The sequence below is a fragment of the Streptomyces sp. NBC_01216 genome, from assembly GCF_035994945.1.
Taxonomy (GTDB): domain Bacteria; phylum Actinomycetota; class Actinomycetes; order Streptomycetales; family Streptomycetaceae; genus Streptomyces.
Genome location: NZ_CP108678.1, coordinates 1 through 57,465 on the forward strand (window position 1 = coordinate 1; position 57,465 = coordinate 57,465).

At 71.5% G+C, this 57,465-nt stretch carries 50 protein-coding genes; 42 read left to right on the forward strand and 8 right to left on the reverse strand.

The window, feature by feature from the left end; all coding sequences use genetic code 11:
* The first annotated feature begins 854 nt into the window (after positions 1-854).
* Positions 855-1,076: a hypothetical protein gene (locus tag OG393_RS32430; RefSeq protein WP_327378632.1), complete on the forward strand. Its 222-nt coding sequence runs from the start codon at positions 855-857 to the stop codon at positions 1,074-1,076.
* A 204-nt stretch (positions 1,077-1,280) separates the two neighbouring features.
* Here OG393_RS32430 and OG393_RS32435 read toward each other — a convergent pair whose 3' ends face one another.
* Together OG393_RS32435 and OG393_RS32440 are read right to left on the reverse strand one after the other, a co-directional pair.
* Complete coding sequence (locus tag OG393_RS32435; RefSeq protein ID WP_327378633.1) at positions 1,281-1,901, reverse strand: hypothetical protein; 621 nt, start codon at positions 1,899-1,901, stop codon at positions 1,281-1,283.
* Entirely contained in the window at positions 1,901-6,979 is a 5,079-nt protein-coding gene (locus tag OG393_RS32440; RefSeq protein ID WP_327378634.1) for a DnaB-like helicase C-terminal domain-containing protein, read from the reverse strand. The genes OG393_RS32435 and OG393_RS32440 overlap by 1 nt, the downstream gene beginning before the upstream one ends.
* Positions 6,980-9,360: 2,381 nt before the next feature.
* Between OG393_RS32440 and OG393_RS32445 the strand changes: the two genes are divergently transcribed.
* The 5 genes from OG393_RS32445 (at position 9,361) to OG393_RS32465 (ending at position 11,596) form a co-directional block, all read left to right on the forward strand.
* Positions 9,361-9,618, forward strand: coding sequence for a hypothetical protein (locus OG393_RS32445; protein WP_327378635.1), 258 nt, complete (start codon positions 9,361-9,363; stop codon positions 9,616-9,618).
* 130 nt (positions 9,619-9,748) lie between these two features.
* Positions 9,749-10,105, forward strand: a complete 357-nt coding sequence (locus OG393_RS32450; protein WP_327378636.1) for a hypothetical protein — start codon at positions 9,749-9,751, stop codon at positions 10,103-10,105.
* A gap of 55 nt (positions 10,106-10,160) precedes the next feature.
* Positions 10,161-10,370, forward strand: a complete 210-nt coding sequence (locus OG393_RS32455) for a hypothetical protein (protein WP_327378637.1) — start codon at positions 10,161-10,163, stop codon at positions 10,368-10,370.
* 123 nt (positions 10,371-10,493) lie between these two features.
* Positions 10,494-11,243: a hypothetical protein gene (locus OG393_RS32460; protein WP_327378638.1), complete on the forward strand. Its 750-nt coding sequence runs from the start codon at positions 10,494-10,496 to the stop codon at positions 11,241-11,243.
* Between the two features lie 92 nt (positions 11,244-11,335).
* Positions 11,336-11,596, forward strand: a complete 261-nt coding sequence (locus tag OG393_RS32465; RefSeq protein WP_327378639.1) for a hypothetical protein — start codon at positions 11,336-11,338, stop codon at positions 11,594-11,596.
* A 1,585-nt stretch (positions 11,597-13,181) separates the two neighbouring features.
* Here OG393_RS32465 and OG393_RS32470 read toward each other — a convergent pair.
* From OG393_RS32470 to OG393_RS32490, 5 genes are all read right to left on the reverse strand, one after another.
* Complete coding sequence (locus OG393_RS32470) at positions 13,182-13,376, reverse strand: hypothetical protein (RefSeq protein WP_327378640.1); 195 nt, start codon at positions 13,374-13,376, stop codon at positions 13,182-13,184.
* Positions 13,377-13,451: 75 nt separating this feature from the next.
* Complete coding sequence (locus OG393_RS32475; RefSeq protein ID WP_327378641.1) at positions 13,452-14,903, reverse strand: hypothetical protein; 1,452 nt, start codon at positions 14,901-14,903, stop codon at positions 13,452-13,454.
* On the reverse strand, positions 14,900-15,265 hold the full coding sequence (locus OG393_RS32480) for a hypothetical protein (protein ID WP_327378642.1): 366 nt from the start codon (positions 15,263-15,265) through the stop codon (positions 14,900-14,902). The genes OG393_RS32475 and OG393_RS32480 overlap by 4 nt, the downstream gene beginning before the upstream one ends.
* Before the next feature lie 103 nt (positions 15,266-15,368).
* Positions 15,369-16,028, reverse strand: a complete 660-nt coding sequence (locus OG393_RS32485; RefSeq protein WP_327378643.1) for a WhiB family transcriptional regulator — start codon at positions 16,026-16,028, stop codon at positions 15,369-15,371.
* A gap of 158 nt (positions 16,029-16,186) precedes the next feature.
* Entirely contained in the window at positions 16,187-16,474 is a 288-nt protein-coding gene (locus OG393_RS32490) for a hypothetical protein (protein WP_327378644.1), read from the reverse strand.
* A 108-nt stretch (positions 16,475-16,582) separates the two neighbouring features.
* Here OG393_RS32490 and OG393_RS32495 point away from each other — a divergent pair, with 108 nt between their 5' ends.
* The 30 genes from OG393_RS32495 to OG393_RS32640 all read left to right on the forward strand — a co-directional run bounded on the left by OG393_RS32495 (position 16,583) and on the right by OG393_RS32640 (position 51,576).
* Positions 16,583-17,365 carry a GntR family transcriptional regulator gene (locus OG393_RS32495; RefSeq protein WP_327378645.1) on the forward strand — a complete coding sequence of 261 codons (783 nt, stop codon included), beginning with the start codon at positions 16,583-16,585 and terminating at the stop codon, positions 17,363-17,365.
* Between the two features lie 1,221 nt (positions 17,366-18,586).
* Positions 18,587-20,278 (forward strand): hypothetical protein, encoded by a 1,692-nt coding sequence (locus OG393_RS32500; RefSeq protein ID WP_327378646.1) that lies wholly within the window; start codon positions 18,587-18,589, stop codon positions 20,276-20,278.
* A gap of 1,145 nt (positions 20,279-21,423) precedes the next feature.
* Positions 21,424-22,356, forward strand: a complete 933-nt coding sequence (locus OG393_RS32505) for a hypothetical protein (RefSeq protein ID WP_327378647.1) — start codon at positions 21,424-21,426, stop codon at positions 22,354-22,356.
* A gap of 110 nt (positions 22,357-22,466) precedes the next feature.
* Complete coding sequence (locus OG393_RS32510) at positions 22,467-22,748, forward strand: hypothetical protein (protein ID WP_327378648.1); 282 nt, start codon at positions 22,467-22,469, stop codon at positions 22,746-22,748.
* Positions 22,745-23,869 carry a conjugal transfer protein gene (locus tag OG393_RS32515; RefSeq protein ID WP_327378649.1) on the forward strand — a complete coding sequence of 375 codons (1,125 nt, stop codon included), beginning with the start codon at positions 22,745-22,747 and terminating at the stop codon, positions 23,867-23,869. Before OG393_RS32510 ends, OG393_RS32515 begins: the two co-directional genes overlap by 4 nt.
* A gap of 24 nt (positions 23,870-23,893) precedes the next feature.
* Positions 23,894-24,226, forward strand: a complete 333-nt coding sequence (locus tag OG393_RS32520; RefSeq protein ID WP_327378650.1) for a hypothetical protein — start codon at positions 23,894-23,896, stop codon at positions 24,224-24,226.
* Positions 24,223-24,813, forward strand: coding sequence for a hypothetical protein (locus OG393_RS32525; protein WP_327378651.1), 591 nt, complete (start codon positions 24,223-24,225; stop codon positions 24,811-24,813). Before OG393_RS32520 ends, OG393_RS32525 begins: the two co-directional genes overlap by 4 nt.
* A gap of 26 nt (positions 24,814-24,839) precedes the next feature.
* A complete protein-coding gene (locus tag OG393_RS32530; protein WP_327378652.1) occupies positions 24,840-25,118 on the forward strand; it encodes a hypothetical protein in 279 nt (92 codons plus the stop codon).
* 86 nt (positions 25,119-25,204) lie between these two features.
* On the forward strand, positions 25,205-27,808 hold the full coding sequence (locus OG393_RS32535; RefSeq protein WP_327378653.1) for an ATP-binding protein: 2,604 nt from the start codon (positions 25,205-25,207) through the stop codon (positions 27,806-27,808).
* On the forward strand, positions 27,805-30,408 hold the full coding sequence (locus OG393_RS32540) for a hypothetical protein (protein WP_327378654.1): 2,604 nt from the start codon (positions 27,805-27,807) through the stop codon (positions 30,406-30,408). The genes OG393_RS32535 and OG393_RS32540 overlap by 4 nt, the downstream gene beginning before the upstream one ends.
* A 100-nt stretch (positions 30,409-30,508) precedes the next feature.
* Positions 30,509-31,189 (forward strand): hypothetical protein, encoded by a 681-nt coding sequence (locus OG393_RS32545; RefSeq protein WP_327378655.1) that lies wholly within the window; start codon positions 30,509-30,511, stop codon positions 31,187-31,189.
* Positions 31,190-31,202: 13 nt separating this feature from the next.
* Positions 31,203-32,276, forward strand: coding sequence for a bifunctional lytic transglycosylase/C40 family peptidase (locus OG393_RS32550; RefSeq protein ID WP_327378656.1), 1,074 nt, complete (start codon positions 31,203-31,205; stop codon positions 32,274-32,276).
* Positions 32,277-32,487: 211 nt separating this feature from the next.
* Entirely contained in the window at positions 32,488-33,015 is a 528-nt protein-coding gene (locus OG393_RS32555; protein WP_327378657.1) for a hypothetical protein, read from the forward strand.
* Between the two features lie 24 nt (positions 33,016-33,039).
* Complete coding sequence (locus OG393_RS32560; RefSeq protein ID WP_327378658.1) at positions 33,040-35,481, forward strand: ATP/GTP-binding protein; 2,442 nt, start codon at positions 33,040-33,042, stop codon at positions 35,479-35,481.
* Complete coding sequence (locus OG393_RS32565; protein ID WP_327378659.1) at positions 35,478-36,491, forward strand: replication-relaxation family protein; 1,014 nt, start codon at positions 35,478-35,480, stop codon at positions 36,489-36,491. The genes OG393_RS32560 and OG393_RS32565 overlap by 4 nt, the downstream gene beginning before the upstream one ends.
* 51 nt (positions 36,492-36,542) lie before the next feature.
* On the forward strand, positions 36,543-37,856 hold the full coding sequence (locus OG393_RS32570; protein WP_327378660.1) for a ParB N-terminal domain-containing protein: 1,314 nt from the start codon (positions 36,543-36,545) through the stop codon (positions 37,854-37,856).
* Positions 37,853-38,965: a DUF4417 domain-containing protein gene (locus OG393_RS32575; RefSeq protein ID WP_327378661.1), complete on the forward strand. Its 1,113-nt coding sequence runs from the start codon at positions 37,853-37,855 to the stop codon at positions 38,963-38,965. The genes OG393_RS32570 and OG393_RS32575 overlap by 4 nt, the downstream gene beginning before the upstream one ends.
* A 159-nt stretch (positions 38,966-39,124) precedes the next feature.
* Positions 39,125-39,808 (forward strand): NUDIX hydrolase, encoded by a 684-nt coding sequence (locus tag OG393_RS32580; protein WP_327378662.1) that lies wholly within the window; start codon positions 39,125-39,127, stop codon positions 39,806-39,808.
* 163 nt (positions 39,809-39,971) lie between these two features.
* Complete coding sequence (locus OG393_RS32585) at positions 39,972-40,367, forward strand: hypothetical protein (protein WP_327378663.1); 396 nt, start codon at positions 39,972-39,974, stop codon at positions 40,365-40,367.
* Entirely contained in the window at positions 40,367-43,075 is a 2,709-nt protein-coding gene (locus tag OG393_RS32590; RefSeq protein ID WP_327378664.1) for a hypothetical protein, read from the forward strand. The genes OG393_RS32585 and OG393_RS32590 overlap by 1 nt, the downstream gene beginning before the upstream one ends.
* Positions 43,075-45,306 carry a hypothetical protein gene (locus OG393_RS32595; RefSeq protein WP_327378665.1) on the forward strand — a complete coding sequence of 744 codons (2,232 nt, stop codon included), beginning with the start codon at positions 43,075-43,077 and terminating at the stop codon, positions 45,304-45,306. Before OG393_RS32590 ends, OG393_RS32595 begins: the two co-directional genes overlap by 1 nt.
* Positions 45,307-45,343: 37 nt before the next feature.
* Complete coding sequence (locus OG393_RS32600) at positions 45,344-45,808, forward strand: hypothetical protein (protein WP_327378666.1); 465 nt, start codon at positions 45,344-45,346, stop codon at positions 45,806-45,808.
* Positions 45,809-45,930: 122 nt separating this feature from the next.
* Entirely contained in the window at positions 45,931-46,497 is a 567-nt protein-coding gene (locus tag OG393_RS32605) for a helix-turn-helix transcriptional regulator (protein ID WP_327378667.1), read from the forward strand.
* Positions 46,494-46,916 carry a hypothetical protein gene (locus OG393_RS32610; protein WP_327378668.1) on the forward strand — a complete coding sequence of 141 codons (423 nt, stop codon included), beginning with the start codon at positions 46,494-46,496 and terminating at the stop codon, positions 46,914-46,916. Before OG393_RS32605 ends, OG393_RS32610 begins: the two co-directional genes overlap by 4 nt.
* A 326-nt stretch (positions 46,917-47,242) precedes the next feature.
* Positions 47,243-47,743 (forward strand): hypothetical protein, encoded by a 501-nt coding sequence (locus OG393_RS32615; RefSeq protein ID WP_327378669.1) that lies wholly within the window; start codon positions 47,243-47,245, stop codon positions 47,741-47,743.
* 207 nt (positions 47,744-47,950) lie between these two features.
* Positions 47,951-48,223, forward strand: a complete 273-nt coding sequence (locus OG393_RS32620) for a hypothetical protein (RefSeq protein ID WP_327378670.1) — start codon at positions 47,951-47,953, stop codon at positions 48,221-48,223.
* Positions 48,213-48,608, forward strand: coding sequence for a hypothetical protein (locus tag OG393_RS32625; protein WP_327378671.1), 396 nt, complete (start codon positions 48,213-48,215; stop codon positions 48,606-48,608). Before OG393_RS32620 ends, OG393_RS32625 begins: the two co-directional genes overlap by 11 nt.
* Positions 48,605-49,384 carry a GP88 family protein gene (locus OG393_RS32630; RefSeq protein ID WP_327378672.1) on the forward strand — a complete coding sequence of 260 codons (780 nt, stop codon included), beginning with the start codon at positions 48,605-48,607 and terminating at the stop codon, positions 49,382-49,384. Before OG393_RS32625 ends, OG393_RS32630 begins: the two co-directional genes overlap by 4 nt.
* 274 nt (positions 49,385-49,658) lie before the next feature.
* Complete coding sequence (locus tag OG393_RS32635; protein ID WP_327378673.1) at positions 49,659-50,762, forward strand: hypothetical protein; 1,104 nt, start codon at positions 49,659-49,661, stop codon at positions 50,760-50,762.
* Positions 50,763-50,820: 58 nt separating this feature from the next.
* Positions 50,821-51,576 carry a hypothetical protein gene (locus OG393_RS32640; RefSeq protein ID WP_327378674.1) on the forward strand — a complete coding sequence of 252 codons (756 nt, stop codon included), beginning with the start codon at positions 50,821-50,823 and terminating at the stop codon, positions 51,574-51,576.
* Between the two features lie 92 nt (positions 51,577-51,668).
* Here OG393_RS32640 and OG393_RS32645 read toward each other — a convergent pair whose 3' ends face one another.
* On the reverse strand, positions 51,669-53,303 hold the full coding sequence (locus OG393_RS32645; RefSeq protein ID WP_327378675.1) for an ADP-ribosylglycohydrolase family protein: 1,635 nt from the start codon (positions 53,301-53,303) through the stop codon (positions 51,669-51,671).
* Positions 53,304-53,665: 362 nt separating this feature from the next.
* On the opposite strand from OG393_RS32645, the gene OG393_RS32650 reads away from it, so the two are divergent.
* The 6 genes from OG393_RS32650 (at position 53,666) to OG393_RS32675 (ending at position 56,926) form a co-directional block, all read left to right on the forward strand.
* On the forward strand, positions 53,666-53,959 hold the full coding sequence (locus tag OG393_RS32650; RefSeq protein ID WP_327378676.1) for a hypothetical protein: 294 nt from the start codon (positions 53,666-53,668) through the stop codon (positions 53,957-53,959).
* A gap of 230 nt (positions 53,960-54,189) precedes the next feature.
* Positions 54,190-54,564, forward strand: coding sequence for a hypothetical protein (locus OG393_RS32655; RefSeq protein WP_327378677.1), 375 nt, complete (start codon positions 54,190-54,192; stop codon positions 54,562-54,564).
* A gap of 196 nt (positions 54,565-54,760) precedes the next feature.
* Positions 54,761-55,483, forward strand: a complete 723-nt coding sequence (locus OG393_RS32660; protein ID WP_327378678.1) for a hypothetical protein — start codon at positions 54,761-54,763, stop codon at positions 55,481-55,483.
* Positions 55,480-55,824, forward strand: coding sequence for a hypothetical protein (locus tag OG393_RS32665; protein ID WP_327378679.1), 345 nt, complete (start codon positions 55,480-55,482; stop codon positions 55,822-55,824). Before OG393_RS32660 ends, OG393_RS32665 begins: the two co-directional genes overlap by 4 nt.
* Before the next feature lie 77 nt (positions 55,825-55,901).
* A complete protein-coding gene (locus tag OG393_RS32670) occupies positions 55,902-56,054 on the forward strand; it encodes a hypothetical protein (protein ID WP_327378680.1) in 153 nt (50 codons plus the stop codon).
* A 107-nt stretch (positions 56,055-56,161) separates the two neighbouring features.
* Positions 56,162-56,926 carry a hypothetical protein gene (locus tag OG393_RS32675; RefSeq protein ID WP_327378681.1) on the forward strand — a complete coding sequence of 255 codons (765 nt, stop codon included), beginning with the start codon at positions 56,162-56,164 and terminating at the stop codon, positions 56,924-56,926.
* Positions 56,927-57,465: the final 539 nt, after the last annotated feature.

A 57,465-nucleotide genomic window follows, 5' to 3' on the forward strand; every position in this document is an offset into this window, starting at 1 on the left:
CCCGGACACATGACGCGCCGTCACTACCGTGACGGAATGATGTAACGCCACTCCGTGGCTCTTGGCTGGCTAGGAGGAGGGGCTGGTACAACTCTCGCTCGTTGGGGGCTGCTCTTCGGGGCCGGCCCTTGTACCGGCATCCGAGTCTCCGGGCGGCCTCTTCCCCGATGGATTCGGTCCTCTACGGCTCAACCTGGGCTTTTCTTCTGTGGCTTCGGGCTCTGCCTGCTCCGGCCGGGCTCAACTCCCGGGTTCGGCCACTCCTTCGGTGGACACCCTCCGGGTGCCTCCCCTGTTGTGTACCGGGCTCCAGTATGTCACGGTCCCCGCCCCGTTACAAGTTGCTGGCTGGAGAATCTGTGACCCTGAGTCAGCTACCGTACTCGCCAACTGGTCTGAACCAGTCAGCTAATTCTAGCGGCCGAATCGGGACTTGTACAGGCAGCGGTGGAATTTTCTGTAACGCGCCTGATTGACGGTCAATCGCATCTGGCTGATTGCCCCTCATATCCTACGGGCTTCTCGCTGCGAACGGGGAAGTTGTACCGGACTCTATCAGCCTGAGCCTGTATCAGAATTGCATGGTCAGGGAATCCCGTCTGATGCCCCGTCTCCCCTCCCAGTTGTACCGGGGATTCATGTTGTGGCGCTTCGAGAATTGTACCGGGAATTCTCGGGAGACCGGGCGTTCGGAGGCGGGCCGCGGTGCCGCCGGAGGGCGGCTCGGCCGGCTTCTGCTCGGCCAGGTGGTGGAGCTCCGGCCGGGAGACCCGGCGGTGCGCAGCGGGCGGGGGCGGCCGCTGGCTGGGTTACCTCCGGGGGGCCGGCTCGTTGGCCTGGTGTGAGCGGCGCAGGTGGTCTTCGCGGCCTCGCACCGGGTCGAGGCGTTCGCGTCGGCCGGTGGCCGCGGGCCGGATCCGCACCTGGCCGGGCTGGCGTCCGGCGGGTGGGCGCGGTCCGAGGACTTCGAGGGCTGGGCGGAGCCGGCGGCCGGCTGGTCGGCCGTCTTGGACGTGGCCGGCGACGTCCTCACGGTGACCGGCCGGGCCGGCGTCTGCTCTACGAGGGCGGCCTGAACAGCTCGCGCGCCGTGGCGCCGCACCGCGCGCCGTCACGGCGTCTTCTTCGCCCTGGCCGGCAGCATCACCGGCCCCTGGGACATCGCGGAGGCTCAGCTGCGAGGTGAGATGTACGCGTTGCTGTGCCCGGTGGTGCTGGTCTGAGCTGGGGTGGGGCGCAGCTGCGGCCCGGTGGGGCGGGCGGGCGGCTGGTGGGGGTGGTCAGGCTCCGAGGCCGATGTGGCGGACGTAGGTGTAGGCGCCCCAGTCGGAGTCGAGGTCGGCGATGATGTCGTCCCAGATTTCCTCGAGCTTGCCGATGTCGCCGGCGACCATGGCGTCGACCGCGTCGTCCCAGACGTAGCGGACCTGCTGGGTGCGGATGCGCAGGTTGTCGCGGCGGCGCGGTTCGTCGACGACGTCCTGGTTGATGGGGTGGATCTCGACCCGGGTGCCCTTGCCGTTGTTGTTGAGGTGCTGCTTGAACGCGCCGGGGTTGTTGAGGATGTTGGCCGCCCGGAGGTTCCAGTAGGCGGTGTCGATGGCGTCGAGGTTGGCGGGGAGGGGGTGTTGTTTGCCCTTGGTCCAGGCGCTGATGGTCTTGGGGACGGCGGTGATGCCGGCGTCGGCCATGGCCTGAGCGCCGCCTTGGGTGGTGGTGAGGTACTTCATGCGGGCGGTGAGGCCGCGGCGGGTGGTGACGGGGGATTTGATGCCGCCTTCGACGATCATCCGTTCCAGGGCGTCTTCGAGGGCGCGGCCGAGGACGATTTTCCCGTGGCGGTTTTCGGGGTCGAGGTTGGCGCCGTATTTTCCGAAGTTCTTCCAGCCGTCGGTCGACATTAGGCGGCCTTTGCGTCGATGGTGTACTGGTTCTTGAGCTTCAGCTGAGTAGTGAGGCGGCCTTCTTCGAATACCGAGCGCCAGGGGACGTCTCCGGTGATGTGGAGTTCGTCAGTGCCACGGAGTTTCACGATGGTGAGGCCGTGGTCGTGGGCGCGCTTGGCCTTGTACCAGAGGTTGGCGAATGCCTGGCTGCGGATGATGTGCATCCAGTCGGGTCGGCGGAGGTCGCGGTTGAATGATGATTCGCCGATGGTGGACACGAACTTGGCATAGATCGCCTTGACGTATTTTTCGGTGACGTCATCGCCGTCGCGGATGGCGTTTTCGCGGGCGAGGGTGAGGACGCGACGGAACTTCTCCGTGATGTTTTCGGAGGCACCGGAGGTCCAGGACTGGGTGATGTCGGGGGCCTCGGCGAGGCCGAGCTTGTGGCAGCGGATCAGGAGGCGGATCGTGGCGTCGTCCAGGAGGACCGGGCCCGGCTCGCGGCGGTTGCCGATCGGGTCGGGCAGGTGCGGGTGTTCCCAGGCGGGGCGCTTGGGCAGGAGGTAGATGCCGGAGCGCTTGGAGTGGAAGCCGCCGTCGGGGTCGTGCTGCAGGGCGCCGATGGGCAGCCAGGTCTTCAGGGCGCTGCAGTAGGCGGCGTTGGTGTCGAGGACGTCGACGGCCACGCTGGCGAGGGTGCCAGCCTTGACCTGGCCCAGGAGCGGGCCGTTCTCCCACTTGTGGCGGCCTTCCCAGATGTCGTCGGCTCCGTCGCGGGTTTTTTTGCTGAGGAATTCAAGGCGTTCCGGGTAGACGGTGTGTTCGTAATTTCCGCCGACTCGGGTTGCCTCGAAGAGGGCCATTCCGTTCGGAATTGCTTTCAGCTCCAGCGCGGTGATCGCGGCTTCGGTGTCGCCGCCGTGCTCCTGGAGGGTCTGCTCGACGACCGAGCTGATCATGTCGAGGAAGTGGCCGTAGTCCCGGCCCGCGTAGTCCCCGCCGGCGGCGCGGGCGGGCCTGGGGGCGGCTGTACGCGCCGCGGGGCCCCGGGTCGGGCGCAGCGGGTGGGCGGGCGTCAGGTTGGCCAGGGTGGCCGCGGTGGCGGGGGTGACCTCGGAGTCGGGGTCGAGGTCGGGCGCAGCGGTGGTGTCCTGGGCGGGGTGGCCGGGGACGGCGGCGGTGGGCCAGGCGGGGGCCTGTGTGGGCGCCTCCGGCGCTGGGGTGGGGGTGTTGGTGGGCGCCTCCGGCGCCGGGGCGGTGGTGGTGCTGGTGCTGGTGGGCGCCTCCGGCGCCGGGCGGGGGTGGGTGTAGGGGGTGAAGGGGGTGGGGTCGGTGAGGCGGGCGTGGGTGCGGTCGGCGGTGAGGGTGAGGGTGGCTTGGGTGCCGAGGTCGCGTTCGGCGATGGTGACGAGGAGTTGGGTGGTGGGGGCGTCGGGGTGGGGGTGGAGGGTGAGGGTGGTGTCGAGGCCGAGGGCGGTGATCAGGTCGGGCTGGTCGGTGTCGAGGATGGCCAGGACCGGGACGTGGTGGGTGCGGGCGAGGTGGGCCAGGGCCTGGACGGCGTCGGTGAGGCGGGGGCCGGAGAGCGGGAGGCGGGGGTCGTCGAGGGCCTGGAGGCGGTCGACGACGACCAGGGCCAGGCCGGGCTGGGCGGTGGTGTGGGTGAGGTCGGCGACGAGGTCGGCGGCGGTCTCGGCGATGGCTTCGGGGGTGAGGTCGGTGCCGTCGTCGATGTAGAGGCGGGCGGCGGCGAGTTCGGCGTGGAGGGTGGTGGCGTCGGCCTGTTCGGCGGGGGTGAGGTGGCCGGTGCGCAGGCGGCGGTAGTCGACGGGGAGGTGGGCGGCGACGATGCGGGCGGCGACGTCGGCGCGGGTGAGGCCGGAGGCGGCGTAGAGGACGGGGAGGTGGTGGTCGAGGGCGGTGGTGCGGGCGGTGGTGGTGGCGAGGAGGCTGCCGCCGGTGCCGGGGGCGGCGGCGGCGAGGTAGAAGCGGCCGGGCTGGAGGCCGCCGAGGGCGTCGTCGAGGGTACGGATGCCGGTGGACAGGGCGCGCGGGCCGGCCGGGGTGTCGGTGTCCGGGTCGGGGGTCTGGGGGGTGAGGACGGTGGTGAGGGCGTCGGCGAGCGGCGCGAGGCGGCGCGGGGGCCGCGGGGCGGGCGCCGCGGGGGGCGTGGTGGTCGGCTGGTCGGCCGGCGGGGCCGCGGCCGCGGGGTCCTGCAGGGCGGGCTCGCCGGCCACCGGCGCCGGCGCGGGTGCGGGTGCGTTCGGGGTGGCCGGCTCGGCGTCGGCGGCCTGACCGGGCGCAGCCGCGGCGGGGGTGGCGGCCGGGACGGGCTCGACCACGGCGGGCGCCGGGGCCGGGGCCGGCTGGCCGGCGGGAGCGGCCAGGGTGGGGAACAGGGTGTCGTCCGGCTCGACTTCGCTGCTGCGGTGCGGGGCGGGTCCGCTGCCCGGGGTCGGCGGCGGTACGGGCGTGGGTGCGCTCGGGGCGGCCGGGGCGGTGGGAACGGCTGCGGCGGGGAGGGTGGCTGGGGCGGCGCCAGGGGTGGGCGTTACAACTCCGGTGCCATGTGAGGTTGTTGCTGCCGCTTCGGGTGTAGCGGGGGTGGGCCGGTCGGGGTGGGTGGCGGGCGGGAGCGGGGTGCCGTCGGGGGTGGCGGGGAGCAGCACGGCGAGGGGGGTGACGTGGCGGCGCAGGACTTGGGGGTGGCCGGTGGCGGCGGCCTGGATGAGGTCGCCGAGTTTCTTGCGGGCGTCGGCGGTGCCGTGTGCGGTGGCGGTGGTCAGGTCCCAGCCCAGGGCGGTGGCGGTGGTGGGGGCGGTGAGCAGGGCGTGGTGGGTGCCGCGGGCCAGTGGGGTGGAGGTGCCCTGGCCGGCGGCGCTGATCAGCTGCGGGAGGGTGCTGCGGGCCTGGTGCAGTGTCTGCGGGCTCGGGGCCAGGACGACGGCCGGGGCGGGACCCGGCGTGGCGGCGGTGTCGGCCGCCGGACCGGGAGCCGAACCGGCGGCGGGAGCGTCGGACGTGGTGGGTGGCGGCGTTGCGGGCGCCGGGGCCGGGGCGGCGGGGTCTTCACCGGGCGCGGCGGGCGCTGCCCGCGGGGTCGGGGTCGGCATGGTGGTGGTGGACTCCTTGGAGGGGTCGGCGGCGGGGGCCGGCTCTGCCGTGGCCCGGCCGGCGGCCGGGGCCGGGTGGGGAGCAGCGAGGTGTTCACCGGGCGCGGCAGCAGCACCAGGGGTGCGGTCGGCGGCCGGGACCGAGGCCGGGGTGGTGGGGGTGTTCTCGCGCGCCTCCGGCGCGGGGGTGACGGCCGGGGCGGGGGCCAGGCGGTGGTGGTCGGCCGTGGACTTCAGGCTCGCCAGCTTGGGGCGGTCGAGGACGGTGTGGAGGTGGTCGTCGCCCACCAGGACCAGGGGGAAGCGTTCCATGCCTCCCCGCGCCCACAGGCCGTAGAGCGTCTGCAGCGCGGCGGTGGCCAGTTGGTGGGCGTCGGGCACGACCACCAGGGGGGCGGAGCGGTCGAGTTCGGCGGCGACGAGCTTGAGCGCGGCGGAGTGCTCGCGGGGCTGCGGCTGGCGGTGGTCGAGGCCGAGAGCGGTGTACAGGGCGCGGATGAGGGCGGGTTCGTCGGTGTTGGGGTGGGGGCGGATCCAGACGGCGGGCAGCGGCTGGTGCTCGGTGGCGGCGGTGACCGCCGTGGCGGCCTCCGGGCCGGGGCCGGTGACGCACAGCAGGGCCCGGTGCTCGACCGTGGAGCGCAGGTCGTGGAGCAGGCCGTCGGCCTCCGGGGCGGTCTCCGGGCCGGCGGTGTCGTCGGCCGCCGGGTTGGGGTGGCCGGCGGGGGCCGGGGCGGGGCGCAGCGGGGCGGCGGAAGCCGGGGCCGGGACGGTTGCGGCCGGAGCGGCGGCGTGCGCGGTCAGGTGGCGGTGGGTCGCGCTGGTGTAGAGGCCGGTGAGTTCGGGTTGGCCGAGGACGTCGTCGAGGTGGAGGTCGCCGCCCAGGACGAGGGGGAAGGCCGAGTGGGCCCACAGCAGGCCGAGCCAGCGCAGAGCGTCCTCGGGCAGCTCGTGTGCGGCGGGCACGATGACCAGGTGGGGTGAGCGGCGCAGCTCGGCGGTGATCTTGACGACGGCGGTTTCCAGGGTGCGGGGGCGGCGCTGGCCGAGGCCGAGGTGCTTGAACAGCTCGGGGACTACCTGGTCCAGGGCGGTGCCGTGGACGTAGAGGGGCTGGAGTTCGCCGGTGTCGAGGGCGTGCATGAGGGCTGTGCTGGTGGCGACCGGGTCCGGGCTGGTGACGACCAGCACCGATCGGTGTTCGGCGGCCTCGCGCAGGTCCGCGGTCAGATCGCCGTCGGGCGCCGGGGTCGGCGCAGCCGGGCCGACCCCGGTCGGCGCGTCGGGGTCGGCGGCGGGCGCGGGCTGCGGCGCGCCGGGCGCGGGCGCGGGCGTGGGCGTGGGCGTGGGCGTGGGCACGGCGGCCTCCTGGACACGGTGGCGGGTGACGTGGGGGTGGAGTTCCGCGAGGTCGTGGCGCCCCAGGAGGCCGTCAAGGGTGGTGTCGCCGACCAGCACCAGCGGGAACGGCTCCGGCTCCCACAAGCGGTACAGCAGTTCGAGCGCGGAGGGGCGCAGCCCGAGGGTGGTGATGGCGATGACCAGGCGGGGGGCGCGCTGCAGCTCGGCGGTGATCAGGCCTTCGGCTTCGTCGAGACCGGGAAGCCGGCGGCGCCGGCCGAGGCCGAGCCGGCTGTACAGGGCGCGGATCAGGGACGAACGGTCGTGGCCGCTCACCTGCACGGTCGGCAGCTCCACGGGCTCGAGGTCCTGCGCCAGGGCGTGGGTGAGAGCGGTCTGGGCGGTGGTCGTGTGCGCGCTGGTGACCGCCAGGATCGTCCCGGGCGTGCGGGTGGCGTGGCGCAGGAGCTCCGGCAGGCCACCGACCGGGGCCGGGGTCGGGGTCCCGGCCGCCGGGTCAGTGGTCTCCGGGTCCGGTCCGGCGGGGGCGGGGCACGGCGCGGCGGCGGTGGCCGAGGTGGCATCAACGGCACTGGGAACGAGGGGAGTTGTATCGGCCGTGGACGGGCCGGACACGGCGCAGGTCGGCACGTCGGCGGCGGCCGAGGTGGCCGAAGTGGCCGAGGTGGCGCCAACGGCATTGGGGAGAAGGGGGTTGCGGCGGCCGGGTCGGCCGGGGCGGGGCCCAGCGGGACCGGGGCGGGGCCCAGCGGGACCGGGGCGGGGCCCAGCGGGACCGGGACGGCGGAGGCGTCCGCCGGGACGGCGGGCGCGTCGGTCTGCGGGGCGGCGGGCGTGGTCCCGCCGGTGCCGGACGGGATGTCCGGGCCCGCCACGGCAGCGGGGGCAGCGGACGCGGCAGCGGCCGGGTCGGCGGCGGCCGCCACCTCGGCGGCCGGGCCGGGCACAGCGGCGTCCGGGACGACGGGCGCGAGCGCGGCCGGTTCCACCCCGTCGTCGGGCTGCGGTCCAGCTGGGGCGCCCGGCGCGGGCGGTTCCGCCACGGCGGCGGCCTCGCCCAGCGCGGGCCGCAGGTGGTCGGCGACCAGCTGCTCCAGGGCCTTGTACACCTGGCCGGCCCTCTGGCTGGTCGGGCCGCCGAACGCGGTACGCGGGGCGGTGAGCAGCACGAGCCAGTGCGTCCCGGTGAGCTTGAGCCGGGCGGCGGCGCCGAGCGCGGACTTCAGCTTGCGGCCCGCCGGGGTGGCCAGGTGACCGCGTGGGGGGTTCACCAGCTGGTAGGCGGGCATGGCCAGGTTCTGGCGCAGCCCCAGCGGGATCGAGGTCCACAGCGGGTCTTCCGGGCCGGGAAGGGCGAGGTGACCGGCCGCCCCCGGCACCGGCTCCCGGACGACTGTGGCCGGTGCGGCGGAGGCGGTGGTGGTGGTGGTCCGGACGGGCCGCCGCGAAGAAGCCGTCCCGCGTACGGACTCGCGCGGGGAGTTTCCGGAGCGGGCCGGACCGGGTGCAGCGCCGGCGGCCGGGCCCGCGACGCCGGCGGTCGTACCCGGGGCCCCGGCGCCCCCTGCAGCCGGGACGACCGGGCCGTCGTCACCGGCCGGGGCCGGGCCGGCAACCGGCACGGTGGTCGGGGAGGCGGCCGGGCCGAGGGCCGGAGAAGCGACCGGGGCGCTCCCGACAGCAGACACCGGGCGGGCCGCGACGGCCGGAACAGCACCAGCAGCGGGCACGGGCGCGGGCGGACCGGCGGCGGGCGCGGTGCCCGAAACAGCCGGGGACGGGGACGGGGAGACGACCGGGCCCGCACCCGCATCCGGCACGGCCCCCGCCGGGACGGCGGCCGGGGCGCTCCCGACAGCAGGCACCCGGGCGGGCTCGGGTGTACCGGCCCCGGCGGCGGGTGTGGTGTCCGGCCCGGCCAGGCCCGCGACCGGCGCCACCCCGTCCGTACCGCGCGCCGCACCGGCATCACCACGACGACCGTCACCGGCAGCGGCAGCGGCGCGGGAGGAACGAGAAGAGGACACCACGACTCCAGACACAGAAAGGGGCACAACAGCAGACAACAACCGGCACCGGGCCGGAGGACGGCCCGGCCCGGCCCGGCACCGTCACCAGGACGACCCGGGCACCCCGCCCGGCACCAGGGCCGGGGCCGGAGGCCAAAACGGGTTCGGGCGGACGGGCCAGCCCGGCCGGGCGGCGGTACGACCGGACGGCCGGACCGCCGACGGGGCGGGCTGGCCCGTCCGCGGCGGACCGGCGGACGGCGGGAAGCCGCCCCGGCCCCGGACAGGGCACAGCACGGCCCGGACAACAAGCCGACCCACACCCGGAGAAGGTGTAACGCTGGGCGTCAGTCTAGCCACACCGGTACACACGAGGGCGGAATGTTGTAACGAGAACGAGTGAAAAGGGAACCCAACGAGCGCGACAGCGGCCCGACAAGGCCGGACCGCGGCGGGCCCGGGGCGGACGACGCCGAGGCGGCGGACGGACGGCGCGCGGGCGCGGCAGCGGGCGGCGCGCGGCCGGGGCGGCGGGGGCGGGCCGAGGCGGACGCGGGTCGGGGCGGAGGCAGGCCCGGCGGACGGACGGCGGACGGAGAGATCACCCCCGCCCGGAGGCGGACGGGCAGGGAGAGATCACCCCACCCGGAGGCGGAGGGGCGCGGCGCACCGGGGCGGGCGGACGGGAGCGCGCGTGCGGACGGCAGACGGGGGCCCGGGCCGCGCGGCGGACGGACAACGGCACGGGCAGCGCGGCCCGGGCGGATGCGCGGACAGCACGGGGCGCGGCGGGGCGGACGGAGAGATCACCCCCACCACCCCGCCGGACGTCCAAGAGCACGGACCGAGGACGGGCCAGGGCAACAGGGGTGGAGAGATCACTCCCCAGCACAGCCGGGACCGAAGTGAATTGCTTAACTCAATGAGTTCGGATATTGTAGTGCCCACGAGGTCGGGGGTGCCGACCGTCGCCACGAGGAGCCCGCGATGAACATCGACACCCTGGTCCGCTTCACCCCGCTGGCCTACGGCGTCCAAGTACTGTCGGTTGTGGCGTTCGTGGACGGCATACCGGAGCTCCTCGTTACATCCGCCGCCGTGAGCGGCACCGTCGGCGCCACGCTGCTCGCGATCATCCCGACCTTCGACAGCGCGTTGGAGGCACACAAGCCGCAGGTGGCCAAGGCGGGGGTCAGTCAGCTCGGCATTGCCTGCGCCATGGTGGCACGCCTGTTGTTCATCTGACCGTCGCAATACCACCCGCAGACTCGATGTTGCTTAAGTCTATGAGTTGCTGTACTGTAGTGATCACGAGGTCGGCAAAAGCCGCCGCCCGTGCGACCGCTCGGCCGGCGCGCGCGCCGAAGGGACTGAAATGGACTCCTACAACGTCAAGCGACGCGCCTACTCCACCTGGTACGTCACTCGCAACGGGGCCTTACTGGACCTCAGCGGCTACCTGGGAAGGCCCTACGCCAGCAGCCGACGCACGGCCGAGTTCTACGTCGGGTACTTCACCAGGTCGGACGACTATCAGGCGGAGTACGGGCTTCTGCTGACGCGGCGCCCCCCGTATTACGCTCTCCCCGAATCCACAGCCGCCCGCGACTCGCTGGAACTCGTGGCATCGACCATCAAGGCAATTTCTAGCGACACGGTCGGGCTCTTGATGTTGGCTGCCTGGATAGCGACGGTCTGCTTCCTCATGATCTTCGCGGTCGAGGTGCTGTAGGAGCCCAGCACTTCGATACCTCACACCGAACCATCATTCACAAGAAGGCGCGATCATGGAACACACCACCAGGCAGTACTCCATAACCCGGACGTCCGTGGAGGCGTTCCGGAAGCTGTTTGCAGAGCTCAAGCTCTGGGAGGCGCTGGCCGAGTGCACGGAGGTCCGGGCCTTCACCCGGAGCGTCTTCGTGGTCAAGGCCACGACCGTCGGACACCAGGCACTGCGGGAAGCCATGGGGCGAACGATGCCCGCCGCTGCCTGACAGTCGATGACCCATAGAATCAGAGTTGCTTAACTCTATGAGTCTGTGTAGAGTAGTTCTCACAAGGGGTCGGGAACGACACGCAGCCCGGCCCCGTCCAACCCACACGTCCAGGAGGACGACATGACCGCTCAGACCACCTTCACCACCGTGACCGGCGCCACCTACTCGGCTGAGAGCAGCATCGGCGAGAACGGTGAGGTGACCTACACGGTCAAGCGGATCGTGCAGGAGGGCGTCATTCCGGTGGGGTCCTTCGTGATCCACCCCGACTACGACGCGCAGCCCACGGTGCCGGGCCTGGTGAACGTCCAGTTCGGCGCGGGCTCGGCCGAGGACCGGCACCAGCGCACCGACGTCCCGGCCCTTGGAAGCGCCAGTACCCCGTTCGTGGTCGGGCACAAGAAGGTGAACCCGCTGGACATCACGGCCACCTCGCCGATCATCTGGCTCCACAACCTGGCCGGTGCCCAGTACGCCACCGGTGTCGGCGCGGTGGACATCTCCGGTCGAACCGCGATGCGCACCGCTGACCTGGTGACGGCCCTGGTGGTCGAGTGGATGAAGCGCGACGACCTCGCCGAGCTGACCGCCAAGTACGCCGAGTTCATCAAGTCGGAGACCCCCTGGACCGAGCAGCACGCCAAGGCGAAGGCCGACAAGATCGACATGCTCAAGCTCGACCTCCTGTCGATCGGCGAGCGGATCGCCGACCTGACCAAGCAGCGCGACGAGCTGCCCGAGAACGGGATGACCAGCCCGGACGTCACCCCGGACATGGCTCCCGCCGCACAGCTCACCGGCGCGATCGCCGCGCTGAACCTCAAGCGCGCGGACCTGGCGGACGAGCTGACCGCACTGACCAAGGCGTGACCCACCCCCCGGGGTGCGCCCAGTAGGCGCACCCCGGGCTCCCGGCCCAGCCCGGCCCAACCACCACGCCACCCCCTGGAAGGAGTAGGACCATGAGCGACTCGCTCTCCCCGGAGACACCCGACGGCGTGGCCGACGCCGTAGCGTTCATCACCTCCGCAGCAAGCACGCTGATCGCCCAGAAGTGGGGCGTACGACCGCCCATGGTCCACAAGGCGCTCAGCACTCCCGAAGCAGTCGCCGTCACCACTACGCGCTACCTCTTGGCCCTCGGGGCCGGGAAGTCCCCCGCAGAAGCCGCAGGGCACGTGGGTCGCTCCCTGCTGGCCGACGCCAACCAGCGCGCCGCGTAGCGCCCGCCCCCGCCCCCGCCCCGCTCACAACGTGAGCGGGGCACCCTGCTTTCTCCCTCCGCCCCACCGCTCCCGGCTCCCGGCTCCCGGCTCCCGGCTCCCGGCTCCCGGCTCCCGGACAATCTCACCCGTGCCACGCACCAATGGGCCGCCAACGTCCCTGGCCTGCTGCCGTCCGACCTACCCGCTCTGCTCGCCATGGTTCCGCCCTAAGCCACCTGCCGGTCACGTCCTCCGTCCGTCTGCACAGTTCTGCCGTTCCAACTCCGCTGTTCCTCTGTCCGTCGCCCGTACCGCTCCAACCCCGCTCCTCCTCCGTCCGTCGCCCGTACCGCTCCAACCCCGCTCCTCCTCCGTCCGTCGCCCGTACCGCTCCAACCCCGCTCCTCCTCCGTCCGTCGCCCGTACCGCTCCAACCCCGCTCCTCCTCCGTCCGTCGCCCGTACCGCTCCAACCCCGCTCCTCCTCCGTCCGTCGCCCGTACCGCTCCAACCCCGCTCCTCCTCCGTCCGTCGCCCGTACCGCTCCAACCCCGCTCCTCCTCCGTCCGTCGCCCGTACCGCTCCAACCCCGCTCCTCCTCCGTCCGTCGCCCGTACCGCTCCAACCCCGCTCCTCCTCCGTCCGTCGCCCGTACCGCTCCAACCCCGCTCCTCCTCCGTCCGTCGCCCGTACCGCTCCAACCCCGCTCCTCCTCCGTCCGTCGCCCGTACCGCTCCAACCCCGCTCCTCCTCCGTCCGTCGCCCGTACCGCTCCAACCCTCTGCCTCTCGCCGCACGCCGGCTCTACCCGCTCTCTCCCGATCCAGCTGATGTTTCTTCGCACGTCCATCCAGCTCCGCCATAGGCCCGTAGGGAAGTAGTCGGCGTGCCGCAGTGCCCTTGTCCGTGCCTGTGACCTGCCTGTTTGGCTTCCAGCGACTCGAATGGAAAGAGACTCCAAACAGAACCTGAAACGGAACCTGAAAGAGAACTCCAAACAGGACCCCAAAGAGAACCCCAAACAGAACCACCCTGTCCGCTCCCGGCCGACGCGATCCCGACCTTCCGCCTGGGGGAGACATCTCCTCCAGGCGCACGAGCGGCCATGAATCCCGCCGCCGGCTACAGGGAGGAGATGTCACTCCCCCGCGGTCGGCGCTTCCTTTCCACTCCGGACGGAGGGGAGAGATCACCTCCCGGCCCAGCCGCATCCGAGGCTGCCCGGCCAGTCGGCCAGCTGTGCGCGGGGAGAGATCTCCTCCCCGACCGGAATCTCAGCGTGGAGGGGAGAGATCTCCCCGGACGCACGGTCCCCGGACCGGAGAACACCCGGTCCCGGTCGGCGGTCGGGGCCTGGGTCTCGGCGTAGTAGTAGTGGTGATGGACTTCGACTCCGAGGGCGACGGCTCGGGGCTGTCCTTCTCCCTCGACGTCGGTGTGGTGGCTCCGCCGTCTCGGGGCGAGGATGTCCGTCTCCCCCAGGGCGGCCTTGACGTAGGCCCGGGCCCCGAGCTCGTCGCCGCCGATCGCGGCGGAGTCGGCGACGGGCTGGCTCCGGGGCGAGGCTGCGGGTTCTGCTCGGTGGCGCTTGGTCGGGATCATCTTCATCGGCGGGCCTCGCGGTCCTCGGCGGCGCGACCCGGGAGGGGCGGGACGAGCGTGAGGTGCGGGCGTCCGACGTGCCGCAGGCGGGCGGGGACCCGCGGGGAGAGCGCGGGCCGCCGGTCGGCGACGAGAGCGAGCACGTCCGCGACATGGTCGTCGAAGGACTGGGCCGGCGTGTTGGCTGGGCTGGGCATGGCTGGGTCCTCACAAGAATTCGGGAGCCCGCGGGCGGCCGGGGTCGGCGCCGCAGGGCGAGGCAGTGGGGCGGGTCAACGTCGGCCGGCGCCCGCAGGGACGAGGAGCTTCGAGCCGGGAAGCTCCTGGTAGCCGTCGGCCAGGCCGGCGAGCAGGAGCTCGTCGTCGAAGGTCTGCGCGGTCTGGGCTGTCGGCCGGTCCTCGGTGTCGGGTGCGAGAACCTCGTTGGCCAGGGCCAGGGCCTGGTCGACGTGCCGCTCCAGCGGGGCTGCCGCGCCGGCGCCATACCGGGTCACCGCAGCCGGGAGCCAGGTGTCCTGGGACTTGTGGAACTTGCGGGCGCGAGGGGTGCCGATGCCGACGGCGCTGGCGCACTTGTTGATGCCCCATGCGAGCTTGCCGTCGCGGCGTCGGGGCACGAGGCGGACGAACCGCTCCTCCACCTCCGCGTCCGTCAGGACGTCGGTCATACCGTCGGCGGCCCCCATACCGCTCGCCACCTGCGGCTCTTCGGGGGAGGGCGGGTCGTCCGGGGTGCCGGTATGGGCGGTGCCGGTATGAGACGGAACGGTTCCGGCGACTCCGATCAGCGTGCCGCGCATGGCTTCGAAGGCCGCGGCGGAGCGCAGATTCATACCGGCCCATTCCGCTTGCCGGACGCGGAGCTGCAGTCGGCCGACGACCTGTTCCAGCACGGCCGGGTCGGCGCACCGGGCTCGTTCGCTGGCGGTCTGTGCGCGGCTGTCAGCCCGTGCTTCCAGGAGCCGGTATGCCCAGCGGGTCGGTCGGCCGGCCTTGCGGACCGCTTCTTGGGCGCGGCGCAGCCGGTACCAGCGGAAGGCGGCCCGGGAGACGCGGACCTCGGCGGTGGCCTCTTCCTGGGCCAGGTCCTGGCGGGCGGCCAGGAGCAGGGCGACGCGGACGGCCTCGACGGGGTGGAAGAGGCGGACCAGCGCAAGACGGCGGTCCGGGCGGGCGCGGCTGCTGCGGGCGGCTCGGCGTTCCTCCAGGGAACCGAGTTCCCACAGGACCGCGGCCAGGACCGGCCACACGGCGCGGACGACCGCGCCGAGCAGCGAGGCGGCTTCGGCCGCCGAGAAGAGGGAGCTGGTGCCGGCGAGCACCCAGAAGAGGACGCCGGACAGCCCTGGTCCTTCGCCGGCGCGGGCGCGGCGGCGGGCTCGGCGGCCGCAGACCATCGCGGCGATGTCGAGGGCGATGAAGGGCAGCAGGTCGAAGGGGTCGGTCAGGCCCATCTGGTGGCGGCCCACACGGCGGAGCCCTGTCGCCGACAGGGCCGCTGCTGCGGCGGCGATGACCATCGTCAGGCGGTCTTCGACGCGGCGTCCGTTCAGGTCGGCGGCAGCGGAGCGCTGCTTGTCGTCGAGGGCGGCGTGGACGGCCCGCCGTCGGCGCAGGGCGAGGACCGGGCCGAGGGTGAGGACGATCGTGCCGGCGACGAACTGCCAGGAGGTGAGCAGCTTGGTGATGGGGAGCGTCGTTCCCGGGAGCTGGTCGAAGGTCACGGGCTGTCCCTTCGGGCGGCCGCGCTGGCGGCCTCGGCGGCTCGTGCCTGCAGCTCTGCGGAGGCGACGAGGGCGGGTTCTTCGGTGACCCAGGTGCGAAACGCCTCGCGCTCGAGGGTGGCCTGGTGCCACAGCGCGAGCAGCAGGGGGACCAGCGGGCTGATCTGGTCGGTGGCGGCCGTGGCGGGGATCGGCACGGCCACGATCTCGGCGGGTTCGCGCCGGGCGAGGTGGCTGATCAGCCGGCGGTGGCGGTTGCGCAGTTCGGCCAGCTCGCGTCGGGCGGTGCGGGCCTCGTGGCGCGCGGTCGCCGCTGTTCGGAGCAGGCCGGCGAGGGCGCCCTTGCGGATGAAGCGGATCATCGGTCACCTCCGCGGAACGGCTGGCCGCCAGGCTGCTGGATGATGGCGCCGGCGCGGTCGGGGGGCGAGGCCGCCGCGGCATGGGGAAGGCGCGGGTGGTGGATCACGCCGCCTCCGTCCAGCCGGCCGCAACCCGGTGGGTGCGGCGCAGGTTGTCGCGGTGCTGGACAGCGGCGAGGATCGCGGCCGTGTTCTCGGCTCGCCTGGTGGCCGGGATTGAGGTGCCGGTGTACTGCTGGGCGATGCGCTGGACGTCAGCGCCGGCCTGGATCCGGTCGGTCTGGTCCTGGGCGGATCGGGTGTCTTCGGCGCGGGCGCTCGCCAGCCGCTCGTGCTCGGTCTTCAGGCGTACGGCGAGCTTCTGCTGGGACAGGCCGCCGCGGACGCCGTGCGGGTCGTCGTCCCTGAGGGCGAGCTCGGCGCATACGGCACGGACGGGGCAGACCGCGCAGTGGTCGCGGATGGTGGCGGCCCTGCGGCGGCGCCAGGTGGCGTCGGGCTCTTCGTCGCCCTGGTAGAAGTGGTCGGGGTCGGGGGCCACCGTGTGGCACACGGAGTGCTCCAGGGCCTTGCGCAGCTGGGGCCGACGCAGTTCTCGGGCGATGAGGTGGCCGTCGCGGCCGACGAGGTACCCGCCGGCGGCGAGGACGTCAATCGGGTCGGCCTGGGCGAGATAGAGGGCGATGTCCGCCTCGTCGGTGCCGTTGGCGGCCGATGGTGTCTCGGCGAGGGCCGACCGGCCTGCCATCATGATGCTGTTCATGGATTGTCGTCTCCTGTGAAGCGGGGGGCGACGCGCTCCGCACGGCCTCCGGGGGACCAGCCCCGGAGGCCGCTTGCGTGGAGCGCGCGGATCGGGCGGGCCGTTCGACGGTGGTGGCCGCCCCGGCCCGCGGCGCCGTGCCTGGGCACGGGTCGGGGTCAGCGGGTGGTGCAGCGCGGGTCGTTCGGGGCGACGGCGACGGAGCCGTACTTGTCGTTGCCGTGGAAGATCACGTACAGGCGGTTCGGCCCGTCGCACTTCGCGCCGACGTTCGAGAAGCCGTCGCTCATCACGACGATGTCCATCGGCTGCTTGTTGATCGCGCCCTTCGGCGCGTCCATGAAGGGCTGGTCGGCCTTGCTTCCGTCCAGCGAGCAGCCGGTGGCGACGAGGGCCAGCACCGTGGTGAGGGCGGCGGCAACGGCGGTTCGGGTTCGGGCGTTCATGGTGGGGCTCCATCACTCATAGACACTGGCTCATCTGGCTCGTTCCAGTTGAGCCAGATGTGTGATGATGGTGCACCTGAAGATCGATCACGTCAAGGGGGATGCCCGATGAAGCGGACCAGGGCCCGGAGCCGCCCGCGCCAGTACGGCAAGATGTGCCTCATGTCGCAGCCGAGCCAGCAGGACAAGGTCACTGCCGAACTGCGCCGCGCGATCGTGGCCGGCGAGTTCACCCCGGGCAGCTTCCTGCCGTCCAGCCGGGTGCTCGCTCCGCGGTTCGGCGTGGTCCGGAACACGGTCATGGCCGGCCTCGGACCACTGGTCGAGGAAGGGCTGGTGGAGTCGCTCCCCAAGCGCGGCTACCGGGTGGTCGGCGCCCCTTCGGCGTTCGAGGTCGTCTGGACGCAGGGCGGGCAGCTTCTGCCCGCCGGCGAGGCGCACCTCGGCCACGGCGAGGAGCTGCGCACGGAGCTGCGCCAGGCGCCGGCCGAGGTCGCCCGCCTCCTCCAGGGCTCGGACGGGATGACGGTGGCGGTGCGCAGCACCGTGCACCGCCACGCGGGGGCCCCCTGGGCGTTCCGGCAGTTCTTGGTCCCGCGGTCGGTGGCCGACGTGGCCCTCCGGTTCCTGGAACCGGAGGCCGTCGACGAGGAGCGCCTGCTCGCGGAGCACGGGCTGGGGCAGGACGGCGTCCGCAGCTGCTGGTCTACCAGAGCTGCAACCGCCGACGAGGCCCGCGTGCTGAAGTCCGGCCCGGCCCCTGTGCACTTCATCCAGCGGACCGGCTACCGCCAGGGCGAACCGGTCTTCTGCGAGCTGATGGCGGTCCGCGCCGATCGCGTGCACCTGTCGCGGTCAGCCGGGACGCCACCTGAAGCGCCCACGATATGAGCAGGTTTTGGTGTGTACGCGCCATGTGTGACGACCATCAATCGGCTGTCCACATACGACAGGTATGGGGATAGGGTGACATCCAGTCGATCTAGCGTCGGCCCCGAAAATGCACGATGCCCCCGCGACCTTGAGCAAGTCGCGGGGGCTTATCGAACCGAGAACCGATAAGGCGGTGTCTCGTGGTGAAGCGTACCCGCACCCACGCGCAAGCACTCAGTCAGCCTGCTGATCGAGCGGCGTCTTCGACGCCGCCGCGGCGGGCTGTTCTGCTGTGCGGCTCGCGCGATGGGCGCACCGCCCCGGTTGAGGGGGGCGGGATGTCGTAGTTCGCCGGGCGGGCGCCTTTTGCCAGGCCGCTCCTCGCCCTTCTCCGCCGGTCCCGGAGTTTGCCGCTCCTCGACCCGGCCTTCACCGCTCAGCAGGAGTTTGCCGCTCCCCTGAGCGAGGTTCAGACCTCGCGGTCTGATGATCACTGCCTCACCAGCAGCAGCCCCAAGCGGGGCTTTGTCGTACCCCGGGCCAGGCCCGGAGAGGACGGAGTACATCTTGCAGTACCGCCATGCCCTTTGTCAGCCCAGACCCCGCCAGCAGGGTCTATTCCCGGCCACTGCCCCGGCCGCGCGGCCAGATCCGCGCGCCAAGGCTCCTCGCGCCTGTCCGCCGCCGGGATGCCCGGGCCCGCACCGGTACGGCTTCTTGCCGCGGCCCGCACCCCTTGTCCGGCTGCGGGCGGCCTTCCGCCGCGCCGTCTCCGGCACGCGGTTCGTCCCGCTCTCGGCTGACTCGCCGGCTCGTCCGGCGGACGAGGGAGAACGGCTCTGCCGCACCCCTTGTCCTGCAGGTCAGCCGCTGGTTCCGGCCAGGTCTGAGAGGCGCCGAGGAGACGGTGGGGTCCGGGTGTGGACAAGGGGGGCCGAAATCTTCCGCCTTCCCCGTCACACCGAGCCGGGCCCGCACACCTCTATGGCCGACACCCACCTCTGACCGGCCGAGGACCGCGCCCACATCGACAACACAACAGCCCCCTCTGTGATTGGCGGGGCTGCGAACCCAGCGCAGTGAGCCATGGGCCGCTGTGCCAGGAGAAGTGTGCCCACCACCGCTCTTTCCTCTGATTCACCGCTCGCCTCACGCGAGCACCCCGCTTCCGCGGCGGCAGCGGGACCCGCCGCGGCGGTCTGTGGCATGCCCGTCCGGCGGCAGCGGGTAAAGGTGCCGATGCGACTGGTCACCTCGCCCTTCTACGCAGACATCGCGCTGGCGGTGTACGTGAAGGTGAAGGCGCTCGGCATGCGCGAGGAGGGCTGCCAGGCGAAGTCCGCGACGATCGCCTCGTACCTGCGCCTCTCGAAGGCCTCCGTGGAGAGAGGACTCGCGCAGTTGTCGCGGCCCGCTCCGGACCAGGTGGTGGAGCTGCTCTCCCAGCGGCGCACGCTGCGCGGCGGTCAAGGGACCTCGGCGCTGCGCCGGACCAGGCCCATGTCGCGGGCGGAGACCTTCGTCTGGGTGCCGGTGGCGGCCGCGGAGGATCTCACGCCCCGCCAGCTGCGCGCGTACGCGGTCATCGCGTACGCGCAGGCGGTGGGCATCCAGCTGACCGAGGGGGAGCTCGCCGGCTCCCTGTTCCACCACTCCGGCAAGAAGGCCGGCCAGCAGCTGACGGCGACGGCGGCCGGCCAGGTGGTCGACGAGCTCGAGGCTGCCCGGTGGCTGACGGTTCGGCGCCGCGCCGGAGCCCGCGGGCGCCACCTGTTCACCGCTCACGACATCGCTCCAGCCGCCACGCCGGAGGAAGAAGAGGGCTCCGCCCCGGCTGACCCGGCCTCCGGCAGCGACGCGGAACAGACCCGGCGGAGGCACGCAGGCGTCCTTCCGGCCGAGGCGGGCAGTCCTCTGGTTGGTGAGGGTTCGGGTCCGCTGGCAGATGAGGGATCCCTCGCGAATAAGGAAACACCTAGGACTGACCGACCGGAGGACGCGGGTGCGCTTGACTCATCCGCCGTAGGCGAGACTCAGGTAGTAGAGGGCGCCATGCCTGTGGAAAACCCGCGGGTCCCCGAGCCTCGGAAGCGGGCTTCTGCGGTTCTCGCGCTGCGCGCGGATGCACACAACCAGCCCGACATCCCCCAGCAGACGACCGGCCCGTCAACGGATTCCCGGCGGCCGTACAGCGGCCCGCAGCTGACGCTGAGCCCGGAGATCCACGCCGTGCTGGAGCCGGTCCACTGGCTGCTGAAGCGGGTCGACAACGCGTTCGTCGCGCGGAAGATCGCCCGGGAAGTCGGCCGGCAGCTGCGCGAAGGGATGGCCGCGGAGCGGATCAGCCACCGCCTCGCCATCCGCGCGGCCCGAACGATGACCTCGGACATCCGCGATCCGGGCCGGTGGCTGCTCGGCGTGGCTCTGCCCCGCTGGGGCTGCGGACACGCGGACTGCGAGAGCGGCGTCATGTGGTCGACCGGGCGGCGCTGTGACGTGTGCGCGGAAGTCGTCGCCGACCGGGCCGCGGCACGCCAGCGCAGTCAGCGCCTGGCGGAGGGCCTGTGTCCTGAGCACGGCACCCGGCCCGGGCCTGCCGGATCCTGCACGGACTGCGTCCTGGACGAGGCCATCCGTCGCCCTGTCCCGGCCCCCCGGTCCCAGCCGGCGGGACCACCGCGCGGCACGTGCACCGGGTGCGGTGCCCGGATCTTCCTGACCGGCCAGGCCCTGGTCGACGGCTCTTGTCTGCTCTGCCGCTCTGAGGTGTCCGGGCTGCCGCAGGACACGGCCCACGCCTCCTGCCCGGACGCAGAACCCGTGACGTGTATCGGCGGTGCGGACGGTGCGGCGTGCGATCGCCCCGCGCTCCCGGCCCGCAGCGTCTGCGTCCGCCATCGGATCGTGGAGATCGCTGCCGCGGCTGTCTGACCACCACGCCCCTCCGGGCCCGGCCCTGATCCTGGCCGGGGCCGGCGCGCCAGGTGCGGTGCTGGTGGTGGTGGTGCGGGCACTTCGTCCGCCGTCGGACGCAAGCTCCGCACCACCGCACCACGGGTGCGGTGGTGCGCGTCGGGGGGTGCGGTGCGCCAGGTGCGGGTGGTCGCGGTCTCCGCCTCGACCGCACCGCACCACCGCACCGGGGGAGGTGGTGCGGTGGTGCGGTGCGCGGTGCGGTCGAGGCCGGTGCGGATGGTGCGGGTGGTGCGGGTGCGCTCCGCAGAGCCGACCGCACCCGCACCGCACCGGCCGCACCGCTCCTAGTGCGCTGCGCTTGGCGCGGCCGCCCGCCGCCCTGTCGACAGCCGCGTGCGCGGCCGCACTCACCGGCCCGGCTCCGCCTCGGCGACTGCGGAACGTAGCGGCCACCACCCTTTGTCGAGGAGGGGTGCCGGCTGGTCACCCCCTTGTCCGGCTTCGCGCAGCCCCCTTGTCCAGCTCGACCGCCGTCGGGGGGCACCCCCTTGTCCAGGGCCCGGGATCCACCCTCACCCCCTTGTCCAGTATCTGGCTGCCCCCCTTGTCCAGGTCAGCCCCGCCGCGTTTCTCCTGGACAGATCAGCTCCCGGCCGCCTTGCCGCGAGCCCGGCCTCGCCCGGTGCCCTCGGCCGCGAAGGCACCGGGCTGGAGCCGGAAGCCGCTCGCCAGGGGAGAGATAACTCCCCTCCGGTCACCCTCTGCGTCCACGATGCCGTCCTTGCCCGGGCCGCCTCGGGCCCGGCAAGGGGTGGTGCGGTCGCCGTTCCGCACCACCGCACCACCGCACCACACCCCAGCACGACGGCCCGGGTGCGGGTGGTGCGGAACGGCGACCGCACCACCCGCACCACCGCACCGCATCAGCGCACCGCACCCCGGTGGTGCGGTGCGGTCGAGGCCGGCGGTGAGGTGCGGCCTCCTTGTCCGCGCACCGCACCGCACCGCACCCCCTTGTCCACGCACCCCTTGTCCAGCCGCACCTCATTGGCATTTCCCCTGGACCGCACCGGCCGCAGAAGTCGATCAGGCCGCGGACAAGGGGGGTGCGAAGAGCGTGAGCGACATCAGCCAGATGACGCGAAAGGACGGGCACGGACGTGGCCACCAAGAACCGCACCGCCTCTGCCACCGCTCTCCCCGGGTCCGGGTACGGCGCCCTGGAGCGCATGAACCGGGACTGGGAAGTCCTGAACAGCGACCCTCGCGCCGCCGACCGGATCACCCTCTGGGCCGAGGAGGACATCGAGCTCGCCGGCGTCCGTACCCCCCAGGACGTCATCGAGCGGCTGATCGCGTTGTTCCGGCGCGGCGACTGGGCGGGGCACAACGGGGCCATGACCGTGCTGCTCCGGCGAGCTGCAGGTGACGGCTTCGACAGCGAGCTCGCCTGGAAGCTCGCTGTCCGGGTCCTGCTTCCGAAGGCGCTCTTGATGGCCAAGACGCAGCTTCGCCCGGGCCTCGAGTGGGAGGTCATCCTCAGCACCGTCCTGAGCGCGCTGTTCGAGGTCGTCCGGACGTACCCACTGGCGCGGCGGCCTCACGCGATCTTCGCGAACGTCGCCATGGACACGCTGACGCTGGCGCAGAGCACCCTGGCCGCCGACTTCGACGACCGTCGCGAGCTCCGCAGGATCGCTCGCTCTCTCGCTCCTCTGGCCGGCGACCCGCAGGTTCCCCTGCTCGGCACGGAAGGCGCGGACCCCTCGCTCCAGATCGAGCTCGTTGATCTCCTGGCCCACGCCGCCGAGCTCGAGCTCGTGAGCCGCGACGAACCGGAGCTGAACGAAGGCGAGGCTCGGACCGAGCTACTCGCCCTCGTGAGGTGGGCGGTCGACATCCGGGCGCTGAAGGTCTCCGACGCCCAGCGGATCACCGAGTACTACCTCAGCTCCTCGCTCGACCCGGACCAGGAGTTCCGCACCACCCGAGCCATGGGTGCCGAGGGCAACCGGATTCGGCAGCGGGCCTCCCGGGCGGTCCGGCCCCTGCGCGACTCCGATTTGACCGGCTACTACCTCGCCTCCGTCTGAAGTTCTCGGCCGCGGCCGTCACACCGCGGCCCCGATCGGCACCTCTATTGCCGATCCGCATCCACGACCTCTTCCCGCCCAGCCCCATCACCGAGACCGGGAGTACCACTGTGTCCACTTCCCTCGCCGGCCCGCACGGACCCTCCGACTCTCTCCTCGACGAGGACGAGACCCGCGTCGCCCAAGCCCGCCGCCAACTGACCGAGCTGGGCACCGCGCTCGTCCTTGCCCCCCTCGACCGCGGCGTCCACCAGGCGCTGCGCCACTTCATGGAGCGCGACTCCGAGCCCGCCCTGCAGTCCTGGGAGTCGATGCTCCAGCGCACCCCCGACGAACTGCGCGAGCGGATCCGTGCCGTCATCACCGCCCAGGCCGAGCGGAGGGCGTCGTGAAGTTCCGTCGCCGCCGCTCGGCGGCCGAGGATGAGGCGTGGGACGACGTCCCTGCGGCGCAGCCGGAGCCGGACGCCATCGACAGCGAAGACGAGACCGGCTGGCAGACAAGCACCGCCGGCCTGTCCGGCGCCGCTCGGCTCGCCCGCATCGGCGCCTGGGTCGTGATCGCCGCCGGCCCGCTGCTGGGGGTCGCGGCGCTGCTCGGCACCTCCGCTCCCGCCCAGAGCGCGCCCGCCGCAGCACCGGCCGCGCAGTCGGTCGCCGACACCGGGCCCAGCGGATTCGCGCAGCTGTACGTGGCGGCCTACATCGAAGCCGGACAGGGCACCGAAAACTCGCTCAGCCCCTACTTCGCCGGGTCGATCACGCTGACCAACCAGCCGGGGACCCGCAGCACCACACGCACCGTCGCGGTCGCCAGCCGCGAGGTGCAGCCGGGCTACTGGACGGTGACCGTCGCGGCCCGGGTGGCGCAGAAGGACGCCAAGGGTGCCTGGAGCGACGCGGGCCTGCAGTACTACCAGGTCCCCGTCCAGGTGCTGGGTCCCCTGTCCGCGGGCGGGAGCAAGAAGTCCGACGACGCGGCGGCGGGCTACGCGGCCACGGCCCTGCCGGCCCAGGTCGCCGCACCGGGCGCGCTGAAGCCCAGCGGGCTCGGCTACGGCACCGACCGTGGCAGCAACCCCGCCGACCCCGCGACGCAGACGATCGCCGGATTCCTCAGCGCGTACCTCGCCGGCAAGGGCGAGCTCGACCGGTATACCTCCCCCGGCGTCACCCTGCGGGCCATCGCTCCGGCGCCGTACGCCGGCGTCGAGATCACCGGCGTCGCCGATGACTCGGGCAACGCCAGCAGCACGACGGTCCCCACCGACGGCGCCGTCCGCCTGGCCCTGGCCACGGTCAACGCCAAGGACGCCTCCGGCGCGACGTACCCGCTGACCTACGCGCTGACGCTGCGCTCGCGCGGCGGCCGCTGGGAGGTCGCCTCCCTGGGATCCGCCCCGGTGCTCCAGCGCGGGGGCACGCCAGAGCTGGTCTCCCCCTCCCCCAACTCCGGCGGCACGGACGACACGGGGGCCAGCTCCTCGCCGTCGCCGTCGCCGTCGAGCTCCTAACCCTGTGATCCAGAGAGAAGAACGATGCACACCACCACCGACCCGAACACCGTCCTGCTGGCCGGCGACATCCTCACCTGGGCCACGACCAAGACCAACCAGATAGGCACCCTGGTGAAGCTGGTCGCCGGCGTCCTGGTCGTCGTCGCCATCATCGGCGCCTACTGGCGCACCAAGTCCTGGGTGGCCACCGCCGTCGCGTTCCTGCTCGGCGCCCTCGTCCTGTGGGGCATCGCCAACATGCCCAGCCTCCAGGGCAAGGTCGGCTCCGAGATCAACGACACCGGAGCCAAGGCCATCCACCTCGTGGTCCCGCCGGTGACCAAGCCGGCCGTCGGTGACGGGCCCGTGGTGTGAGCGCCGACGAAGAGCAGCTGATCGGGCACTCCTACACCCGGGCGCGCAAACACCCGCTGGTGATCGGCAAGCTCCCGGGCGCCGGACGGCTCCCCGGCGGCCCCTACACGATCACGCAGATCGTGACGATGGTCGCCACCTTCCTGCTCCTGATCATCACCAGGCAGCTGTGGGCTCACTTCGGCGTCATGAACGTCCTGGCGATGGTCATCCTGCCCTGGGGCACGGCCTGGGTCCTGCGCTACGCCCGCCTGGACGGACGCGATCCCGCCCGGGCACTGCGCAGCCTCCTGGTCTACGCGTCGACCCCGGCCGACGGCCGACTGGCGGGCTCGCCCCAGCACCGGAGCCGGCCGCGGCTGGCCGGCGCCACCTGCACCGTCCACGTGCGCACCGCCCCTCGGGCCGCTCCGGCCAAGCCGGTCCCGGCGGCCGTCTCCGCGGCCCGGAAGCCGGCGACCCGGCCGGCTCCCCGCCCGGCCCCCGCTGCACAGCCCGTTCCGGCCGCAGCCTCGTCGGCGGCCCGGACCCGCCAGCCGGCCAAGTCCGGCCTGCAGGCCCTTCTCGCCTCACTCGACGAGCGATGACTCCTACCACCGAAGGACTTACCCGCATGAACACCACTGCCCCGGCCGTCGCCTGCGACCACGCGCGCAGGATCGCCCACATCGAGACGCCGCTGATCACCGATCTGGTCGCCGCGATGTGGCACCTCGAAGCGGCCGCCGCGCGGGCCGGCAGCCCCGCACAGGAGGCCCGGGCCTGCCGCGGCCAGGTAAGCGAGGAGCTCTTCGCCTCCTGGATCACCGGCAACGCCGCGCGCGTCCGCGCCGCCCTGAACCGGATCACCGCTCCCTACGAGCCGCCGGTCGTCATCCCCCCGGCTACCTGACCTCCCCTCCACTCGCCGCGCCGGCCCGGCCCCCGGAGCCGACCGGCGCGGCACCCCTCGTACTTCGCACCGAAAGCAGGAATCCCATGCGCCTCCCCGTCCGGCACATCAGCGGCCACCTCCTCTGGACCAAGAACGCTGCCGTGTGGGGCGTGTGGAAGGTGGACTCCGAGAACTACACCCACGCCTCGCGGGCCACGAAGCGGGAGCGGCTGGACGCCCTCGAAGCGCTCTTCAAGTCCCTTCGCGGCGAGGTCCTGCTGCTGTCGCTGTGCCCGCAGGTGGACGCGGCGTCGGTGGTCACCCGCATGACCTCCGGGGTTGACCTCGACAAGTCGCCCGAGTACATCGACCTGTCCCTGAAGGTCCTCGACCAGCTCGAGGACTGGGAGCTGACGGGCCGGGTGGACTTCATCGCCGTGCCGCTGCCGACCTCCGACTTCAAGGAGTCGGCGAAGGCCGTGTTCGCCTCCGCCCAGGGCGAGCTGCTCTCCACACTCGGTATGCCGGTTCCGCCGGTGAGCATCGCCGAGGAGAAGAAACGATTCGCCGACGCCCGGCGGATGGCCGCCTCCTGGCCGACCGGCATCAAGATGAGGCCGGCCACCGAGGCCGAGATCCTCTGGATATACGGACACAGCGCCCGCCGCGGCGTCAGCGAGCCCCTCCTGCCCGAGGAGGGCGCCGCCCGCTCCCTGCGCGGCCGCGGCCACACCGTCACCGCCCACACCCAGATGATCTTGGACGAGGGGGCGCGCAGCGACAGCGGATCCAAGGCGCCGGTCAACCCCTTCCGCCGCCGCTACCTGAAGTCGTCGACCGAGCACGGCGACTCCTACCAGGCGTTCTGCGTCCTGTCCGAGATGCCCGAGAGCTTCGTCTTCCCCGGCAGCGAATACCTCAGCGCGCTCGACGACTTCGGTTTCCCCGTGGACTGGGCGGTCCGCCTGCACATCGAGGCCGGCTCCAAAGCGGAGCCGCGCTCGCGCCGGCAGCAGCGCGAGCTCGCCCACCAGCGAGGCGAGTACGAGGGCGAGACCGCAGGCGTCCCAGCCTCCCTGGACAAGGCGAGTTTCCAGCTGGACGAGTACCGCGACCGCCTGACCTCCTCCTCGACCGAGGTCGAGATCCGGGCGACCGTCATGACGTGCGTGTGGGGCGCCGACGCGGACGAGGCCAACGAGAAGGCGAGCAGCCTGGCCGCCCACTTCGGCGGCAACGACTACACCCTGGTACGGCCCGTCGGCGACCAGGCCGCGCTCTTCCACGCGATGCTCCCCGGCGTCCCCACGCCCAAGCCCGTCATGGACTACACCCAGTACCTCCTCGCCCGTGACTTCGCCATGGCCCTCCCGTTCTGCGGCGCCGCCCTCGGCGATGACACCGGCAGCCTGTACGGCCTGCAGCTCAACGGCGGCGGCGTGCGCCCGGTCCTGGTGGACTTCAGCCACGGCCCGAAGGTGAACGCGAGCGCCTCGGCGGCGTTCGTCGGCGAGCTCGGCTCCGGCAAGAGCGTCGCCATGAAGACGGCGATGCACTCGATCCTGTCCACGGGCCACCGTGAGGGTTCCGCCGGCAGCCGGGGCCGGGCGCTGGTCATCGACCGGACCCCGCAGCAGGAGTGGAGCCGCTTCGCCGCCGCGTGCCCGGGCACCACGCAGATCATCCGGGTCGACGAGACGGCCGGCATATCCCTCGACCCCCTGCGGGTCTTCCGCGGGCCCCGGGCCGCCCGGTACTGCGAGTCCTTCCTGACCCCTCTTCTGGGCATCGGCTCCATGAGCGTCGAGGGCGTCACGCTGGCCGAGGCCATCGAGGCGACCCGCCATGCGCCGAACCCGAGCATGAACGCCCTGGTCGACACGCTCGCCCGCCGGGCCAAGACCCCGGACCCGGACGAGCCCAACGACGCCGCGGTGCGCGCCTCCGCCTCGGAGCTGGTGCGAACCCTCCGCGCGCTGGCCAAGAAGGACCTGGGGAAGGTGATCTTCGACCCGACGCTGCCGGTCGTCCAGATCACCAACGCCGACAGCATCGTGTTCGCGGTCGACCGCATCGGCCTGCCGACGAAGGAAGAGCTTGCCGAGCACCGCCTCGGCAGCCTGGAGATCGAAAAGCTCTTCGGCTGGCGCCTGATGTACCTGATCACGGCCCTGTGCAGGGAGATCGCCTTCTCCAACCCGGCCGAGTTCACGGGCGTGTTCCTCGACGAGTGCTGGTGGCTGACCTCGAGCGCGGAGGGCTCCAACCTCCTGCTGGAGATCATCGCGGACGGCCGCAAGCACTTCGCGGGCGTCTTCGCCGGCAGCCACGACCCGTACGACATCGGACCGCGGAACGAGATCGGCGACAAGATCCGGTCGCTGCTGTCCCACATCTTCGTCTTCCGCCACCGCGGCAAGACCCTGGCGAGCCGGTGCCTGGAGTTCCTGGACCTCGACCCGTCCGACCCGCAGATGCTCAAGGTCATCACGGAGAACCTGAGCCCGATCAACGTCTCCGACACCGAACGGCTGCTGAGGGCCGGCGAGTGCCTCTACCGCGACCTGCGCAAGCGGATCGGCGGCATGAAGGTGCTCATCCCGGCGGATGAGCACGCGGCCGACGCGATCCACACCACCCCTGGCGGCAAGGACGCCGAAGTCGACGAGCTGGACTCGGTCCCGGTGCTTGAGAAGAGCCTGGCATGAGGGGCCGCCGCGCAACCGTGCGCCGCCCGCAGACCGGCCGCCGCCGGATCTGGCTCCTCGCGATTCCGCTCGCCGTCTTCCTCGCACTGTTCGCCGCCCTGGCCTGGGCCGACCCGGTCCCGACGCCGTCGCCGGGCCCGGCCCCCTCCGCCCCGGGCTCCACCCCGTCGCCCAAGCCGACTCCGGCGCCCAAGCCGACGCCGACGAACCCGATCACCGAGCCGCGGCCTGGCCTGTCCCCGGCACCGCCGGACGGCAAGCCCGTCGACGACCTGAGCAAGCCGCCGGCGGACGCCTCGGACGGCCTCCTCCAGCCCTTCAACGTCAAGGACCAATACGGCGTACCGATCTCCGCCTACACCGTCAGCGCGGACACCGGCGGCTGGACCGACATCGACCTGAAGATCTGGAACATCCTGGCCCAGCTGTTCTTCGGCATCGCCAAATGGTTCATCGGGTTCGCCTGCTGGCTGATCAAGTGGGCGCTCGACTTCGGCCTGGCCAAGATCCTCGTCGGCCCGGTCGACCACATCGCCACGACGATCCGCGACCAGGTCATCAACCGGCTGGGCCTGCCCGGGCTGTTCCTCACGTTCGCGGGCGTCTACGCGGGCTGGCACATCATGTTCAAGCAGAAGTCGCGAGGCTTCGCCGAGGCCGGCGTCTCCCTGGTCGTGGCCGCGATCGCCACCACTGTGCTGCTCTCCCCGGCCCAGGTGCTCCTCGGAACCCAGGACCAGCCCAGTCCCGGCGGATCGACGATGCTGCTCTCCCAGGAGGGCCTGCTGGGCAAGTCGAAGGACCTGTCCCTGCAGATCTCCAGCCTCGTGCTGTCCGAGGACCCCAGCCGTACCCAGGCCCAGACCGCCACCGTCAGCAAGCCCATCACCGACGCGCTCGTCGACGCGTTCATCGTCAAGCCGACCCAGCTGATGCTCTACGGGCAGGTCTTCGACGGAAAGTGCGCCGAGGCGTTCGCCCAGGCCAAGCTCGTTGAGTACAACTGGTCGCAGAAGGGCCTCAACTTCTGGGAGGCCACCCGGGCGAACCCCGGCGGCGCGTCCTACAGCGACCAGCTCCTCAACGCCGGCGACCAGTTCACCAAGGCATGCCAGGGCCAGAACACCAAGATCCAGGCGAAGAAGGCCTCCGCCGACCTCACCTTCAGCGCCGCGTTCGTGGCCCTGGCCGCGATCATCGTCTCCGTCCTGGTGGTCCTGGTCACCGGCGGCTTCCTGACCGCGCAGGGCTGGATCGCCTTCGAGGGCATCCGCGGCCACTGGGCGCTGTGCGCCGGCATCCTGCCCGGCGGCGGGCGCGCCGTCCTGTGGCGCTGGGTGTCGGCGATCACCAAGGCCGTGCTGGCCGTGGTCCTGTCGATCCTCTTCTTGGCGATCTTCATCCTGATCATCATCGCGCTCGTGCGTGCCGACACCGGCTCGATCCTGGCGGTCAAGTTCATCGCCATCGACATCACCGCGATCGCCGGACTGGCCGGGCACAAGAAGATCAAGGAGACCGCCCGGCAGATCTCCGTCAACCTCAACCGCCGCCTGGCCAACGCGCGCGTCGGCGGCTCGCGGCAGAGCGTCTTCAACACCCCCGGCCGGTACGCCGAGACCGCCCCCGGCCTCAAGCAGGTCTGGGGTGAGGCCCGCGGTGAAGCACGGAAGGTCACCACGCCCCTCAGCAAGGTCGGCCGCACCGCCAAGCAGCTGTGGACCGGTCCGCCGCAGGCCGGGAAGAAGGGCGGGCGGGTGCGCGCGGCCGCGAGGCTGGCCACCAACGTCGCCACCGCGGTCGGCACCGGCGGCACCGCGACAGCGGCGAAGATCGCAGCCCAGAACGTGGCGAAGCAGACCCTGAAGAAGCGCCTGGCCACGGCCGCCGCGAACAAGATGTCCCAGACCAGGGGCGGCCGGGCCACCATGGCCACCGGCAAGGTGGCGGCCGCGGCCGGCAAGTACGGATGGAAGGCCACCAAGTTCACCGCCCTGGCCACCGTCGGCGCACCGGTCGGCATCCCGCGGGGAGTCGCCGCAGCCAAGCGAGGCACAGCGACCGCCAAGGCACGCGCCGACCAGGTCAAGGGCCAGCTCACCGCCGTCAAGGACCGGACGTCCGCCCGGGTGGACAAGAAGTTCGGTGAGGCCGTGGCGTTCAAGAACGAGTACAAGCGCAACGTCGCAACGGCCGGCCGGTTCGTGGGACGCCACGGCGCCAACATCCAGCTCGGGCTGGCGCAGCCCATGCTGCCCCCCAAGCCGTCCACGCCGGTGGGGACCCGCCTCGCGGCCACCGCTCCCCGCGTGCCTGGAACAGCTCCGCGCCCGGGCACATCCGCTCCGAAGGCCGCTCCGAAGGCCGCGCCCAAGGCGGCCTCGAAGAGCACGCAGGCGGCGCCGCCGAAGGGCAAGTCCGCAGGCGGGCCGGCGTCAGTCCCGGTCCTGTCCCACCCGCCGAAGGCGCCGACGCCGGCGCCCAAGGCGGCCGGCCCGAGCACCGGCAGCACGCCGACCGCTGCGAGCCCCAGCGCCGGGACGCCGCGCCGCATCCGCCGCGCGACCCGGCCGGCCGGACCGCCGCGCCCGAAGTCCTGATCCCGCTGGTGGGGCCCGCTCGCCGGGCCCCACCAGCCCCGCCCTTCCTTCTCGCGCCGTCCTCGCGCAACCACTTCGAACCACAAAACGGGGTACCCCCATGCCGCACACCGATCGCCAGCGACGCCCCCGCACCGCGGGCACTGTGGCCCTGCTCGCGGCGTCAGCCCTTCTCGCCTGCGTCGGCATCGCGCTGCTGACCCACGAGCCGTCGTCCGCTCCGAGGTCGGCCTCGGCCCCGACGGCGGCCGCGACCCGGGCCGCCAGCAGCACCGAGCCTTCGGACAGCGCCCCGAGCCGCCCGGCGGAAACGCCCTCCTCCAGCACCAGCCCCTCGCCGACGGCGGCCAGCGACGGTGCCCCGAGTGCCACTCCGGTACCAGAGGACGTCGCCACCGCCGCCCACCGGTTCGTCCTCGCCTGGACCGGGCACGACGCCCGGCCGGGGAAGGACGGCTCCTACGACGACGCCGCTCGCCGCGCCGGCGCCTACGTCAGCAAGGACTTGGCCGAGCAGCTGACGACCACCTCCGCGGGCAGCGCACGCCAGTGGCAGCAGTGGACCCAGGCTCAGGCGCTCGTCGCCGCGGAGATCTCCCAGCTCGCCGTTCCCGACGGCGCCCCCGCTCCGACGGCCGACACGGCCTGGGTGCGGGTGTGGTACCGGCTGACCATCACCCCTGCGGCCGGCAAGCCGAGCGGCACGGACGAGCAGGTCGCCCTCAAGCTCCAGCGCAGCCAGGCCGGAACCTGGCTGGTCACCGCGCTGCCCGAAGCGTGAGCAGGCGGCGCAGATGAAGAAGGTCATGTTCGCCCTGACCAGCCTGGGCGGTCTCCTGATCACCATCGTCATCGCCGCAGTCGTCGCGGTCGCGATGGCCATGGGCAGCGACAACACCAGCGGCGGCATGGAGAACGCCGGCTTCGGCGGCGGCATCGCGGACAACGCACCCGTGCCCGCCGAGTACAGGGCACTCATCGTCAACAACATCGGGAAGTACGGGTGCGCCGAGGTGACCGCGTCCTTGATCGCCGCGCAGATCTACAACGAGAGCAGCTTCGACCCGACCGCCCAGTCCTTCGAGTGGGTGGAGGACCCCAAGACGGGCGAGAAGGTCAAGAAGCCGATCGCCGACGGCATCGCGCAGTTCATCCCCACCACCTGGGCCGAGCACGGCGTCGACGGCAACGGCGACGGCGTCAAGGACGTCTGGAACCCCCAGGACGCCATCCCTGCAGCGATCGCCTACGACTGCTACCTCGCCGACCAGGTGAAGGACGTCGCCGGCAACAAGACCGACAACATGCTCGCCGCCTACAACGCCGGCCCCTACGCCGTGCAGAAAGCCGGCGGCATCCCGCCCATCACCGAAACCCGCAACTACGTCAAGAAGATCCGGGACCTGGCCGAGAAGTGGGCCGCCATCGACAGCGGCGGCAACATCCCCCTGCCCCAGGGCTCGGGCGGCGCCGCGCAGGCGATCGCCACCGCCAGGACCGCGCTCGACACGATGTACCAGTGGGGTGGGGACTGCAAGCCGCCCTTCGACCACGGTCGCAACAACGGCTGTGACTGCTCCTCGCTCATGCAGTTCGCATGGGCCAGCGCGGGCGTGAACCTTCCCCGAACCACCTACGACCAGGTCAAGAAGGGGTCGCCCGTCGAGAGCGTCAGCCAGCTCCGGCCCGGCGACCTCCTGTTCACCCGGCCCGGCCCCTCTGGTCCCGAGCATGTCGGCATGTACATAGGGCTCAACGCGAAGGGGGAACCGGAAGTGATCGACGCCCCGAAGACCGGGTTGCCGGTTCGGATCAAGCCGCTCAGCTACTGGACCCCGCAGATCATCGCGATGCGGCACGTCGGCTGACTCCTCGGCCGGAGCCGGGATCCGCCCAAGCGGACCCCGGCTCCTTTGCTGTCCCACCAGGCGGCGCAGAACTTCTTTCCGCGGGCTGTCACACCCCAAGGCTCTTCGACACCTCTATGTGCATCCGCCGAACTCCGACCGATGCCACCTGGAGCCACCCCGTGTCCGAGCACCCGAAGACCGTCCGACCGAGCAGCAAGGCCGAGCGCCGATGACGACCAACGATGTGATCGACGAGATCATCTCCGGCGTCGGCGACCTCCCCGAACTCGCCCAGCAGGCCCAGTCCTGGGCCATGAACAACCTGTGGTGGGTCGCCACATGCGCCCTCGTCATCGCCCTCGTCATCGCCATCGTCGTCGGCTCGGCGCAGCGGCTGATGAGCCGATCCACCCTGGGCAACCGCACCGCGTTCGAGGTGCTCCCCACCAACGGCTTCGACCCGGCACTCGAGGACGTCCTGCGCTTCGCGAAGCAGATCGCGCGGGCCCAGCGCAGCACGTCCCGCTGGGCGTTGCCGGCCCGCGGCACCGCGATGCGCGTGCGGCTGATGTCCGTCGGCGGGCCGCTGACCCTTCGTGTCGAAGGGCCCGCCCGCGCCACGACCGTGCTGCGCCACCAGGGCTACGCCCAGTGCGAGCTGCGCGCGGTCACCGGCCAGGAGAGCAAGCCCGAGCGCCCGAAGATCCGGCTCGGCGTCCACAACGACAGCACCGGCGCCTCGACCGCCGCGGCCTGACCTCCCGCACAAAGGAAAACGATCATGAGCAAGTCGTCCGATGCGGCCGTGAGCCTGTCGAAGAACACCCCGCCGGCCGCCGAGCGCCGACTCCACATCGCGCGCGCCGAACTGGCCCTGGCGCTGCCGGACCACCTGGCCCTGCGGGACGTCCCGCTGAAGCCCGACCCTCTCGAGGCCCTGGCCGCCGCGGTCGCCGACGTCCGCACCTCCCTCCAGGAGCGAGCCGACCTCGTCCTGGACCTGGTCCCCGTCGCCCCGGGCAAGGTCGCCCGCCGACGCAGCCAGCTCCTGGCCGCAGCCCGCCGGTCGCCGAACGACATGCCAGCCATCCCCGGGATGCCTCGCCAGGGCGGAGGCGGCTCCGGCTTCAGCCTCGACCGGCTGTCCTCGATCGGCTCGGAGATCGCCGCCGAGATGCGCGGCGCCCAGGCCACGCGTCCTTCCGCGGGCAACCGCCCCCGGGCGCAGCGCATGCTCAGCGCGACCGACATGAAGGCCGCGATGGGGAAGTTCCACCCGGACGTCAACCCGGTCTTCGACCTCCAGCTGCTCCTGCGTACCTGCTCCACCGACCCGCACCGACCGCGCCTTCTGCTGGACCAGCTTCTCGCGGCTCTGGAGGGCTGGGCGGGCGACAACTACCTGCGACCTGTCGGGCTGAACCTCGGCCTCACCCGGCTGCGCGCCGACTCGGTGTTCTACCGCCAGCACTTCGACCGCCGCTTCGAGACGGGCCTCTTCGCCCCGCGCCGACGCGGGTGGGTGACCGGCGAGGAAATCGCCGGACTGCTGAAGCCCCCGACCAAGCACAACTCGGCGGCGAACGTGATGCGCTCCGGCGGTGTGGTCCCGCCGCCCCACCCGGGCCTGCCTTCGTGGACCGGCCAGCCCGACCTGCTGCCGCTCGGCTGGGTCTCCCGGCCCGGCGGCGGAGAGCGCCTGGCCGGCATCCCCTTGCGCTACCTGCTCTTCGCCCTGTTCCTCGGCAAGGCCGGCTACGGCAAGACGGAGATGAGCCTGGTCCAGGCCATCGCGCTGGCCCACAACGGGCACGGCATCCTGTTTCTGGATCCGCATGGGGACGGCTGGCAGAGGGCCCGGCCGTACCTCGCGCACCGCGAGCTCGCGCCGCGGATCTGGGAGATCGACCTGACCTCGCCCGACATGAACGCCAAGGTCGCGTCCTGGAACCCGCTGTCGATGCAAAACCGCAAAGAGGAAGACATCCCCGACATCGTCCAGTACGTGGTCACCGGCTTCTCCAGCGCACTGAACTGGAGCGACTCGGCGGGCCGCGCCAAGACGATCCTCACCCGCTCGGTCGAGTCGCTCGTCGAGCTGTCCCTGCTGCTCGCGAAGGCCGGCAAGCCCGAACTCGCCCCGACGATCTTCCAGATCCGCACGATCCTGACCGATGAGGAGTGGCGCGACGCCGTCGTCCCCTACCTGTCGAAGAACCTGAGGGACTTCTGGGAAAAGACCTACAAGAAGTACCCGGGCGAGGCAACGCCGGTCGTCACCAACATCATCGAGCGCCTCGACAGCAGTAACGCCGTGAAAGCGTTCCTCGGGTCGTCGTTGTCCACCTACGACATCCGCACCGCCATGGACCAGGGCAAGGTCGTCTTCATTTGCCCGTCGGGCACAGGTGACACCGACCGGATCGTGTCGTGCTTGCTGATCTACGACCTGTTCCGAGCCGGTCTGTCGCGCCGGGACATACCCGTGGCGGACCGCAAGGACTTCTACTGCTTCATCGACGAGCTCACCGCGGTCGACGGGGCCAGCAAGGGCACGTTGGCTGCGATCGCCGAACAACTGCGCAAGTTCCGGGTCAAGCTCTTGGCGATGACGCAGATGGCACAGCGTCTGACCCCGACGACCAGGCAGGGGTTGCTGCAGAACCTGTCGGTGCTCTCGACGACCGCCAGCGACGTCGACGAGGCGATGCTGGTGACCCGGCGCTGGGGCAAGAAGGTCGAGCCGGACACCATCACCGCCCTGCGGCCGTACAACTACGTGATGTCGGTGACCCTCGGCGACGGGCGCACTGACCCGTTTCGGGTGCGGGGTGCCAGCGTCGAGGAGCTGTACGAGGACTACCACCGTCCCGACGATCTGCCGAAGCTGTCGGCGTCCGTCGACCAGAACCTGCGCCGGCGCCCGGTCCGGGACATCCTCGACGACCTCCGTCGGCTCGACAACCGCATCATGCGTGCCCTCGCCTCGATCCAGGTCCAGCCGGACGATGACGACGACGTGCCCCGCGGCCACGACCAGGAGCGCGCCGCAGACAACACCGAGGCCCAGGCCGAGGAGGCGCCCGAGAGCGGACGGGTTCGGATCAGCAAGGACCCGGGCACCGTGATCAGCGGCTCGACCGACGAGGAATTGCCGTACGACGAGGAAGAGCCGCCGTACGACGAGGACGACGGCCCGGCCGGCGGCTCGGTGGTCGTATGAGCATGATCACCGACGCTGCTGCTCCGAGCGTGGAGCAGCGCGCGAGCTTCCACTCCATCGCCACCCGGGTGCTCTATGTGTTGTACCAGCACCGGGTGATGTCCACCGGTCAGCTGCAGCGGCTGCTGCTGCCAGCGGCAAGCGCCTCCTACTTGCACCGTCAGCTGCGCGGCCTCCTGGCGGCCGGTCTGGTCCAGCGCATCTGGGCCAGCCACCAGCCGCAGGCGGCCGGGCAGGGGGAGCGCAAGACGCGGCGCCCGACCAAGCCGCCGTACCTGTGGTTCCTGACCGAGGAGGGCGCGCAGTCCGTGGAGGACGGCGGGGAGCTTCAGCCCCGGCCCTACCGGGTCACACCGGAGGCGGTCGCCGGTGCCCGGCAGCTGCACACCCTGGCGGTCAACGAGACCGGTATCGCCTTCGCGCGGCACGCGGCCCGGCTGGGGCACGAGTGCGGGCCGCTGGACTGGACACCGGAGGTCGCCCACCGGATCCGGGACGGGCAGCGCCGGTTCGAGGACGACCACGTCATCAGCGACGCGGTCCTGAGCTACGTGCATGTGCGCCGGGGGCAGCGGGCGATGATGACGCTGTTCCTGGAGCTGGACCGTGCCACGATGACGGCCGCCCGGCTGGCGGCCAAGGTCGCGGCCTACGGCCGGATGCACGAGTACGTGCCGCAGCACCCCGACCGGGCCCGCCGGTCGGCGGCGTCGACCAGGCCGGCGTGGCAGTACACCTACCCGGTCTTCCCCCGGCTCCTGGTGGTGCTGGACGGCAGGCCCTCACCCACGCTCGCCTCCCGGCTCGCCGCGCGGACCGAAGACCTCTACACCCTGACCCGGGCGGATCCGCGGCTCTCGCGTCTGGCCGGCCGGTTGTCGATCGGCGTGACCACGTTGCAGCTCTTGCAGGAGCGCGGTCCGTTCGAGCCGATCTTCACGCCGCTCCTGCGCGGCACCCCCGAGCAGCGGCCTCCGCTGACCGACCTGTACCTCAAGACCGCTCAGTGAGCCAGCGCGGCCAGCACGGCCGCGCCGCCACCGCACGAAGGACACCAGCTCATGACCATCGCCACGGTGGAAGACGCTCCGCCCGAGGGCGGCAGCATGATCCAGCTGACCGAGATCCTGCACCGCAGCGCCAAGCTGAGGCAGCGCCGCTTCGAGACGCTGCCGATGCGCGGACCGGGCAGCCCGTTCACCGAACCCCAGGGGCGCAAGCCCGGCGACGTGACCGCCCCGGAGGAGCTGTCCGACCTCATCTCGTCGATGTCGGTCGTGGGCATGCTCGAACCCGTCCTCGCGGAAGAGATCACCGTCGCCGGCCGCGCCCCGACCATCCGCCTGGTCACCGGCGAGCGCCGCCTGCGGGCCATGCGCTGGGGTGCCCAGAACCTGCCGGACAACCCGCACTTCGCGGCGCTGGCCGCCGTGGTGTGCCCGGGCCCGCTCAGCGATGAAGAGCGGCATATGTGGAGGTTCGTGGAGAATTTCGCCCGCGAACCGCTGCGCCCGGGCGAGCAGGCCGCTGCCCTGATGTACCAGCGGTGCGCCGTACTGGTCGGCAAGCTGCTGCGGGCCGGCAAGCCCGTCCCCGGCCACGTCTACGCCATCACCGACAGCGTCGAGCGCTTCAAGGCCCTGGAGAAGATCCGCGGCACGGACCAGAGCTGCGCCGCCCCCTGGACCGAGGTACTCAGCCGCCTCGGCCTCCAGCTCACCGAGCGCAAGGCCACCGAACTCGTACGCGCCTTCCGGGAACTGCCCCGCGAGCTGACCGAGGAGATGGACGAGGAAGCCGTCCGTCTCAACACCAGGATCAAGTTCGCGGCGCTGCGCCGCGGGCGCGAGGCCGCGGCGGCAGACATCTGGGCGGCGCTGAAGGGCAGCAGCCGACTGCACCTGCTGCCCAGTGCCGTCGACATCGGCCTGACGGCACCGGAGCTCGAGCCCGAGAAAGTGATCGAGGCCGCGGAGGAACGCCTGGAGCGGGCCAACGCCGGCCGCCGCCGCGCGCTCACCCGGGTCCCGGAGCCGCTCAGCCCCGCCGACGCGGAGACTGACCCAGCAGACGAGGGCCAGCCAGAGAGCCAGGAGGCCACAGAGTCCGGCCAGGTCGAGTATCCACCCGTCGCCGCCGTCCCCGCTCCCCCCACGCAGGACACGCCACCGGCTCCCTCTCCAGCTCCTGCGGCGGACTCCCAGGTGGTCCGCAGCGCCCTCGACGGACTCCGCGGCCTGCTGGCCGAGGTCCGCGCGGGACGCGAAGTCCCCCGGTACGACCGCGGGTCCCTGCGCCTGGCCCTCCGCGAGCTCGAACAGCACCTGGCCGACACCAACCCCACCCCGATCCAAGAGAGCGAGAACGCCGCATGACCACCGTTTCCCTTCAGATGCCCCGGGTCGGCCAGCCGCTGCCCCTGCCCGGCCGCGGCTGCGACTGCCGTTCCTGCGCGTTCTGGGCCGGCCCGGACGGCCGGGGCGGCCCGGCGACCGTCGAACCGCTGTGCTCGGGCAGCAACTCGGACTGCTCGTACTGCGGCTGCTCCGCGACCGAGGCGGGATCGCCCTCCGGTGCGTGCGGCGGCTGCCCGATCCGCTGCGGGTCACGCACGGACATCGCGCAGTGGATGGGCGATGTGGGCGGAACGCTCACCTTCGACGACATCACCATCGACGGCACCCTGCCCGAGCTTCCGTCCTTCATTCCGATGACCGACGGCTCGAACGTGACCCAGTTGGACGCCAGCCTGCGCTGGCCCGCGTACGGGGTTGGCCTGCGCCGGGTCTTCTCCCCGGACACGCACTCGATCTACCCGCGCTTCGCCGGCAAGCAGGCCCGTGAGGTTCTCGCCCTGCGCGAGGGCCAGAAGGCCGTCCTCGTCGGCTACGGCGAGGACCCGATGGTCGAAGCGTTCTGGACGTACCGCAAGCGCGACGGCCTGGTGGAGGAGATCGCCGCCCAGGGCTGGGACCTGGTCCTCGCTCCGAACTATTCGATCTACGGCAACTGGCCGAGGACCGAGCACTTGCTCAACATGCGCCGGTGCCTTCTGATCGCCCAGGAGCTCGCCGACGCCGGTGTGCCCACCGTTCCGAACATCTACTGGTTCCGCCTGGAGGACTTGAAGCGTTACACCTCCTGGATCGAGGACGCGCCGCCGCCGGCGATCGCCGTCAACCTGCAGACTGTCAGGGAGAACTCGAACTGGGACACGTGGGCACTGCCCGGTCTCTACTGGCTGGCGGAGAACCTGCCGGCCGACATGCCGATCATCCTCACCGGCCTGTCGCGGATCGACAGGATCGCCCAGGTGGTCGCGCTCTTCGGCAACCGCCTGACCCTGGTCAGCCAGAATCCTCACCAGTACGCGCTGCACGGCGCGATCATGACCGCGAACGGCCGCGAGGATGTCCACGCCCGGCCGGGCGACGCCTTCGCCTCCACGGTCCAGTTCATGGCCTCGCTCCTGCCGCCCCGGTGAGCAGCCGTCACACGAAGGCCCCTCGCGGCACCTCTATCTGCCGACCCCGGACCAGGGCCTCCTGCCCCCGCCCTGGCCCGGGCACCCGCCACCACGGTCCGGCCGCGAGCAGAGCTGTGCGCCCGGCCGCCGACGCCTCCACCCGAAGGGACACCGACGATGCACGAGTACGACGCTCTCAGGGCCGCCCGGCCCGAGTGGTTCACGAACACGCCGGGCGGAATCGACATCGAGACCTCCCCCGAAGCGGTCACCCGCGCCGGAGGCGTCATCTACCAGGACACCAGGCGGATCGTGCTCTGCGACGCCGTGACCTTCCCCGACGGCCGGCCCGGCACCTACCTGCGCACGATGAGCGCCTCCCCCGAGCCCGGCGCGGCCATCCTCCCGATGCTCCCCGACGGGAGGCTCGTGCTCGTCGAGCACTTCCGGCACGCCACCCGGTCCTGGCATCTGGAAGCTCCCCGCGGGTTCGGTGCGGCCGGTCTGACATCGACCGACACCGCGGCCAAAGAGCTGGGCGAGGAGATCGGCTCGCACGCCCCCGAGTTGCTGGCCCTCGGCCGGGTCCACCCCGACACCGGCGCCCTGGGCGACGAGGTCCGCCTCTTCGCCGCGCTGATCGCATCGGTCGGTGCACTCGCCACCTCCGAAGGCATCCGCAAGGCGCTCACCGTGACGTTCGAAGAGGCGGAAGCGATGGTCCGCGACGGCCGGATCACCGACGGCCTGACCATCGCCCTGTTGTACCGGGCCCGGCTGCACGGCCTGGCCTCCCACGCTGCTCCCCCGTACACCGCCGCCGAACCCGCCGGCCGGCACAGGGCGGTGGCCGGCGTGTGATCGACAGCGCCGCACTCGCACCCCGAGCCGCCCGCCGATCGAGCCCGGTCGGCGGGCGGTCGCGCTTCCTGCGGCGGGCGGAGATTTCTCCCCGGGTCTCGGTCACACGGAGGCCGGGTTCGACACCTCTATCCGTCGAACCCGAAAAAGGAGGGCTTCCGCCATGTCGACACCCCCCGCGCCACGGCCGACGAGCACTGCACCCGACACCGAGACCACCTGGAAGCTGTGGATCCTGATGGTCTGGCACCCCGCCCTGGGGCTGCCCGTCGACCCCGTCGCCGTCCTCGCGCTGGACACCGCCGAAAACGCCGATCCGGCGCAGCACGTCGTCTGGGTGCCCCTGGTCTACGACGAGGCCAACCCCTGGCGCGAGCGGCTGGCCGAGGGAGCCTCGCCCGAGCGGATCGCCCGGTGGGAGGCCGAGGCGGGCGCGTGCCAGATCGCGCCGGCCGACCTGCCCGAGGGCGCCCTGGACCTGCGGCACGCCGCTGATCTCCTCCTGGACGAGCTTCTCGGCGAGGTCATCCCGGCGCTGCCTCCGCGGACCGGTGCGTGATGGGCACCAACTCCAAGAGCAGCCACGAGTCCTACGCCATCGCGCCGGCCAGCGCCCCGGCGACCTCCGAGGGAAGCGAGGACGTCGGCCTGGCCGCCGCGCCGGCAGAGCCCGAGCTCAGCGACGGGCTCGTCAAGGCGACGACCGACCTGATGGTGGCCATGGACAACCTGGACGCCCTCGCCATCGGCAACGGCGTGGCGACCGGCAACTACCCGGAGCTGCCCGACGACCCGGTCGAGCGGTACGACATCTTCGCCGACCAGATCAAGGCCGCCCGGGAGGCCATCGAGCAGATGAAGGAGGAGGGCGCCTCCGAGGAGGAGGTCAAGGCGCAGCTCGACGCCCTGCGCGCGCAGTCCCTGGCCTACCTCACCGCGCTCGACCCGGAGGAACTGCAGCAGATCGCCGCAGCCAAGGGGTTCGAGCACCCTGCCCTGGTCGGCCTGTCCGGGAAGAGTCAGCACCCCCTCGTCCACTGGCTCGACCCGTACTACAACGACGACATCCCCTCCAAGCAGAAGATCCAGGCCTCTGCGCAGAAGCGGTACGAGCAGCTCGCGGCCGGACAGACGGTCGGCGGGATGACCCTGGCCGACCTCCAGCAGATCGAGGGCACCAGCGGCGCCCCCGACGCGCCGGCCGGAACGTGGGCCGCGACGCCCGACCAGTTCAAGGCCGCGGTGGACACGTGGACCCAGGCGAGCCACGAAGCGGCCTACGCCAAGGGGGTGCTGGACAGCGACAAGCTGAAGAACCTCCTCGACGCGGAGAAGCAGGTCCTCACCGCGCACTCACCCGACACCCCCGACCTGGAGACGCAGAAGAACCAGATCCAGGTATGGACCGGCGACCCCCTTGCGGTCGCCAAGATCAACCAGTCGACCGTGATGCCACTGGTCCAGGATGCTCTGGCGTCGGGGGAGATGTCCCTGACCGAAGCCCAGCACCTCAAGCCGGTCGAGCTCGTCGGCCTGCTGCGCACCGGGACGCCCGAGGCTGAGAAGGAGGCGCTGAAGGCGACCGCTCAGGCACGGAAGGACCAGCTCAAGGCACTCGACAACGCCCTGGACGTCCATCAGGGCGGCAAGCAGGACATCCACACCGAGCTGACCCTGCCCGACCTGGCCAGCAACCCCGAAGCCGCTGCCCAGGTCGCCTCCTGGGCGAAGAGCACCGGCGAACTGCACACGCTGCAACAGGAAGCGCAGGGGTGGATCCACGAGACCCTGCAGTCTCCCGTCGACATCGGCTTCGCCAACCCCGCGCTCCTCAACACCCACCAGGTCGACCCGAAGGCGCTGACCACCGAGTTCAACGCCTGGGCGAAGAACCAGAAGGTCGGTGATCTGCGCGCGGTGGCCGGCGAACTGGGGATGCCGGACCCGGGCAAGGCCAACCGTGCCCAGCTCCAGGGCTACATCGCCGCCAGCTTCAACCCCGCGCTGGACAAGGACGCGATCAACGCGAAGGTCCAGGCGACGGTGGCCAAGAAGCAGGCGGCCGCGGCCGCCAAGGCCGCGTCCCCGCTCGCCTCCGACGAGGCGGTCAACGCCCTCAAGTCCAAGCTCGCGAGCACGGGCACCACCTCCGCTCCGCCTGCTGGACCCGCGGGCGCCGGCGGTCTGACCCAGGAGAGCAAGGTCGAGGCCGCGATCAAGATGGGCGCCAGCCCCGTGCAGGCGCAGAAACTGGCCCAGGCCGCCACGGCGGGACCGACGAAGCCGATCCCGAAGGCCCCGAAGAAGCCGGCCGCCCCGGGATCGTTCAACGGCAAGGGCCAGGCGCTGATCGCTGGTCTCCAGCAGGTCAAGGCCACCGCTCAGGATGTGCCGGCCCGGATCGACTCGGACGTCGTCGGCTCGTGGAGTTTCGGCGCCGGGACGCCCGCCAACCTCGGCGGCACCTACAGCAAGTCGCTCCACTCCGCGCCGGACGGCAGCTCCTGGCTGTTCAAGGCGGACCACAACGGCGGGGTGATCGCTCACTCGGAGGCGGCCGCCTCCCACGCGCTCTCGCTGGGCGGCGTCCCGGCGGTCCCGGTGTACGTCAAGGAAGTCGGCGGCAAGGTCGGCAGTGTCCAGCCGATGCTCAAGGGCGCCACCCACTTCTCCTCCGACCCGCACAAGTGGTCGCAGTCGGACGTCGACTCGATCGTGCGCTCCCACGTCGGCTCATGGATTATCGGCGACCACGATGGCCACCAGGCCAATGTTCTGCGGACCGCGTCGGGCGGCCTGGTGCAGATCGACCGTGGGCAGGCGTTCAAGCACTGGGGCAGCGACAAGCTCTCCCTGGGCTACGCCCCCTCCGGGGGAGGGTCGTACGACCCGGTCCACCAGAAGCTCTACTCCGCGGCGCTCAGCGGCGGCCTGGCCGACGGGGTCAAGGTGAACCACGCCGTCGTGCAGCCCGTGATCAAGAACTTCGAGGCAATCCCGGACAGCCAGTGGCGCTCCATGCTGCACTCCACCGCGTACGAAGGCGCGAAGGCCGGCAGCGGTGTGCACTGGGTGCCCGCGATGCGCAAGCAGGCCGCCAAGAAGCACGGCATCGCGGCCGCGAAGGTCAGCACCGAGCAGATCGCCGAGGCGTTCCTCGACCATGCCGTCGAACGCAAGCAGAACCTCCGCAAGGCCTTCGCGGAGTTCTTCGTCAAGGACCTGAAGATGCCGCAGGCGGCGTCGCTGAAGCACGGAGCTGAGTGATGGGCACCAACTCGAAGAGCAGCCACGAGTCCTACGCCGTCTCCCCGACGGTTTCGACCGAGGCACCCCCGGAGCCGCCGAACCTCGCGGCTCCCGGCCCCGAACCGGTGAGTGAGATCGACCCGGCAGTGCTCGCGTCGATGCTGATGCCCGACTTCACCGGCGAGGTGCCGCTGGCCGAGCAGGGCGGCGTGTGGACCACCGACGGCGAGCCGGTGCTCGGCGGGCAGGCGTCCGGTGAGATGCCGCCGGCCCCAGAGCCTGAGGAGCAGCAGCCGGAGGCCGCGGGCACACCCGTGGATGAGGCTGATGAACACGAGTCCGCGCACGAGCCGGCCGAGGAGGAAGCCGCCGCCACCGCTCCCGCCGCCGAAGAGGACACCGAAGGTGCGGCCGGAGCCGCGCCCGCGTTCGAGGAGGAGCCGGAGGACGTCGATCCGCCGCTGACGCCCGTTCCGGATGCTCCGGTGGCCGGAGCAGCCCTCGGCACCCCGATCCTGGTCGGAGGAGAGGACTTCCTCAACTCGCAGGCGGCGCTGGTCTCCTACATATCCCCCGACGGTCCTCGCGAAGTACTGCTCGCGCACGTCAGTGAGGAGGCCGAGGGCAAGCTGCTCGACGCACTGAGCGTGTCGGGGACCAAGATGGTGGACGTCCAGGTCGAGGAGGAGACCAAGGAGCGCCTGGCGCTGGACAAGAAGGCGCAGCTCGCCGAGCTGGTGACCGCGGCGACGACCTCGGTGCAGCACAAGCTCAAGGGCGGCGGCCCGATGTCCGAGGCGTCGATCCAGAAGCACCAGAAAGCTCTCGACGCGGTGAACGCGGTCCTTGCCTCGCCGAACCTGACGGACGACGAGAAGGCCATGGCCCAGTACTACCTGGACCAGGTCAACACCGTCGGCGAGAAGATCCAGAACGGCGGTGCGCCGATGGCGCACTTCGATCCGCACGGCCTGCCGGTTACCAAGATGGTGACCAAGCAGATACCGGCGCCGGCAGACGAGCCGGAGCCGGGGATGCTCACCGCGCAGCTGCGCGACGCCAGCCGCATCAAGGCCTCGCTCGACGAGCAGAGCGGCGAGACATCCTGGGACGGCAAGAGCCGCAGCAAGGCGAACGGCAAGGAGTACGCGATCGACCTGGGCGACGGCTGGAGCGCGGTGTACCGGCCTTACGCGGCGAACGACCCGAAGAGTACCGAGTTCTCGATGCGTGGCCAGCTCGAGGTCCACGCTCCGGTCGGCGCCGGCCACGGCAAGCAGCTCGTCGACCGGCTGGAGCAGCTGCACCTGGTCAACGCCCCGATGACGGCCGCTGAGGGCGAATGGACCTATCTGACCAATAATGTGACCGCGCAGAGCCTGGCGAACGAGGCCGGGATGAAGGCCGCCTTCGCCGAGGCCAAGGGGCTGGAGGACCTGCAGGTCCAGGAGATCGTGCACCAGCGCGCCGAGTCGCTGATAGGCCTGGGCGAGGACGAGCTCCACTACCAGGTCAAACGCATTCAGCTGGAAGCCGCGCAGAAGGTCCTGCCGAAGAAGGTGAAGGTGCTCAGGGAGGCCGTCGCCAAGGCGACCGGTTTCGACAGCGGGGACGCGCTGGCGGCCAGCGCTGGGTACGACCCCACGCCGGCGACGTCCGGCGGCTGGCTGACGTGGTCCCGGTTCGACGTCACGGGCAAGACGGCACAGATCAAGGAGGCGTACAAGGGCCGGTCGCTGACGCACAGCATCGGCAAGGGCGACATGGTCGCCCTGTTCGGCACCGGGGTGCTGGCCTCCACGGAGAAGCGCGCGGTCATGGGCATCGGCGGCGGCCTCGGGATGTCCGAGCAGCAGGACAAGTACACCGGCGGAGCGAACTCGGTCTTCCTCCGCGTCTCGAACACCCCTGCCTCGGGGTACGGCGGCCAGTTGATCTGGGACGACCCGTCCGTCCTGATGCGCCGGTCCGACTACTACGCCTACAACGGCGACAAGTACGGGGTCAGCCCGGACAAGAAGAAGGCGGCGGGCTTGACCCGCGACCCCTTGAAGATCGCCACGCACAACGCGTCCAACAACGAAATCATGTTCCGCGACGGCATCGACTTGCTGGGCGCGGAGGCACCCAGCCGCATCGTCTGCCACTACGCGCACCAGCGCACGGCGCTGCTGGAGTCGTTCAAGGCCCGCGGTATCACCCACCTCGGCGGCAAGCCCGTCGAGGACGTCGTCAAGAGCAGCCACTGAGGCCACAGGCCCAGCCGTACAGAAGGAGAATGTCCGCATGAGCACTACCTGGCAGACCCGGCTCGCTGATCTCATCGCCGGCAACCACAGCAGCAGCGGAGATCCGGTCGACGCCGGCGCGCAGCTGAGGGTGTTCGACGACGAGGGCACCGAGGTGTTCCTGCAGGCCCTCGCCCGCCACCACCGCCTCGACGAGGACGACCCGCAATTGATATGGATACGGCCGCTGGTCGGCGGAGCGGAGTCCGCGGAACTCGGCTACCTGTTCAACCTCAGTGCGACCCGGCGCCGGGGCCTGGGCTGGACTGGGGCCCGGCTGGAGGAGAACGGCGATGTCGTACTGCTCCTGCGGTCCGGTGAGACCGCGATCGTGCAGCCGGCCGAAGGTGAGCTCCTGGCCGAGCTGCAGCGCTGGGACCGCTTCACTGACCGGCTCACCCGCGAGGAGGAAGCGCAGCTCGACGCCCTGGACTCCGACTCGTGGCACGGGCAGTTCTCATGACCGCGGCCACGGCATCCGGCCGGCCCGAAGCGTCTTGACATGATGGTCCCGCCGCCGGCAGCTCGCCGGCGGCGCTCCGCCGGCGCCCGAGCCGGCACCGAAGGAACGGAGGAGGTACCAGCGTGCGGAACCAGCGACGCGGCGTCATGAGCTTCGACGGCCAGCGGCTGGCGCAGGCCCGGGGCCGGCGTGGATGGACCCCGAGCGAGCTGGCCTCCAAGGCCGCCGTCACCGTGACGGTCCTGAACCAGTACGAGGCCGAGGAGCGCCGACCGGATCCGGGCACGCTCTCACGCCTGGCCAAGGTCCTCGACTGCCAGGTCGCCGACCTGCGCCGGCCGACTGTCGTGACGCTGCGGGAGCTGCGCGAGCGCTCGGGTGCCGGCCAGGAGGATGCGGCTGCGGCTGCGGGGTGCGTGCGCAGCACGTACGGGATGCTCGAGCAGGGACGCACCAAGACCCTGGCGCCGCAGGCGGCCGAGGGCCTCGCGGTGCTCTTCGGAGTGGAGCGCGACGTCGTGGAGGCCGCGCACGCCGCCTCGGTGGCCGTACAGGCGTCACGACCGGCACCCCTCGTCCTGGAGGGAGCTCTTCTGGAGGGCTTGGCGGGCCACTTCGGCATGGCCTCCGAGGACCTGCTCCGCCTGGCGCAGCGCCTGGCGGCCGGCGAGGGTGGTGAGTCCCGGTGACCTACCACCGCGGGCACCCTCTGACTGTCGCCCGCCACGAGGCCCTGCTCAGCCGGCTTCCTTCGAGCGAAGCCGAGTTGCCGGTGGACACGCGTTGGCTCCGAGGACGTGCCGAGCTGTTCCGTCAGGCGGCACAGCGGCAGTTCACTCTCACCTTCGACACCGCCTGGTACGCCGAGGTCACCGGCATGGCCTTCCACCCCCACTACGTCGCCCAGGTCTACCGGGGGGAGCCGGAGGCACGTCTGGAGACGCCGCTCATGGTGGTGAACCTGAGCAAGGTGGCGACGCGGGCGGACGCCGACCGTGCCCTCGCGCACGAGTGCATGCACTTGCGGGTCCCCTCCTACGGGCACAAACGCGAAGCGTTTGCCTGCGCGCAGGAGATCTTGGACCGCGTCGGTTCGCTCGCCGCATAGCCGGCGCGGCGGCCGCCGTGCCCGGTTGCCCCCGACCTCGGGGGCGCCGGGCACGGCCCGGCCCCCTGGTACTACTGGCCCCGGCACCGGCGGTCTCCGCCGAAACCCATCCCTCACATATTGCTTAACGCAATGAATGTGCGTATAGTCATTGCTGTGAGGGCGGGAGAACACCACACACCGAAGTCCACTCCGTAGGAGCCGCCTTGTGCGGCTCGCCCCTCCGCCACTCCCCCCGGGCGGCGGGGCCACGAGGCCCGGACCAGGCCACCCCCTCCCGGCCGGTCCGGGCCTCACCCCCTTCTGCGATCCGTCGAGGAGACGACATGCCCGGAACCATCAGCCCCGTCCTGGACGCGATAGAGGACGCCGCCCGCCATGCCGCCATCGCCCGCGCGATCGGCCCGGAGAGCGGCACCCCGTCCGGCCAGGAGCCAACCACCCTGGAATCGGACTCCGAGTCGGAGGGCGTGGCAGCCCTTCTCCGCCACCGGCTCCAACTGGACGACAGCATCCGGCTCAGCGTGTACGAGGACGCGAACCACCCGCTGTTCCCCGGCGCGCAGCACTTCCGCGCGGCCCGCGTCCAGCTCTCGCACGGCCGACGCAGCTACTTCTTCATCGCCGCCTACGACGCCGCGACCACCCGGCTGGCCTTCAGCGTCATAGCACCGTGCTACGCCTGCCTCTCCCCGGTGCCCGCCGCGGCGATCGACACCCTCGCCGACTTCGGCGACTGGCTCATGGACGCCCGCGACCAGCGCGAAGCCCCGCAGTTCCGCTCCTCACCCGTCCACCGCGCCGACTGCCCGGTGCGCGGCGACTGACCGCCTCGCCCGCACCACCCGGTGCCCCAGTACGTCCCAGGTGCCCCCGGCTCGAAAGAGGCGGGGGCACCTGCATGAACGGCGCGCCGCGCCTCTACGCCGGCGCATCCCATCTGGCGTGGAAACCGGCCGGGCCGCGAGCGTCGCCCGTCCCCGTCGCGGCCCGCGAGCCGACGCCGCCCGCCTCCACAAGAAGCGAGAGCAGCAGTGAACACCTCTGCCCCTGCCACCGTCATGGTGCACGCGAAGGCGGCCCGGACCGCCGTCCACGACCTCACCCTCACCTTCAGCCTGCCGGAAGGCGCAAGCGCCGACCCCGCGGCGATCCGTCGCTACATCGAAGACCTCCAGCCGGGCGTCCGCTCTGCCGCGTGCACGGACGCCACCCTGGACCAGGTCACCGATGTCGTGCTCGTCGACGTCCTCGGCATCGAGCCGTCGACCCACGGCGGCGACGCGGGAGTCCGCGATGACCGGTGACTCACACGGGCCCTTCGGTCTTGTACTTCTCGACCCCAAGGCCCTGAACGGCGCACCAACGGACGACGGGTTCCGCGAACGGCTGGCCGACTGGCTGCTGTTCATGGTCCCGATGTTCATCTCCGAGCAGAGGAACGCGAGCGCCGAGGAGATCGACCGAGCCCGCTCCGACGCTCTGGAGCAGATCGCCTCCCATGGCGACGACCTCCAGTTCGGAGGCAAGCACCAGAGCTCGTCCCGGACAGCCCTGGCCAAGGGCTTCGCCATCCTGGCCCGCGCCGAGGGAGGGCTCACCGCACTCGGTGTCCACGCCTGTACCGCGCCGCACCCCTTCTGCCCCGGCGAGCGAGCCATCACCCCCAACCTCTGCGAGACGATGAAATGACCACCGCGCTGGAAGCCGCCGCCCCGAAAAAGAAGAAGCCCGCCGAGAAAAGGCTCCTCACGCAGAATTCCCAGCTGCGCAAGGAAGGGATTTTCAACTGGACGCTACCGGCTTTCGTTGTGAAACTCCCCGACGGGAAGAATTTCAACGTATGCAGCCAGGCAGGCGCATGCGCATCGCTTTGCTACGCCCGAGTCGGCGCCTACAGGTTCAAGAATGTCCGCGCCGCACACATTCGCAATCTTCTGCTATGCCGGGACTCCCCCAAGGAGTGGGAGGAGCGCATGTCGAAGGAGTTGGAGCACGCACGCTACCAGGGGAAATGGGTCCGCTTGCACGATTCTGGAGATTTTTTCTCGGATGAATACGCGCTCGCATGGATGCGCATCATGAAAAGCGCTCCGGGCGTACGGTTCTACTGCTACACCAAAGAGATTTCCCGGTTCCGGCGACTGGTCGAGAACGACGCTCCGGACAATTTCCTTTGGTGCTACAGTCTCGGCGGACGCGAGGATCACCTCATCGACCTCAAGAACGAGAGACACGCAGACGTCTTTCCCGATGTGGAGGCGCTCGTTGCCGCCGGATATTCCGATCAAACCGAGTCGGACCTTCTGTCGGTGCTCAGCGACTCACCACTCGTCGGAATTCCTGCCAATCGGATTCCGCATCTGCTCAAGCTCCAAGGCTCGGACACCTTCTCCAGCCGGCAGCGGGCCCTGGACGAGAAGAAGCACCGACGCGCGACCGAGAAGGCGTACCGGCTGGCATCGTGACCGGATGCCCGGCACCGGCGCGAGGGCGGGCCCAGCACTCAGCTGGGCCCGCCCTCGCGGTATTCCGCGCCCCGGGGGACACGCCAGCCCGCCACATTGCGGAAGTCTATGAGTTTGGGTAATCTCCCTGGCGAGGTCGCTCCCTGCGGCACTCGGCCAGCGCACAAGAGCGGCCGGCGGACGGATCCGCCGGCCGTGACCACAGACAGAGCCCGGTCGCCCCCGTGGGCGGTCGGGCACTACCGCCGGCCCAGCTGGCCCCGATGGAGCGATCATGATTCCCGCAGGTTACGAGCGCAAGCACACCAACTTCGACCGCATGGCCGCGCGTTACAACGTGGACCGGACGTCCGCCTTCAAGTGGTCCTCGGAGGAAGGCTTCCCCGACGTCCTCTTCACGGCCGGCCAGGGCGGGCTGCAGATCTACGACGAGGACGAGGTGGACGCCTGGCTGCGCGAACACCACTTCGGCACCTGGGTGCAGTCGCAACAGGGCAAGAAGAACCCGTTCGACCTGCCCAAGGGCGGTCCTCGGGACCTCCTGACACTGCGCCGCATCGGCGAACTCGAGGGACGGGCCCTGAACCGGGACGCCACTCCGGTCACCACCCTGCGCACCTACCTGTCCAAGAAGATCCTGCCGCCGGCCGACCGCACCCCGGACGACGGCGGCCAGCCGACGGTCACCGAGCCGATGTGGTTCCGCGAGACCGCCTACGCCTACATCACCCGGCCGCGGCGCACGCGCCGAGCCTCCAAGGGGAATGCGGACGAGCGGCCGGCGAAGCCGGAGCAGGCCACCGGCGCCGGCGACCTGCTCGACCTGGACCTGCCGGAGGGCGCGGACACCGACCTGCTCACCCTGCAGGAGATCGGCGAACTGGACGGCGAGGCCCGCGGGCGGGGGAAGGCCACCACCGTCGGCACCCTGACGAACTACCTGTCGCAGAAGTTGCTGGCGCCGGCGGACCGGACGCCAGGCGACGGGCAGGAGCCGGCCGTCGACGAGCGCAAGTGGTACCGCTCGACCGCCTACACCTTCATCCGCCGCCCCGGGCGCCTGGGAGCAGCAGCGCGTGCTCCCAGGCGGGACGCCGAGGCCCAGGGGCCGCTGCGGGACGACCTGAAACTGCCGCCGGGCGCGGACACCGACCTGCTCACCCTGCAGGAGATCGGCAAGCTCGACGGGAAGGTGCGCGGCCGGGGCAAGGCCACGACCGTGACGTCGATGCGGACGTACCAGTACAGCGGGCTGCTGGCGCCGGCGGACCGGACGCCGGGCGACGGGCAGGAGCCGGCCGTCGACGAGCCCATGTGGTACCGCTCGACCGCCTACACCTTCATCCGCCGCCCCGGCAAGCTCGGCGGAGCCCGCTGATGGCAGACACCGCGCCGGCCTCCGCGGTCGGCCCCCGGCACGACAGGACGGTGAAGTGATGAGCACCAGCAAGCCCCCTGCGGCGCGGCTGACCCGTGCGGGGATCGGAGAGACCTACGGCGAGGGCGAGCGGACGGTCGATGCCTGGGTGCGGCTGCTCAACTTCCCCGCCCCCGTCGCCAACGGGGAGTGGGACGCCGAGCAGGTCGACGCCTGGGTCAAGACCAGCCGGCCGCAGTCCTGGCCCGGCCGGGCGGTTGCCTCCGCGGCGGACACCCCTGCGGCCGCACCGGCAGCGCCCGCCGGCGCGGAGGAGGCCTCCGAAGAGGACGAGCTGCTGGGGAAGTCCGGCCTGGCGGTGCGGTACCGAGTCGCCGAGACGACCGTGGACACCTGGACCAAGGTCGATGGCTTTCCCGCCGAGGCGGAACCCGGCCGGTGGCGCTCCCACGAGGTCGACACCTGGGTCGAAGAGCACCGGTCGCACGTCTGGGCGGAGTTCAAGGGCGAGGGGCCCATGGTCGTCATCCCACCTCCGGAGGGCAACCCGAAGGACCTCTACGACATCAGCGGCTACGGGATGATCCTCGGCAACGCCACCCGGGGCAAGCCGCTGCCCCGGACGACGGCGCAGAACTACAAGCGGCAAGGCCACCTGGAGCCACCGGACCGGACCCCGGGGGACCGGAAGCGGCCCGAGGTGTTCGAGGACATGTGGTACCTGGAGACGATCACTAGGCACGTGTACTCGCGCAGGGGGCAGGGACGGGTGCGTGCCGGCCGGACGCGGCGCACGAACCGGAAGAAGAGCTGACCGGCTGGACGGCGGGTCATGGAAACGGGGTGTGGCCCCAGGGAAGAATCCCTGGGGCCACACCCCGTTGCGCAGCTCAGCTGCACCACGTTTCAGCGACGGTGGGTCAGCTTGCGCCACCGCGAACGCCGAACCGGGCGAAAGGCGGCCCGCTGGGGCTCCTCACCGGCCAGCTGGAAGACCGCGTCGAGCATCTCGGGGTGGTTCGGCAGCGTCCAGTAGTTGCCGAGTGCCCGATTGACCTCCCGCAGCGCGTCCAGCGGCGGCACGCCGTCGGCGAGGTGGCTGTACAGGGCCGCGATGGCGGGGGTGCGGCTGCGCCCGGCCACGCAGTGGAGCAGGACGCGCTTGCCCTCCCGCCGGAGCCGCAGGACCTCGCGGGCGGCCTGGTCGAGGGTGAAGTGGAGGTGCGAGTTCGCGCCAGACTTGTCGACCAGCCACACCCGGGAGTGCTCGACGTCGGTGCCGGTCAGGATCGGGTCGGAGCCGACACGGCAGAGGGAGACGACCGCGTCGACCGGTGCGGGACCGGTGTACTCGGTCAGGGCCAGGTTGCCCAGGAAGAGCCCGGGGTCGCGGGGGTGCCGGACGGAGAACGCCTTGCCCGAGGAGAGCGGAGTCGTGACCCGGGGGGCGGACGGCCAGCCGTCGCGGTCGCTCTGCCCGGTGCGGGCCGTCAGCACAGCGAGACGGACGAGGTCGGCGCTGGTGTTGGACGGCCAGCCGTGGACCTTCCGCTGCCAGGAGAGCGGGATGGCCGAGCAGCCCCAGCGCGCGCCGAGCAGAGCACCGGCGATGGCGGCGACGGTGTCGGTGTCGCGGCCGGTGCGCACGGCGGCCTCCAGTGCGAGCTGGAAGTGCTGCGCGGCGAAGCCGCCCTGCTCCGGCTGGTCCTCGGGCACCGGCGTGCGGACGATGGCGGACCACGCGGCCTGGAGGGCTTCGACCACCCAGCCGTTGCGCTGGAAGTGGCGCGGGGGGTGGGCCTCGGCCTCGTCCAGGCGGGCCGCCCACACGCCACGGCGCGCCTCGGGCAGGAGCTCAAGGCCTTCCCGGACACCATCGAAGGTGCCTGTCAGGACGGCGGTCCTGATGCCCGAGCACCACAGGATGCACGCCTCGGCGCAGTCGGGGTCGGCGTGGGTCAGCTCGCTGACCAGCCTCGCGGCTTCGGCCATGGCGTTCACGTCGTCCAGGTAGGCGAGCGCGAGGACGCCGGTCCGCATCAGCGAACCGTTCCCGGCGCTGCTCTTCGGGTTGGCCGTCGCGTACCGGCGGGAAACGGCCAGCATCACCTCGGAGGGCGAGTTGCCCTTGCCCCGAGCCGTGGTGCCCAGGACGCTTCGCGTCTGGTTGCCCACGTCGGCCGGGCCGCCGCCGTACCAGCGGAGGAAGTTCGTGGCGATCGCGTCCAGCGCTTCCGGGGTCCGCAGATCGGCGCCGGTCGCGGCGACCTCGGCGATGCACACGTGCATCTGGGTGTCGTCGCTGTACTCGCCGGGGGCGAAGTTGAAGGGGCCGCCGCCCTTCATCTCCGGGAACTGGCTGTCGCTCATGCTGGGCTGGAACTCATAGGGAACGCCGAGCGCATCGCCTGCCGCCGCGCCCAGGATGACGCCGGCGGCGCGGTCCGTGGCCTTCTCGTCCAGGCGCGGTGCGGGGTCGGTGTCGGCGGGGCACGGCCCGAGGTCGGTGGAGGGGCGGGGGGAGGCGGAGGAAGAACGCATGGGGATCTCTTTCTGCGGGGCCGCTGGGGCCTGGGCGGCGGCCGCACGCGGGCGGAGCCGGGAAGGAAGGGGGCGCGGCGCGGAAACTGCCGGGCGGGGCCGCAGACTGTCCGCTGCGACGCATTGACAACTTGTCATAGCGTCATGCTGCACGTCAAGGCTATAGGTAGAGTTGCGTAAATCCATGAGTCTGCGCATGGTCGAGATTGTTCGGGTGGTGAAGAGCCTCCGGATGCCTCTTACAACTCAGCGGAGCGGACTGCGGCTCGCGGATCCACGAGCGGCTGGCTGCCCCAGGGGCAATCCCGGCCTCTGACCGCCGACCGACGCCGTGCTGCACCGAGATCACACCGGAGTACGTCATGCTCGAACCTGACCTGGCCCGGCTCCTCCGCGACGCGGACCGCGACCAACTCGCGGCCGCCGTCCGGGCGGCTATTGACGCCGTCGCCTGGTACGCGCCGGCCCCGAAGCCGGACTACGGAGACACCGACCACAGCATCGCCTGCAGCGGGGCGAAGGCCGAGCTGGCCGAAGAGGTGGTGGACTCCGTGGTGCTCGCCCTGAGCGCGAGCGTCATCACCGACCCGGCGGGCGCCGGAAACGGCATCGCGCACCCGACGGGATCCAACTCTTCGACGGAGGAACGACCTTGACCGCCCACTGGCGATCCATCCCCATACCGCCGAACATCGCGCGGCTCCCGCGCAACACGGCTGGGCGCCCGGTCCCCAGGAACACGCCCTGGCACGAGCCCTCCGCCAGTGAGGGGCAGCTGGCCGTCAGGGCAAGCGTCGAACTGGGTGAGCATGTCGTGTGCCCGTGCGAGCCCGGTCGCGGAACGGCCGCGTTCGGCGACCAGTGCCCACCCCGCCAGAGGGAGTTGATGTCGAAGCGCCTCTGCGGGATCTGCGGCAGAGCGATCAGGACGACGAGCCGCCTGGTGTTCATCGGCGGCCCGAACGCTTCCTTCTTCATCGAGCCCCCAGTTCATCCTCGGTGCGCGACGTACGCGCTGATGGCCTGCCCGACGCTGGCGGCGGCCGAGGACGTCGAGCTGACGATCGCGCGCACCTACAGCCTCCGCGAGCGTCGTATGACCGGCGTTTCCGCCGAGTACACGCTTATCTACGACGTGTTCCCGTACCGGGATCCGGCCGCCCGCCGCAGGGGGCCGCTGGACTTCTACCTGGCCTTCCCCGAGAACGCCGAGCGGATCGCGGCCAAGGTGTGGCTGGCTGATCACGCCCCCGCGCTGTAGCCCGCCACCGCACGGGCACACAGCGCCCCCTGACGACCGAGAGAGCCATGACGTGCAAATGCGGGGCCCGTACGTACGAGGACCACCTGGCGAAGACGCGGGCCGGCTACCCCGGCCACGCCTATCGCGGCACTGTCTGGCGACCCGGCCCCTGAAGGTCCGCAGCCGCCCCCCAATCGAGAGGAAGTACCGAACGATGCGAACCCCCGCCGACTCCCGCGCGGACGCCCAACGCCTGATCGACGCCCTGGCCGCCCCTCTGCCCCGGGACGACGCGCGCCGCGCCGACGCCGTGCAATCTGCTCTCCTGGACAGCGGGCTGTTGAACCGGGACGACCTGGGCAGTTCTCCCGCCATCGCGGCCGCCGCCCGGGATGGCCTCACCAGCCTCGCGCACCTCCTGGACGCCCGCGTCCGGGGGCAGGGAGGCGGCCGGCTGCTGCTGCTCCTCCTCGCCGAGCGCGAGCGGTTCACGCCGCACCCCATGCCCGACGAAGCCGAGCTCCGCATCCGGGGAGCAGCCAGCGCCCTGTTGCACCTCGCCCTGTGGCACGTGGACGACACGCTGAGGCTCCTGGGCGGCGCTCTGCAGGTCCAGGCCGAGGAAGCGCGTGATGCCGCAGGCGGCGATGCGCCGGCCCCCGTCGCCGAGGCCGGCCTCGTCCCGGTCACTCCGGGGCTGAGTGCGGACTGCGGAGAGCTGCACCTGGCCGTCGGGGCGTTCGACGCCGACGGTGCCCTCGCGGTCTGCGGGCGATGGCTGTCCGAGCGGGTGTCCGACGACGCCAGCATCTCCGTCCCGCCCGAATGCGACACCTGCTTCGGCCTGTCCGAGCAGGGTCCGGCGCTCATCTTCACCGGCGAGGAACACGACGCGTGGACTACCTTCATCGAGTCCCACCGCGGGGAGGAAGTATGAGCGCCGACTCCGGCTCCGCGATCGAGCGCCGCCTCGTGGCTCAACTACCGGATCCGATCGCCGCCCGGCCGAAGGACGCGCGGGGCTATCCGATCAGCTTCGTCACCGCGCTGGGGGCCGACGGGACCCCGGACTTCACCGAGCTGAACGGGCCCCGGCGGGCCAAGGCGATCATCGAGCACTTGTGCGGCCTGTGCGGGCAACCGCTGCCGCTGGTGCGGGCGGTGATCGGAGGGCCTCAGGTCGTCGAGCACCACCTCGCGATGGATCCACCGATGTGCGTACCGTGCGCAGTTTCTTCGCCGCCACCCACCCCGCGGCCGGCTGCCCGTTCCTCCTGAATGAGAACGCGCGCTATCGCAAAGACCGGGCCACCCGGCCGTCGTCACCTCTGGTGGCCCAGGAAAGGCCGCAGAGCATGTACCTGGCTCGCACCTTCGCCCATGAGGCGATCCGGCTGGCGCTGCCCGACGGTTCGCAGGAGGTCATGGCGCTGTGTGCACGCTGGACCGGCCTGGAGGAGATCCGCGCCGGGCAGCTGGTCGACGCGGGGCACCTCCTGCGCAGGTGATTACTTAACACTATGAGTGTATATATGGTCATGATGTTGTCTGCGGCGCGCTCCCCGCCGCTCACCCTCGCGCTCCACCATCCATCCCCTGGAGTACGCAGTACGCCATGCCGAGCCCTGTCATGCCCGAAACCGACGCGAACAGCCTCCTCGGCCTTCTGCGCAGCGCCCCCTTCTCCGCCCCGTACCTCGGCGAGATCATCGACTGGATCCGCCGCTCGGTGCATCAGGAGGCCGAGGAGGGCCGGGGCTCGTACGACGTCGACGCCGAGGCGCTGCGCCGCCTGGACGCGTACGCGACGGGCCTGGGCCCGGGCGCCGCCGAGCTCGGGCGCCGACTCTCCGACGCCCGCCATGCACTGGAGGCCGTCCAGCACGATCACTACCTCCGGTTGGCGGTCGGCCAGGGGGCCGACGGCAGCACGGCGCGAGTCTCCCGTCGTTCCGAGCTCCTCAAGCTCGCCACTGCTGTCGGCAGTTCCCGCGTCGCGGCCGGGCCCACGGGGGCGATCGTGATCACCTCCGCAGGTTCCGGCAGTACGGTCTTCCGGCCCGTCGACCCGGAGGTCGCCCACCAACTGCGGGGCGCAGCACGCGAACGGAAGGAAGCGACGGTGCGCCGCGCCGCCGCCGTCCGCGACCTGCTCGCCCAGCACGTCCGGATGGTCGACTGGAGCGATCCGCAGGCGGTCGGGGTCGTGGTCGAGAGCAGCGATACGACGGTGACTATGTCGTGGTGGGAATCGCACGTAGCGGTCGGCCCGAGCCTCTGGGTCGAGGGAGGCGTGCGGCTCCTGTGTGCGGCGCTTCTCGCCGATCGCGGCTACGCGGTGGCCATGGCGGGCGACGGCGCCCTTCACGTCACCGCCTGACGGCCTCGGCGCGCCCCCGCAGCGCCGGTGCGGCGGCGTGCCGATCGGCTCGGCGCCGGCTTCACCCCCGAGCCACACCGCGGCATCGAACTCGCGAGGCGGTCGACTGCGGCGCCCTGCGCGGGACGCCTCCTGCTGGGCGGCGGGCAGATCGCGAGCGAGTGGCCAACGCTCCGTCAGCCCGTTTGCGGCCGAGGGGTCCGCGGGTGGCTGGCTCTGGAATCCGGGCAGGCGGGGGCCGCCCCGGGCGCCCCGGACTCACGCCAGCGCGCTCGCACCGCCGGCCGATGGGCGGGCCGCTGCGCCGAACCAGCTGCCACCCGACATCCCTCTGGGGCGGGCCAAAGCCGCTTCGTCCCGATGGAGCGCCGTCGGCATTCCGACACCTCCGACACCGCCCAGTGCGCCGCCGAGGGCGAAGAAGCTGAATTATGTTGCTTAAGTCTATGAATACAGGTAACGTGTCTGCTGTGCCGCCGAGCCGTCCACGGACGCTCGCGCGGCGACCGTCGAGCCCGGTGCCATGTCCGGCTTGGCGG

What these genes read in the sequence shown, in the direction of transcription:
- OG393_RS32435 (WP_327378633.1), bottom strand. Translation starts at nt 1,901, where the DNA reads ATGTCGACCGACGGCTGGAAGAACTTCGGAAAATACGGCGCCAACCTC.
- OG393_RS32445 (WP_327378635.1), top strand. Translation starts at nt 9,361, where the DNA reads ATGAACATCGACACCCTGGTCCGCTTCACCCCGCTGGCCTACGGCGTC.
- OG393_RS32450 (WP_327378636.1), top strand. Translation starts at nt 9,749, where the DNA reads ATGGACTCCTACAACGTCAAGCGACGCGCCTACTCCACCTGGTACGTC.
- OG393_RS32455 (WP_327378637.1), top strand. Translation starts at nt 10,161, where the DNA reads ATGGAACACACCACCAGGCAGTACTCCATAACCCGGACGTCCGTGGAG.
- OG393_RS32460 (WP_327378638.1), top strand. Translation starts at nt 10,494, where the DNA reads ATGACCGCTCAGACCACCTTCACCACCGTGACCGGCGCCACCTACTCG.
- OG393_RS32465 (WP_327378639.1), top strand. Translation starts at nt 11,336, where the DNA reads ATGAGCGACTCGCTCTCCCCGGAGACACCCGACGGCGTGGCCGACGCC.
- OG393_RS32470 (WP_327378640.1), bottom strand. Translation starts at nt 13,376, where the DNA reads ATGCCCAGCCCAGCCAACACGCCGGCCCAGTCCTTCGACGACCATGTC.
- OG393_RS32480 (WP_327378642.1), bottom strand. Translation starts at nt 15,265, where the DNA reads ATGATCCGCTTCATCCGCAAGGGCGCCCTCGCCGGCCTGCTCCGAACA.
- OG393_RS32485 (WP_327378643.1), bottom strand. Translation starts at nt 16,028, where the DNA reads ATGAACAGCATCATGATGGCAGGCCGGTCGGCCCTCGCCGAGACACCA.
- OG393_RS32490 (WP_327378644.1), bottom strand. Translation starts at nt 16,474, where the DNA reads ATGAACGCCCGAACCCGAACCGCCGTTGCCGCCGCCCTCACCACGGTG.
- OG393_RS32495 (WP_327378645.1), top strand. Translation starts at nt 16,583, where the DNA reads ATGAAGCGGACCAGGGCCCGGAGCCGCCCGCGCCAGTACGGCAAGATG.
- OG393_RS32500 (WP_327378646.1), top strand. Translation starts at nt 18,587, where the DNA reads ATGCGACTGGTCACCTCGCCCTTCTACGCAGACATCGCGCTGGCGGTG.
- OG393_RS32520 (WP_327378650.1), top strand. Translation starts at nt 23,894, where the DNA reads ATGCACACCACCACCGACCCGAACACCGTCCTGCTGGCCGGCGACATC.
- OG393_RS32530 (WP_327378652.1), top strand. Translation starts at nt 24,840, where the DNA reads ATGAACACCACTGCCCCGGCCGTCGCCTGCGACCACGCGCGCAGGATC.
- OG393_RS32535 (WP_327378653.1), top strand. Translation starts at nt 25,205, where the DNA reads ATGCGCCTCCCCGTCCGGCACATCAGCGGCCACCTCCTCTGGACCAAG.
- OG393_RS32540 (WP_327378654.1), top strand. Translation starts at nt 27,805, where the DNA reads ATGAGGGGCCGCCGCGCAACCGTGCGCCGCCCGCAGACCGGCCGCCGC.
- OG393_RS32545 (WP_327378655.1), top strand. Translation starts at nt 30,509, where the DNA reads ATGCCGCACACCGATCGCCAGCGACGCCCCCGCACCGCGGGCACTGTG.
- OG393_RS32550 (WP_327378656.1), top strand. Translation starts at nt 31,203, where the DNA reads ATGAAGAAGGTCATGTTCGCCCTGACCAGCCTGGGCGGTCTCCTGATC.
- OG393_RS32555 (WP_327378657.1), top strand. Translation starts at nt 32,488, where the DNA reads ATGACGACCAACGATGTGATCGACGAGATCATCTCCGGCGTCGGCGAC.
- OG393_RS32560 (WP_327378658.1), top strand. Translation starts at nt 33,040, where the DNA reads ATGAGCAAGTCGTCCGATGCGGCCGTGAGCCTGTCGAAGAACACCCCG.
- OG393_RS32565 (WP_327378659.1), top strand. Translation starts at nt 35,478, where the DNA reads ATGAGCATGATCACCGACGCTGCTGCTCCGAGCGTGGAGCAGCGCGCG.
- OG393_RS32570 (WP_327378660.1), top strand. Translation starts at nt 36,543, where the DNA reads ATGACCATCGCCACGGTGGAAGACGCTCCGCCCGAGGGCGGCAGCATG.
- OG393_RS32575 (WP_327378661.1), top strand. Translation starts at nt 37,853, where the DNA reads ATGACCACCGTTTCCCTTCAGATGCCCCGGGTCGGCCAGCCGCTGCCC.
- OG393_RS32580 (WP_327378662.1), top strand. Translation starts at nt 39,125, where the DNA reads ATGCACGAGTACGACGCTCTCAGGGCCGCCCGGCCCGAGTGGTTCACG.
- OG393_RS32585 (WP_327378663.1), top strand. Translation starts at nt 39,972, where the DNA reads ATGTCGACACCCCCCGCGCCACGGCCGACGAGCACTGCACCCGACACC.
- OG393_RS32590 (WP_327378664.1), top strand. Translation starts at nt 40,367, where the DNA reads ATGGGCACCAACTCCAAGAGCAGCCACGAGTCCTACGCCATCGCGCCG.
- OG393_RS32595 (WP_327378665.1), top strand. Translation starts at nt 43,075, where the DNA reads ATGGGCACCAACTCGAAGAGCAGCCACGAGTCCTACGCCGTCTCCCCG.
- OG393_RS32600 (WP_327378666.1), top strand. Translation starts at nt 45,344, where the DNA reads ATGAGCACTACCTGGCAGACCCGGCTCGCTGATCTCATCGCCGGCAAC.
- OG393_RS32615 (WP_327378669.1), top strand. Translation starts at nt 47,243, where the DNA reads ATGCCCGGAACCATCAGCCCCGTCCTGGACGCGATAGAGGACGCCGCC.
- OG393_RS32625 (WP_327378671.1), top strand. Translation starts at nt 48,213, where the DNA reads ATGACCGGTGACTCACACGGGCCCTTCGGTCTTGTACTTCTCGACCCC.
- OG393_RS32630 (WP_327378672.1), top strand. Translation starts at nt 48,605, where the DNA reads ATGACCACCGCGCTGGAAGCCGCCGCCCCGAAAAAGAAGAAGCCCGCC.
- OG393_RS32635 (WP_327378673.1), top strand. Translation starts at nt 49,659, where the DNA reads ATGATTCCCGCAGGTTACGAGCGCAAGCACACCAACTTCGACCGCATG.
- OG393_RS32640 (WP_327378674.1), top strand. Translation starts at nt 50,821, where the DNA reads ATGAGCACCAGCAAGCCCCCTGCGGCGCGGCTGACCCGTGCGGGGATC.
- OG393_RS32645 (WP_327378675.1), bottom strand. Translation starts at nt 53,303, where the DNA reads ATGCGTTCTTCCTCCGCCTCCCCCCGCCCCTCCACCGACCTCGGGCCG.
- OG393_RS32650 (WP_327378676.1), top strand. Translation starts at nt 53,666, where the DNA reads ATGCTCGAACCTGACCTGGCCCGGCTCCTCCGCGACGCGGACCGCGAC.
- OG393_RS32655 (WP_327378677.1), top strand. Translation starts at nt 54,190, where the DNA reads ATGTCGAAGCGCCTCTGCGGGATCTGCGGCAGAGCGATCAGGACGACG.
- OG393_RS32660 (WP_327378678.1), top strand. Translation starts at nt 54,761, where the DNA reads ATGCGAACCCCCGCCGACTCCCGCGCGGACGCCCAACGCCTGATCGAC.
- OG393_RS32665 (WP_327378679.1), top strand. Translation starts at nt 55,480, where the DNA reads ATGAGCGCCGACTCCGGCTCCGCGATCGAGCGCCGCCTCGTGGCTCAA.
- OG393_RS32670 (WP_327378680.1), top strand. Translation starts at nt 55,902, where the DNA reads ATGTACCTGGCTCGCACCTTCGCCCATGAGGCGATCCGGCTGGCGCTG.
- OG393_RS32675 (WP_327378681.1), top strand. Translation starts at nt 56,162, where the DNA reads ATGCCGAGCCCTGTCATGCCCGAAACCGACGCGAACAGCCTCCTCGGC.